Origin of the sequence: Devosia sp. (assembly GCF_028290435.1) — a bacterium.
Classification (GTDB): domain Bacteria; phylum Pseudomonadota; class Alphaproteobacteria; order Rhizobiales; family Devosiaceae; genus Devosia.
This window is the reverse complement of record NZ_JAQGJV010000012.1, coordinates 1-43,347: the sequence shown is the minus strand read 5'-3', so window position 1 is coordinate 43,347 and position 43,347 is coordinate 1. Positions and strand designations below refer to the sequence as shown.

Annotated in this window: 35 protein-coding genes; 13 read left to right on the top strand and 22 right to left on the bottom strand. The window is 61.8% G+C overall.

The window, feature by feature from the left end; genetic code table 11:
* Positions 1-16: 16 nt before the first annotated feature.
* Complete coding sequence (locus tag JWP26_RS03660) at positions 17-811, bottom strand: IclR family transcriptional regulator (RefSeq protein ID WP_299723619.1); 795 nt, start codon at positions 809-811, stop codon at positions 17-19.
* Between the two features lie 292 nt (positions 812-1,103).
* On the opposite strand from JWP26_RS03660, the gene JWP26_RS03655 reads away from it, so the two are divergent.
* Complete coding sequence (locus tag JWP26_RS03655; protein ID WP_299723616.1) at positions 1,104-2,219, top strand: LacI family DNA-binding transcriptional regulator; 1,116 nt, start codon at positions 1,104-1,106, stop codon at positions 2,217-2,219.
* Here JWP26_RS03655 and JWP26_RS03650 read toward each other — a convergent pair.
* The 5 genes from JWP26_RS03650 to JWP26_RS03630 form a co-directional block, all read right to left on the bottom strand.
* Positions 2,216-4,084: an ABC transporter ATP-binding protein gene (locus JWP26_RS03650; protein ID WP_299723613.1), complete on the bottom strand. Its 1,869-nt coding sequence runs from the start codon at positions 4,082-4,084 to the stop codon at positions 2,216-2,218. The two genes, JWP26_RS03655 and JWP26_RS03650, sit on opposite strands and share 4 nt — an antisense overlap.
* Before the next feature lie 15 nt (positions 4,085-4,099).
* Complete coding sequence (locus JWP26_RS03645; protein ID WP_299723611.1) at positions 4,100-4,984, bottom strand: ABC transporter permease; 885 nt, start codon at positions 4,982-4,984, stop codon at positions 4,100-4,102.
* Positions 4,981-5,919, bottom strand: a complete 939-nt coding sequence (locus JWP26_RS03640; protein ID WP_299723608.1) for an ABC transporter permease — start codon at positions 5,917-5,919, stop codon at positions 4,981-4,983. Before JWP26_RS03640 ends, JWP26_RS03645 begins: the two co-directional genes overlap by 4 nt.
* A 48-nt stretch (positions 5,920-5,967) precedes the next feature.
* Positions 5,968-8,550 carry a hypothetical protein gene (locus JWP26_RS03635; protein WP_299723605.1) on the bottom strand — a complete coding sequence of 861 codons (2,583 nt, stop codon included), beginning with the start codon at positions 8,548-8,550 and terminating at the stop codon, positions 5,968-5,970.
* A gap of 74 nt (positions 8,551-8,624) precedes the next feature.
* A complete protein-coding gene (locus JWP26_RS03630) occupies positions 8,625-10,241 on the bottom strand; it encodes an ABC transporter substrate-binding protein (RefSeq protein ID WP_299723602.1) in 1,617 nt (538 codons plus the stop codon).
* 268 nt (positions 10,242-10,509) lie between these two features.
* On the opposite strand from JWP26_RS03630, the gene JWP26_RS03625 reads away from it, so the two are divergent.
* Positions 10,510-12,699: an alpha-amylase family protein gene (locus JWP26_RS03625; RefSeq protein ID WP_299723599.1), complete on the top strand. Its 2,190-nt coding sequence runs from the start codon at positions 10,510-10,512 to the stop codon at positions 12,697-12,699.
* Between the two features lie 159 nt (positions 12,700-12,858).
* On the opposite strand, the gene JWP26_RS03620 is transcribed toward JWP26_RS03625, so the two are convergent.
* The 7 genes from JWP26_RS03620 to JWP26_RS03590 all read right to left on the bottom strand — a co-directional run bounded on the left by JWP26_RS03620 (position 12,859) and on the right by JWP26_RS03590 (position 20,587).
* Positions 12,859-13,926 carry an ABC transporter ATP-binding protein gene (locus JWP26_RS03620; RefSeq protein WP_299723596.1) on the bottom strand — a complete coding sequence of 356 codons (1,068 nt, stop codon included), beginning with the start codon at positions 13,924-13,926 and terminating at the stop codon, positions 12,859-12,861.
* Between the two features lie 9 nt (positions 13,927-13,935).
* A complete protein-coding gene (locus JWP26_RS03615) occupies positions 13,936-14,901 on the bottom strand; it encodes an amidohydrolase family protein (protein ID WP_299723593.1) in 966 nt (321 codons plus the stop codon).
* Positions 14,898-15,773: an aldo/keto reductase gene (locus JWP26_RS03610; protein WP_299723590.1), complete on the bottom strand. Its 876-nt coding sequence runs from the start codon at positions 15,771-15,773 to the stop codon at positions 14,898-14,900. Before JWP26_RS03610 ends, JWP26_RS03615 begins: the two co-directional genes overlap by 4 nt.
* A gap of 39 nt (positions 15,774-15,812) precedes the next feature.
* Positions 15,813-17,279, bottom strand: coding sequence for a hypothetical protein (locus JWP26_RS03605; RefSeq protein WP_299723587.1), 1,467 nt, complete (start codon positions 17,277-17,279; stop codon positions 15,813-15,815).
* 3 nt (positions 17,280-17,282) lie between these two features.
* On the bottom strand, positions 17,283-18,143 hold the full coding sequence (locus tag JWP26_RS03600) for a carbohydrate ABC transporter permease (protein WP_299723584.1): 861 nt from the start codon (positions 18,141-18,143) through the stop codon (positions 17,283-17,285).
* Between the two features lie 4 nt (positions 18,144-18,147).
* Entirely contained in the window at positions 18,148-19,119 is a 972-nt protein-coding gene (locus JWP26_RS03595; protein ID WP_299723581.1) for a carbohydrate ABC transporter permease, read from the bottom strand.
* A gap of 97 nt (positions 19,120-19,216) precedes the next feature.
* Positions 19,217-20,587 carry an ABC transporter substrate-binding protein gene (locus JWP26_RS03590; protein ID WP_299723578.1) on the bottom strand — a complete coding sequence of 457 codons (1,371 nt, stop codon included), beginning with the start codon at positions 20,585-20,587 and terminating at the stop codon, positions 19,217-19,219.
* A 1,305-nt stretch (positions 20,588-21,892) separates the two neighbouring features.
* Here JWP26_RS03590 and JWP26_RS03585 point away from each other — a divergent pair.
* The 3 genes from JWP26_RS03585 to JWP26_RS03575 all read left to right on the top strand — a co-directional run bounded on the left by JWP26_RS03585 (position 21,893) and on the right by JWP26_RS03575 (position 24,142).
* Positions 21,893-22,354: a GNAT family N-acetyltransferase gene (locus JWP26_RS03585; protein WP_299723575.1), complete on the top strand. Its 462-nt coding sequence runs from the start codon at positions 21,893-21,895 to the stop codon at positions 22,352-22,354.
* 646 nt (positions 22,355-23,000) lie between these two features.
* Positions 23,001-23,432: a hypothetical protein gene (locus tag JWP26_RS03580; protein WP_299723572.1), complete on the top strand. Its 432-nt coding sequence runs from the start codon at positions 23,001-23,003 to the stop codon at positions 23,430-23,432.
* A gap of 365 nt (positions 23,433-23,797) precedes the next feature.
* Positions 23,798-24,142 (top strand): hypothetical protein, encoded by a 345-nt coding sequence (locus tag JWP26_RS03575; RefSeq protein WP_299723570.1) that lies wholly within the window; start codon positions 23,798-23,800, stop codon positions 24,140-24,142.
* Positions 24,143-24,309: 167 nt separating this feature from the next.
* On the opposite strand, the gene JWP26_RS03570 is transcribed toward JWP26_RS03575, so the two are convergent.
* From JWP26_RS03570 to JWP26_RS03530, 9 genes are all read right to left on the bottom strand, one after another.
* Complete coding sequence (locus tag JWP26_RS03570; RefSeq protein ID WP_299723567.1) at positions 24,310-25,929, bottom strand: SDR family oxidoreductase; 1,620 nt, start codon at positions 25,927-25,929, stop codon at positions 24,310-24,312.
* Positions 25,929-26,348 (bottom strand): thiol-disulfide oxidoreductase DCC family protein, encoded by a 420-nt coding sequence (locus tag JWP26_RS03565; RefSeq protein WP_299723564.1) that lies wholly within the window; start codon positions 26,346-26,348, stop codon positions 25,929-25,931. The genes JWP26_RS03570 and JWP26_RS03565 overlap by 1 nt, the downstream gene beginning before the upstream one ends.
* A 385-nt stretch (positions 26,349-26,733) precedes the next feature.
* A complete protein-coding gene (locus tag JWP26_RS03560) occupies positions 26,734-26,922 on the bottom strand; it encodes a hypothetical protein (protein ID WP_299723561.1) in 189 nt (62 codons plus the stop codon).
* 617 nt (positions 26,923-27,539) lie between these two features.
* Positions 27,540-28,484 carry an ABC transporter permease gene (locus JWP26_RS03555; protein WP_299723622.1) on the bottom strand — a complete coding sequence of 315 codons (945 nt, stop codon included), beginning with the start codon at positions 28,482-28,484 and terminating at the stop codon, positions 27,540-27,542.
* Positions 28,481-29,530, bottom strand: coding sequence for an ABC transporter permease (locus JWP26_RS03550; protein ID WP_299723559.1), 1,050 nt, complete (start codon positions 29,528-29,530; stop codon positions 28,481-28,483). The genes JWP26_RS03555 and JWP26_RS03550 overlap by 4 nt, the downstream gene beginning before the upstream one ends.
* On the bottom strand, positions 29,520-31,037 hold the full coding sequence (locus tag JWP26_RS03545; protein WP_299723557.1) for an ABC transporter ATP-binding protein: 1,518 nt from the start codon (positions 31,035-31,037) through the stop codon (positions 29,520-29,522). The genes JWP26_RS03550 and JWP26_RS03545 overlap by 11 nt, the downstream gene beginning before the upstream one ends.
* On the bottom strand, positions 31,034-32,404 hold the full coding sequence (locus JWP26_RS03540; RefSeq protein ID WP_299723555.1) for an amidase: 1,371 nt from the start codon (positions 32,402-32,404) through the stop codon (positions 31,034-31,036). Before JWP26_RS03540 ends, JWP26_RS03545 begins: the two co-directional genes overlap by 4 nt.
* 46 nt (positions 32,405-32,450) lie before the next feature.
* Entirely contained in the window at positions 32,451-33,419 is a 969-nt protein-coding gene (locus JWP26_RS03535; protein WP_299723553.1) for a BMP family protein, read from the bottom strand.
* A 106-nt stretch (positions 33,420-33,525) separates the two neighbouring features.
* Entirely contained in the window at positions 33,526-34,815 is a 1,290-nt protein-coding gene (locus JWP26_RS03530) for an amidohydrolase family protein (protein WP_299723551.1), read from the bottom strand.
* Positions 34,816-34,979: 164 nt separating this feature from the next.
* Here JWP26_RS03530 and JWP26_RS03525 point away from each other — a divergent pair, with 164 nt between their 5' ends.
* The 8 genes from JWP26_RS03525 to JWP26_RS03490 form a co-directional block, all read left to right on the top strand.
* Entirely contained in the window at positions 34,980-35,678 is a 699-nt protein-coding gene (locus JWP26_RS03525; RefSeq protein ID WP_299723549.1) for a TetR/AcrR family transcriptional regulator, read from the top strand.
* A 260-nt stretch (positions 35,679-35,938) separates the two neighbouring features.
* The gene (locus JWP26_RS03520; protein WP_299723548.1) at positions 35,939-37,219 is read left to right on the top strand and encodes an aminotransferase class III-fold pyridoxal phosphate-dependent enzyme; all 1,281 of its coding nucleotides are present in this window, start codon (positions 35,939-35,941) and stop codon (positions 37,217-37,219) included.
* Positions 37,220-37,281: 62 nt separating this feature from the next.
* Complete coding sequence (locus JWP26_RS03515) at positions 37,282-38,871, top strand: ABC transporter substrate-binding protein (RefSeq protein ID WP_367184060.1); 1,590 nt, start codon at positions 37,282-37,284, stop codon at positions 38,869-38,871.
* Between the two features lie 9 nt (positions 38,872-38,880).
* Positions 38,881-39,897, top strand: a complete 1,017-nt coding sequence (locus tag JWP26_RS03510) for an ABC transporter permease (RefSeq protein ID WP_299723544.1) — start codon at positions 38,881-38,883, stop codon at positions 39,895-39,897.
* Positions 39,898-39,899: 2 nt separating this feature from the next.
* Positions 39,900-40,814 (top strand): ABC transporter permease, encoded by a 915-nt coding sequence (locus JWP26_RS03505; RefSeq protein WP_299723542.1) that lies wholly within the window; start codon positions 39,900-39,902, stop codon positions 40,812-40,814.
* Positions 40,815-40,816: 2 nt separating this feature from the next.
* Positions 40,817-41,848, top strand: a complete 1,032-nt coding sequence (locus JWP26_RS03500; protein ID WP_299723540.1) for an ABC transporter ATP-binding protein — start codon at positions 40,817-40,819, stop codon at positions 41,846-41,848.
* Positions 41,845-42,858 carry an ABC transporter ATP-binding protein gene (locus JWP26_RS03495; RefSeq protein WP_299723538.1) on the top strand — a complete coding sequence of 338 codons (1,014 nt, stop codon included), beginning with the start codon at positions 41,845-41,847 and terminating at the stop codon, positions 42,856-42,858. The genes JWP26_RS03500 and JWP26_RS03495 overlap by 4 nt, the downstream gene beginning before the upstream one ends.
* 15 nt (positions 42,859-42,873) lie before the next feature.
* Positions 42,874-43,347, top strand: a 474-nt coding sequence (locus tag JWP26_RS03490) for an EamA family transporter (protein WP_299723536.1), incomplete at its 3' end; no start/stop codon positions are given.

Genomic DNA, 43,347 nt, shown 5'->3' with positions numbered 1-43,347 from the left:
GCCGCGGCACAGCCGGTCAATCGGCAGCAAAAGTGGGTTCCACGCCGCCCAGCGCCTGCGTCAATTGCTGCGCTGTCTCGGCCAGCAACCTGCCGAGCACGGGAATGCGATCCCAGGTCATGCGGGCCAGCAATCCCGAAATGGAGATCGCGCACACCACTTCGGACTGGTCGTTATACACTGCCGCGGCAACGCATCTCAGGCCGGATACGAACTCCTCGTCGTCAACGGTGTAGCGATCGCGGCGAGCCGCCTTCAGTTGCGCATCCAGCGCGTCGCGGCTGGTCAGCGTGGTCCGCGTGATCTTGCGCAGGCTACACCGTCTGACCACCGAAGTGACGTCATCGTGGGTATAACTGGCCAGCACCGCCTTACCCATGCCAGAGGCCACCATGGGGGTACGACCGCCAACCCGCGAAATGGCCCGCATGATCTCGCGGCTTTCAATCTGGTTGATGATGACGATCTCGCCGTCCTCGACAATGCCCAGATTGGCCGTCTCGCGCGTCTGATCACGCAGCCGCCGCAGGAAGGGCAGAGCCGGCGCGGCGAAATTGCGGTCCCGCACATAGGCGGAGCCCACGGCAAAAGCCTGTCGACCGATATGCCACAGATTGTCCGACGTGGTGAATTGTACGAACCGGCGCTGCTCCAGGGTGGTGAGCAACCGGTGGACAGTGGTCAGCGACAGACCGGTCTGTCGCGACAGATCCGTCAACCGGTGCCCGTGCTCGTTATTGCTCAGGGCCTCAAGCAAGACCATTGCCCGATCAACGGATTGCACGCGCCCATGGAGCTCATTGGTTTCCATTTTCGTTCCTCCGCATTGACGGGTCGGTTTCCGCATCGCGGAAATTCTCCCCTTGCCGCCAATCCGGGCTCTACGCTGGCCAAGTATTGGCATTATGCTAACACTCCCATAGTTCTATGGTAGCGCTACCAGAGTAAGATGGTAGCGCTACCAAATTTGCTCGTCAATGTTTGAATGTGCGCGGACAGACCTGATGACAAGGCCGGTAAAGCGGACTTGACCGTCCTTGCTCCGGGATATAGCGCTCCATGCCAAGTGGCGACAACGCGCACGAGAAAGACGACAACGCCTGATGCGCAAACGTAAATCCAATGGCCGCCCGACCATAGCCGACGTGGCCTTTCGGGCAGGTGTGGGTGCTATTACCGTCTCGCGCGCACTGCGCCATCCCGACCAGGTCTCGGAGGCGCTGCGCAAAACCATTGGCGATGCGGTACGGGAACTGGACTATGTCCCCAATCTCAATGCGCGGGCCTTGGCGTCGAGCCACAGCAATGTCGTTGCGGTCCTCGTGCCCTCGCTGACTCAGAACATCTTTTCCGACGTGTTGCGCGGCATTTACGACGGCGTCGAAGATAGCGGGCTGCGGATCGAAATCGCCAATACGCGCTACAATGTTGAGGTGGAAGAGCGGCAGATCTTTGAGATCTTGCGCCACGAACCCTCGGCAATCATCGTGTCCGGCACCGAGCAGACCGCTGCCTCGCGCAAGATGCTGGAGAATGCGGGATGCCCGGTGATCCAGATCATGGATATTACCGATGATCCGATCCACAAGGTCATTGGTTTTTCCCATTTTCACGCCGGCAAAGCGATGACCCAGCACCTTCTGGATGTGGGCTATCAGCGCGTTGCCTTTTTCAGCGGCTGGATGAATTCGCGGTCCCAGGGGCGGCTGGCGGGTTTCGTGGAAGCGCTTGAAGAAGCCGGCATCTATGATCCAAAGCTGATCTGCGAGATGGGCAATGAAAAGCCCTCGGCCAGCCAGGGTTCGATCAAGGACTACCATCAGTTCTCCACCGCCCGGATGGGTCGCGAACTCATGTTGCGCGCCTTGGAGAACGGTCCCCGCATCGACGCGGTGTTCTGCAACAATGACGTGCTGGCGCTGGGTGCGCTGTTCGCATGCGCTTCCTGCCAAGTCGAGGTGCCGCGCCAGATGGGCATCGCGGGCTTCAATGACTTCGACTACATGGAGGCTGCGCAGCCGGCGATGTCATCGGTGCGCATCCATCGCTGGCAGTGTGGCTATCAGGCCATGCAGGCGGTGCGCAACGAGCTCAATGGCGAGCCAGTGGGCGAGCGGATCGTCGATCTCGGCTTTGAGGTCGTCAAGCGGGGCAGCACCGACCGGAACGGCACGCTCGGGGTACCCCCGCCCGGCGACATTCCTTTTACGCTAAGCTAGACTGCCCAATCCTCTCCCCATTGCTGCACGATATGTCCGGGCGAGACGTTGCGGTATTGGCGCTGTGGGGAGACGTAATCGGCGGCACGGATCGGGCTCTTGATTTCGTCATTGGGAACTGCGCGAACCTCGTTGCGCCGCGACGGATCGGGGACCGGGACCGCCGCGATCAGGCGCTTGGTATAGGGGTGCTGCGGACTTTTGAACACCGCGGCGGCCGGGCCCATTTCAACGATCTCACCCAGATACATCACTGCCACCTTATGGCTGATGCGCTCGACAACGGCCATGTCATGAGAAATGAACAGGTAGGACAGCGCGAACTTCTGCTGCAGATCGAGCAGCAGATTGACCACCTGCGCCTTGATGGAGACGTCGAGGCCAGAAACGGATTCATCGGCGACGATGACCTTGGGCTCGAGCGACAGTGCGCGGGCGATACAAATGCGCTGACGCTGGCCGCCGGAAAACTGCGCCGGGTAGCGCGATGCCACGGCCGGGTCGAGCCCCACTTGCACCAGCAGTTCCGCCACCTTGGCGCGGGCCTGCTCGCGGGTTCCCAGTTTGTGAGTCAGGTAGGGTTCGGCCACCGCATCGCCGACCCGGATGCGCGGATTGAGGCTGGCAAAAGGGTCCTGGAAGATCATCTGGATATGGCGCCGCATGTCGCGCATGCGGGCCTTGTCGAGCCCCACGATATCGATGCCGTTCAGAGTGACCTGGCCGCTCTGCGGCTCGACCAGGCGCATGATCGCGCGGCCGGTCGTGGACTTGCCGCAGCCGCTCTCGCCGACCAGCGATAGCGTCTCGCCGGGCTGCAGGTCGAACGAGACATTTTCGACGGCATGGACCCGGCCATGGATGCCGCCGAACAGACCGGAGGACAGATCGAAGCGCTTGACTAAGTTCTTGACCGACAGGACCGGCGCAACCTTGCGGTCGACGGTGTCAGGGCGCGGAGGCGGATTGGTCAGCACGCCGCTGGTCTTCTCGATGACCGGGAAATGCTCGGGCTGGCCGTCGCCCTTCATCGATCCAAGGCGCGGCACCGCGGCAATCAGCGCGCGGGTATAGGCGTTCTGGGCGGTAGCGAAGATGTCGGCGGTCTCACCTTGCTCGATGGTCTGGCCAGCCAGCATCACCACGGTGCGGTCGGCAATCTCGGCGACCACGCCCATGTCGTGGGTGATGAACAGCACGCCCATCCCCTCTTCGCGCTGCAATTCCTTGATCAGCTGCAGGATCTGCGCCTGGATGGTCACGTCGAGCGCCGTGGTGGGCTCGTCGGCAATCAGCAATTGCGGCTTGCAGGCCAGCGCCATGGCGATCATGACGCGCTGGCGCATACCGCCGCTCATATTGTGCGGGAACTCGCTGGCCCGTTGGCGCGCGGCCGGAATGCGGACCCGCTCCAAGAGGCGCAGGGCCTCGGCATCGGCGGCGGCGCCAGACAGGCGGCCGTGAACGGTCAGCGCCTCGGCGATCTGGTTGCCGACCGTGGCCAGCGGGTTGAGGCTGGTCATGGCCTCCTGGAACACCATGCCGATCTGCCGCCCGCGCACCTGGCGCATTTCGTCTTCGGGCAGGGTCAGCAGTTCGCGGCCACCCAGCGTGACGGAGCCAGTCATCCGGCTTTGCTCGGGGTCGAGCAGGCGCATAATGGACAGAGCGGTGACGCTCTTGCCGGAACCGGATTCGCCGACAACGGCCACGGTCTCGCGCGGCGCCACGTCGAACGAGATGCCTTTGACGATCTCGATCCAGCCGGTCTTGGTCAGAAACGAGGTGCGCAGGTCCCGCACCGACAAGGCCAGGCCGGTCTTGTCGACGGGAGTGCTGGCAGGGGCGGCAGTGATGTCGCTCATGGGACTTCCCGCTTCTTACTGAACTGTGGACGGATCGAGCGCATCGCGGACCGCGTCGCCAATGAGGTTGAAGGCCAATACGACCAGGGTAATGGCGGCGCCGGCCCCGATGATCGGCCAGGGCGAACCGAAGAGGTTATTCAGCCCGTCGCGGATGATATTGCCCCAGCTCGGATTGGGCGCCTGCGTGCCGATGCCCAGAAAGCTCAACGACGCTTCCAGCCGGATGGCCGAGGCCACCCACAGCATCATCAGCACGATGATCGGGGCCATGATGTTCGGAACGATATGGCGGAAGATGATCACCGGCGTGCGCACGCCGATAGCGATGGCGGCCTCGACATAGGGGTCTTGCTTGACCGACAGGGTCTGCGCCCGGGCGACCCGGGCAAAACCGGGAATGAAGGCCACGGTGATCACGACGATGACGTTCCAGAACCCGCCGCCCAGAACGGCCGCGATCATGATCGCCAGCAGCAGTTCGGGAAAGGCGAGCAGGAGGTCGACAACGCGCGAGATGACGCGATCGATAATACCGCCGAAATAGCCGGCGATGACACCCAAGGTGGTGCCGAAGATCGCGGCCAGGAACGGCGAGATCAGCCCGAACAATAGCGAATTGCGCGAGCCATAGATCATGCGGCTCAGCACATCGCGGCCAAACTGGTCGGTTCCCAGCCAGTTCTGCCAGCTCGGCGGCTTGTTGATGCGCAGCATGGACTGCGTCAGCGGATCGTATGGCGCCAGGATCGGCGCCAGCGCGGCGATGACCACGAAGGCGGCGATGATGCCCACGGCGACAATGGTGGCCGGACGCCCGAACAGCGCGCGACGCAGGAAGTCGAAGCGCCCCGGACCGCGCTCCACCAGCTCCGGAACGGGATCTGCGATAATGCTCATGAGTTCACCCGGATGCGCGGATCGACAACGATGTAGAGCAGGTCCATCAGCAGGTTGATCACCACGACGAACATCGCGAACACCACGACGCCACCCTGGATTACCGCGTAGTCGCGTTCGGCGATGGCCCCGATCAGCAGCTTGCCGATGCCCGGGCGGTTGAACACCATCTCGATAGCCACCGATCCTGAGAGCGTCGCCAAGAGGCTCAGGCCCAGGCCGGTGGTCAGCGGCAGCAGCGCATTGCGCAGGCCGTGGCGGTAGATGACGCGGTTTTCCTTGGCGCCCTTGGCGCGGGCGGTGCGGATATAGTCCTTGCTCAGCACTTCAAGCAGCGAGGTGCGGGTCAGCCGGCCGATGAACGCCGCCTTGACCATGGCCAGCGTCAGCGCCGGCAGGAACACATGGTACATCCGATCGACGAAGCCCTCGCCGCCGCCATTGATGGGGAACCAGTGCAGGTTGAGGGCGAAGACGATCAGCAGCAGCGCGCCGAGATAGAAATCGGGCACAGCGTAGCCGATCAGCGAGAACACCCGCACGCCGCTATCGGGCAATTTGTTCCGGTGGGTCGCCGCGAGCACGCCCAGAGGAACGCCGGCGGTGAGGCCCATGAGCATGGCGACGAGGGTCAACTCGATCGTATAGGGCAGATTGTAGAGCACCAGGCCCACAACGCTCTGGTTGCTCATCATCGAGGTGCCCATGTTGAGGGTCAGCACGCCCCAGACGAAGTTGATGAACTGCATCCAGAGCGGGGCATTGAGGCCCATCTTTTCGCGGAACATCTGCAACTGCTCGGCGGTCGCCATATCGCCAAGCGCGGCAATGGCCGGATCGCCCGGCAGGATGCGCATGGCGATGAACACCAGCAGCAGGACCAGGAAAATGGTCGGTATCGCATCCGCCAGACGAATTAAGAGATAGCGTCCCATTGTCCTTGCCTCCCGCGCCGCTCTGCGGCGGTATTTCCGAACGCGCTGCTAGGTTTGCAGCGCGGTATAATAGGGTTCGTTCGCCAGATTGCGCTCCAGCCCCGGCACCAGCACCGACTGGCCCTTGCGGGTCAGGCTGATGAAGTACTGCATATGGAAATCGCCCTCGGTGTAGGCTGCGGGAATTTCGGCGCCATAGCCGCCTTCGCGAGGCTGCATCGGCACGGACTTCCAGCGCTCCGCCTGATTGATGTGGCGGTAGTGCAGGACCGGCGCCGCATCGGCATCGGTCTGCACCGACACAGCGAACGGTTTTCCGCCGACGAAGCTCTTGTCAGAGCCAACCGTGATCGGATCGGCCAGGGTCTTGCGCCGTCCCTTGAGCGCCGCAATGGCATTCAGGGTTGCGGCGTCCGGCTGCACTGACTCCGTCTTGCCGCCACCGCGCATGGCTTCGATATCGAGCAGTTCGGCCTGCATTTCGGGCAGGCGCGAATGCCACGAGCCCCGCAGCCAGCTCTGCGGACCATAGGTCATGTCGTCGTGATAGAGATCGCGCGACACCGCCGCGATCCCCTCCCAGGCCAGCACGGAGCGCCGGGCGTGATCCAGCACTGGCTCGATCAGCGACGACACTTTGGTGGCAACAAACAGCTCCGCCCAGCAGGCGGCGCGGAATTTCTCGGCGAAGTGCCGGGCGATACCGCCCAGGATTTGCACGTCAGTGAGGATGCGTTGCACCTCGGCCCGGCCGAAATCGGCTGAGCGGCGCGCCTTGGTCAACGCCGTCTCGCAACCCTCGGCCATGTCGTCGAGCCAGTCGGCCACATCGAGCGGCGTATAGCGGTGCGACTTCTCGCCGGCGAGTAGCAGCTCGGCATATTCGCGGGCGCTGGCAAACAGGGCGGAGTCGAAGGTCGGCGCATTGCCGAAGCGGACGGGGCCTTCCATGTCGAAGCCATAGGCACGCTTGCCCGAGCCGTCGATGAAACCAAGGTTGGTATAGACTTCGGGCCAATAGTGATTGTTGGACGCCGATGGCCCATGCGCCAGGGTGATCAGCGGCAGTACGCGGCTGGCCCAGGACAGGCCCTGTTCGCACAACTCGGCGACGTCGCCGCATTCGCGCTCCAGCCAGCGCATCCAGCTTTCGCGCGGCGCGTCCGGGTTGTAGAGCAGCCGGCCCCAGACGCGGTACTGATAGTCGTATTTGCGCCAGTCCTGCTTGGTCGGCATGCCGTGCTTTTGATAGGTGAAGCGCTGGCCCGGAACGCCGGTGCCCATGCGGCCCTTGAAGCTTTGGGGCTCGCACCACTCCACCCCGTCGGAACCGGCGAACATCGAACTGCGGCCATAGCCAGCGGCGAATACCGGATCGCCCCATAGCAGGACGCGCTGCGTGCCGGCCCAGATGCGGTAGATGACCTTGTAGTCCTTGGTCTTGGTCAGCAGATCGCCATAGGAATAGCGCAGGAACTTGCGCGAGCCTTCGCTGAGCTGTTCGCGTTCGCTGCGCGCCACCTCGGGCGGGTATTCCTTATTGCGGATCGCCGACTGGTGGTACGGCGGGCCCATATGCTCGGCCAGGTATTTCGGCGAGGCCGCGATGGGCATGCCCGAGGCACGCGCCACCGCGATCATTTTATGATCGAGCCCCTTGCCATGCATGTCGATCTCGACCGGCCGGCCGGCCGCAGCGACGCCGGCAAACGCCTGTTCCCAAAACGCGTAATCGCCCTCGGCAATGCCGCCCTCGACATGGACGCGGAAGGTCATGCCGGTGATTTCAGGGACTTCGAGCAGCAGTTTGGTGATGGAGTCACGACAATAGGGCGCCAGATTGTCCGCCGTCACCCCGCGCACGGTGTAGTTGGCATTGGGGACGTCGTCGAAATCGTAGCGTTGTGTCCACAGCGCCAGCTGGAACTCCAGCCCGCGTTTCGCCGCTTCGCGCCCAATGAACTTCAGCATGTCGAGATTGGCGTCGCGCTCCTCGGCGGAGAGCTCCTTGACGTCGATGGCATAGCCGGGAAGCTGGAGCAGGAACGGATAGGGGAAGTAGAAGTAGACGTCCGAAATCCAGGGATTGTGGTAGGGATAATTGTAGCCCATGCCCAGGGTCAGGGCGAACCGGTTGAAGCGGTTGGACGCCAGCATGGTCAGGTAATCGCGCCATTGCTGCTTGTCGTAGAACCAGACCTTGTCTTCTTCCTCGGCGCAGAACAGGCGGGCCATCGAGCGGACGCGCGCGGTTGGCTGCTCGATCAGCGGGAACGTGCCGGCGAACAAGTCATCCCCCAGCGCATTTCGGACCCGGTCGGCAAGCTCGGTCAGCGCATAGACGATGCCGCGCGCGTCATGTCCCCAGGCGATGATGTGATCGCCCTGCCGATAGAGCGCCATGCCTTCGGCAACCGCCGGCAGCGCAGCGGGGACCCCAAGAGTGGGCTCAACACCCGCGCCGGCGATCTCGATGACGAGCCCCTGCCCGGCATTTGGCCCGATATCGGCCGCGACGTCGCGCTGCGCCAAAGCGCGCTGCAATTCGCTGGCGGCCCAAGCGACAGAGTCCGTTGAATCGGTAGCGAAAGCTGCTGGCAGCACAATGCTGGCCGAGGCGGCTAAAGTCATGAAATTCGTCCTTATACGGGCCGCAACAGAAGCGGTCCCGGGCAGAACGCCCGGAACCGGATTATGCGTTTGCGTCAGATGAACTTGGCTTGCGACAGCGGCCAGTTGACGTAGCCCGACACGACCTCGAAGCCGAGATCGACCTTGGGCGAGCGCACGATCAGGAAGCCATTATCGGAGACCGGCAGGATCACAGCATCGGTTAAGGCCTTGACCTCGATCTGCTGAACGATGGCGATACGCTTATCCAGGTCCGGCTCGGCCAGCGCCTTGTCCAACAAGTCGTCGATGCCCGGAATGGCCACGCCATAGTGGCTCATATTGGCGCCGCCATTGCCGTCGGCGGTCACTTCGGCGCCCTTGGCCAGATAGGTCAGGATCACTTGGGTGGGAACCGGTGGCATCGCCGAGGACTGCTGGCTCAGCGTGTTGGTGCCGATGTTCTGGTCGGCGTGGAAGGCGGTATGATCCTTGATGTTCAGGTCCATATTGATGCCGACGCGGCGCAACTGGTCCTGGATCATCAGCATGATCGCCGAAAAATCCTCGCGCTGGCTGGTGTCGTTCTTGAAGGTGAAGCCATCTGGCATGCCGGCTTCGGCCAACAGCGCCTTGGCCTTTTCCGGATCGTACTTGTAGGCGATCTCGGGCGGAATGGTCTCGGCAGTGAAGCCTCCGGGAAACGATGGCGGGTTGAGCCCATAGGTGCGCTTGCTGATCGGGGCAATCGCCGTGGTGATTTCATCACGATCGATCGCGTAGAACAGCGCCTGACGGACACGAATATCGTCGAACGGCTTGACGGTCAGGTTAAACTGAACCGTGAAGAAGCTGCCTGGGCTGACCACATCGAAGATAAGGCCCGGATCCCGCTGGGTCATCGAATCCGCCCAGCCGGGGGCGCGCACGCCCTCAATCATGTGCACGTCGCCAGACAGGATCGCCAGGGTGCGCGCAGTGGTATCGGCGATGTAGACGCATTGCAGCTTGGGCGTGGCCGCCGGCGTGTCCCAATATTCGGTATTGGCGGTCAGCATGATGCCCTGCGAGGGGTCCTGCGCCACGCTTTCGAGCTGATACACGCCGGTGCCGATGGGATCGGTGCCGATTGGCTCCTCGCCCTTTTCCTCGATCGCCTTCTTGCACATGATGGCGCCATCATAGTCACTGAGCACACCCAGCATGAACAGCGGGTCGGGCTGCTTCAGGTTAAACACGACGGTGGCTGGATCAGGAGCATCGGTGCTGGCAATATTGGTGAACTTGGCCCGCACGCCGCCGACGCGAACGGCATCAGTCACGCGATCAAAGGTGAACTTGACGTCCTCGGACGTCATCACGCCATATCCCTTGTGCCACTTCACGCCCTCGCGCAATTTGATGGTCCAAGTTTTGGAATCCGGGGAACCCTCCCAGTTCAAGGCCAAGCGTGGGACCAAGTCATCAACGGTCGCCGGGAACTGCCAGCGTGGCAGATCAACCAGTTTGTCGTAGATGGCGATGATCGCCCAGTTGTCGACACCCTGGATCGACTTATGCGGATCGATCGTGCGCAGGCCGCGGGCGCCGAAGGCAATCTTGAGCGTATCGGTGCCCTGTGCAAATGCCCTGCCGGTCATGGCCGAGAGCAGGCTGGCACTTGCCATGGCTGCGGTCGTTCCGGCGATAAACGTGCGTCTATTGACGTTCATTTCTGTCCTCCCGTTACAAGCCGGCGACCGTTTTTCGCGTCATTGGCGCGCGATATAAACAAACGAGATGCGGCATAACGGGTGAGCAGTAGCCGGCAAGACACCTGCGTCAAGGCGAGACGCCCCGGTTTTCCGTATGGTGGAAGGTCAGCCTGAAACCGCGTGCGGCTCTTCCGTATCGTGGAAAGTGCAAGTGAAGAGGCCGCACAGCCGGTTTTGATTCCGCTAAGCGTGACGAATAACGCGCAAGTGCAAGCGGAGGACAACTATGAGCGAGCAACCCTGGTACCGGACCACCCTGCGGTGGGGCCAGACCAATCTGGTCGAGTGCGACCCGGCCCGGTATGATGTGGACTTCTGGCGTGAACATTGGCTCAAGACGCGGGTCCAGGGCATCATCGTCAATGCCGGCGGTATCGTCGCCTACTATCCCTCCAAGTTCCCCCTGCATCACCGTGCCGAAAAGCTCGGCGACCGCGATCTCTATGGCGAGATCGTCAAGGTAGCCCGCGAAGAGGGTATCAAGGTGATTGCGCGAATGGACTCCAACCGGGTCGCCCAGGATTTTTACGAGGCTCATCCAGACTGGATCTGCCTCGACATCGACGGAAAGCCCTATCGTCAGGCGGACAAATACGTCACCTGCATCGGCTCGCCTTATTACACAGAATATCTGCCGGCGGTGATGGAAGAAATCATCGAGCGCAGCCAGCCAGTCGGCTTTGCCGACAACAGCTGGGCCGGCCTGCCACGCGCCAATATCTGCTATTGCGAGCATTGCAAGACCCAGTTCTCCGACTATGCCGGCAAGACCCTGCCCCGCGCCCATGATTGGTCCGACGTTGCTTATCGCGACTGGATCAAATGGAACTTCCAGCGCCGGACTGACATCTGGGAACTCAACAACCGTGTGACCAGCAAGGCTGGTGGAGACGACTGCGCCTGGATGGGCATGATCAGCGGCGAAGTGCTCAATAACTCGAGCCGCTTCATCGATTTGCAAGCCATTCTCAAGCGCGGCGCGATCGTCATGCTGGACCATCAGCGACGCAACGCGGTCGACGGGTTCGAGCAGAACACCGAGGCCGGCAAGCGCCTGCACGAACTGGCAGGCTGGGACACGCTGATCCCTGAATCTATGCCGCAATACCAATTGGGCGCGCCCGCTTTCCGGCTGGCTAGCATGCCAACCTCCGAAGTGCGGCTGTGGTCCACCTCCGGCTTTGCCGGCGGCATCCAGCCGTGGTGGCATCACATCGGCGCCTCGCACGAGGATCGCCGCCAATACAAGACAGCAGAGCCTATCTTTCGCTGGCACGAGGCCAATCAAGACATTCTGGTCAATCGTCGGCCCATTGCCGATGTCGGCGTCGTCTGGTCGCAGCAGAACCACGATTATTTCGGCCGTGACCGAGCCCCCGACAAGACGCTGGCGCCCTATCGCGGCGTGGTCAAAGCACTCGACCGGTTCGGCATCACCTATATGCCGCTCCATGCCGATGACATCGAAACCGCCGGCAAGCGCTTCGGCGTTCTGGTCTTGCCCAATTTCGGCACGCTGTCGGATGCGCAGTTGGGCCATGTTCGCAGCTTCGTTGCCAATGGCGGCTCGGTGATCGCCACCTCGGAATCCACCCTGTTCGACGCCGACGGCGAGGCCCGCGCCGATTTCGCGCTGGCCGACCTGTTCGGCGTGCACCGCCAGGCCGGCAGCCATGGCGCGTTCGATGGCATCAGCGGTAACCTCGAAACGCATGCCCGCCATACCTACCTGAGGCTGGCTCCCGAATTGCGCAGCGGCGTTTACGGTCCCAAGGACGACACGGCTCCCGCTCAATCGGCACAACGGCATCCGATCCTCAAAGGCCTCGAGTCTGCCGATACGATCCCCTTCGGCGGCTATCTACCGGTCGTTTCGATAGATGACGATGTCGAAGTCCTCGCGACTTTCATTCCCGATTTTCCGATCTTTCCTCCGGAAACATCCTGGATGCGTACGCCACGCACAGACCTGCCGGCAATCACCGTCAAGCAAGCGCCGTCCGGTGGCAAACTGGTGTGGTTCGTGGCCGATCTCGACCGCTGCTTTGCTCGGGACGACCAGTTGGAACACGCCATGCTGTTTTCCAACGCCATCCGCTGGGCGTTGGGCAATCGCTCCCAGGTTGCGATCTCAGGTGGGCACGGCGTAATCACTGCCGACCTTTACGAACAGCAAGGCAAGCGCATTCTGCACCTAAACAACCGCCTGTTGCTGTCCCGCGTCCCTGGCCGTCAGTACGATCTCGTGCCGATCGGGCCAGTCGAAGTGCGGCTGCGGGTCGAGGGCACGAAAGCGCCATCGGTCAAGCTCCGCGTCGCCGGCAAATCGATCCCGGCCACGGCGCAAGGCGATGAACTGGTCTTCGTGGTGGATGAAATCCTGGATCATGAGGTCGTCGTGGTCGACGTCGACTAAGCCAGGAGCTTACCGACGACGCGCTCTAGGAACCCGCCCTGGTGGCGGGTTCGCTCGTTTTGGGCTAGGTCGGCCTATACAAGCACATCGACGGCAAAAGATGCAGTCGCCGCTGTTTCCAGCAGACGACGGCTCCGGGTCGGCTCGAGAGTGACGGCCTCAGGCGTGCAGCCGCTGGCCGGTCAGGGTGTCAAAAACATGAGCCCGCTTGTTGTCAGGCAGGAGCGGAACGCTGTCGCCTGGACGAAAGTCGACACGATCGCGGAAGATCGCAGTGATGGGGGTAGTGCCAAACCGGGCATTGACCTGGGTTTCCGATCCGGTTGGCTCGATGACCACCACCGTGGCTTTCATGCCCGAAGGGTCGATGCTCAAATGCTCAGGACGAAATCCGTAGGTTATCTCGCTGCCTGCTTCCAGGCCCGACACGAGCGGGAGCGGCAGGCTGACGCCATCGGTGGTGACGATGGTTGGGCTGTCACCAAGGACGACCTTGCCCTTGATCAGGTTCATGGACGGCGAGCCGATGAAGCCGGCAACGAACAGCGTCTCGGGCGTGTCATAGAGTTCAAGCGGAGAGCCCACCTGCTCGATGCGGCCGGCATTGAGCACCACGATGCGATCGGCCAGCGTCATGGCCTCGATCTGGTCATGGGTAACATAGACGGTTGTGGTCTGCAGCCGCTGGTGCAGCTCCTTGATCTCACTGCGCATCTGTACGCGCAATTTGGCATCGAGGTTGCTGAGCGGTTCGTCGAACAGGAACACTTGCGGCGCCCGCACGATGGCGCGCCCCATGGCAACGCGCTGGCGCTGCCCGCCGGACAGGTGCCTGGGATGACGATCAAGCAATTGCTGCAGGCCCAGGATCTCGGCTGCCCGTTCCACCTTGGCGCGGATTTCGGCCTTTGATATCCCCTGCATGCGCAGGGAAAAGCCCATATTCTGGGCCACTGTCATGTGCGGATAGAGCGCGTAGTTCTGGAACACCATAGCGATGTCGCGGTCCTTGGGCGGCAAATCGTTGACGATCACCTCGCCGATCTCGACATCGCCGCCGCTGATCTCCTCAAGGCCCGCGATCATTCGCAGCAGCGTAGACTTGCCACAGCCGGATGGACCCACCAGCGCCACGAATTGCCCGTCGGCGATGTCGAGGGAAATCCCGTGAATGACTTGCAGCGTGCCGTAGCTCTTGAGCACGTCGCGAATTTGGACGGTGGCCATGTGCGTCTCCTAAAGCTTTTTGGTGGGCAGCGGCGGCAAAGCCCGCGCCAGCACGGTTTGCAGATGATCGCCCAGCCGGCCTCCGCCACCCGCGGCCAGCCAATCGGCCACGAGGCGTCCCGCCAATTCCTGATCGAACGGCAGGCCATTGGCCCACAGCCCCGCTGGAATTGGCCGCGCTCGCTCTGCCGGATCGAACGGCAGGTGCAATGGCGCGACCACGAGCGGCTCGGAAAAAAACAGGCGCTGCGTATTGCTGGAAAAGAACTCGTCTCGCTCTTTGGCGCTCGGCGCGAGCCAATCGATCCAGCCGATGGCCGTGGCCATCGTCTCGTTGCGCCAGAACATCACCGGCGCTTCCGACCCCCACAGCAGCCGCGACCATCCAGTCCTGGCCAGCACCGCTTCGCTCCAGGCCTTGAGCGCGGAGGGTTCAAACCCACCATGGCGGGAAAACACGACATTGAAGCGCGGATGGGCGAACAGCGCCGCCGCCGGTCCGGAGGACAGCAACGCCGGGCTTCCCATGCCGGCAAAATGTCCGCCAATAACAGTCAGCTCCGGATAACGATCGAGGCTATCCACCAGGATACGGGCACAGGTTTCGGACGACACCGCGCCAACGACCACCGCAATGCGCCTATACTGCGCCGGCAGCTCCAGCAGCCAGGGCCGTTCGGTGAGGTCGCTTTCGGTCAGCCGCAAGGCGCTGAACCCGGCCTCCAGTTGCGCCCTTGCCGCCGCTTCCATTTCGGCTCGGTCATTGCCAAGGGGCACGCCGATGCCTCGGAACCGTTGCGGATCCGCGCTGAACGCCTCATGTATCGGCGCAAAATCGGGCGAGCTGTCGAACGAGCACAGCACCGCCTGGCCAATGCCGCTGCGCTGCATCACCCCCTCGTAGTGCCCCACACTCTGGAAGCGCGGCAGGCCGACATGGGCATAGGCATCGATGATGGGCAATGTCCCGCTCACTCGGCATCCTCCGCCTGATAAACATGAGCGGTCATGCGCGGCAGCTCGGCAAAATCGAATTGCGGCTTGAAGTTCTCGACCAGATCGACATTGAGATCGACCTCGGACGGCCAGCGCATCCCCACAATGGCCGAATGCACCCGGCTGTCCGACAAAACGAATTCCAGCGACACCTGGAACAGGTCCCTCGCCGATTGCCACTCCGGCGCCAGATACTTTGCCGCCCGTTGCAGGATGCCCGAGGTCATGGTGCGCATGGTGACGACGCCGACATTGGCGGCATGCGCATCGATCAGCATGTGCTTGGCGGCGTGCTGGTAGATGAAATTATAGGCCAGTTGATAGACGTCGATTTCCGGGTGCGCGAGGAACTGGATCGCGGTCCACGGCTCCTCGGCGGTCAGCCCGATAAAGCCGATCTTGCCTTGCGCCTTGAGGTCCACCAACGCTTCGAGCGGGCCGCCATCCACCACTTGGGCATAATCGGCCGCAGTGAACATGCCGCCGTGGAACTGCACGATATCGAGATGGTCGGTTTGCAGCCGCGACAGGCTTTCATGGACACTGTTGATGACGGCCTGCTTGCTCATCTTCTCCCAGCGCACCTTGGTGGCCAGCACCACCTCGTCACGCCGGGTTTTCATCACCTCGCCGATGATCCGCTCGCTATTGCCCTCGCCATAGCCCGGCGCGGTATCGACATAATTGATGCCGCGATCAATGGCGTGATTGACCGTGCCGATGGCGGTGCGCTTGCCCGCTTCCGACCACGGGTCCCAGTCATTGGCCTTGTTGACGCCACCAAACGGATAGCCACCCAGGGCGATCCTCGACACGTTCAGTCTGGTCCGGCCCAATTTGATTTTTTGCATCTGCGTTTCCAATTCTGGCGGCGGCTAAAGACCCGCCGGTTAGGCCATTTGCGCCAGCGCCGCGCCGACGCCCGAAAGGTTGTCGAGCCGCATCTCCGCATACTTCCGGCTGAGCACGATGCCCTGCGCCCCACCCTCGAACGCCGCCAGCACAGCTGCCGTCACCCGCTCGGGCGTCGTCTTGATCAGATCAGGACCGGTGGTGATGTCGCCGTCGATCATCGACAAATCGCCGGGATTGGGTGGCGGCGATCCCACTTCCGCCGGCTGTCCCACCGGAATATCGACATCGATGCCCGCATAGATCATGCCGCGCCCCTCGCTGCCGATGACTGCACGCTGCACCTCGCGGCGCACGGAGTCGGCGGAAAAACCGGTGGTGGGGAGGTCTGCCAATGGCCCCTCCTCCAATCCCAGCATTTTGAGCAGGAGCGGATAGACAAACGCCGGCTCGGCATCGCCGAATATGGCTTTGCTGATGGCGTTGACGAAGGTGAAAAACCGCGGCCCGGCGCTGGTGTGGTAGGTCGAGACCTTGATGAAATCGGCGATGTGGCTGAGATCGGCGAAGTTCTGCCCCGCGCGGTAGAACGGACTGAATGACAGGTTGTGATAGAGGTCCCAGCCCACCTTCATATCCGGCCTGTAGGCGCGCACCGTGCCGATCATGTCGCGATATAGTTGATGCTGCCCATCAGCCCAAAGCGATTGCCAGGACAGCAGTTCCGGATAGGTCAGCAACAGGCGCCAGAAGGTGACGAAGGCTCCATCGGCCGGCCGCTTGCCCTCCGAAATCGCCGCGTTCCATAGCACCAGCTTGCGATAGCCTTCCTGCGCGCGGCGCCAGTCAACGCCCCGTTCGGCGGCCTTGGCCTTGCAATGCTCGCAGTAACAGACGGCGAGGCCGAGCCCCTGCCGCGTCGGCTCCTGGATCAGCCGGTCGAGCGGCCCGGGCCGAGCCGAGGAGAACATCAGCCCATCGAGCGGATAGCTCTTCACATAGTCCTCGACCACGCCAAGCACCCAATTGCGATAATCGGGATTGTTGAAGCAGGGCCGGCGGCCCGGCTTGTTCCAGATATCGACCTCTAGGCATTTGAGGAAATTGGGATAGCTGCGCAGATGGCGCGCATGGCTGCTTTCGTCGAAATAGGCGAATGCCTTGATGCCCCGCGCCTTAGCCTGGGGGATAACATCGGCCAGCATGTCCCAGCCGGGATATTCCGGCGCGCGGCCTGCGCCGCCCAAAACAGTATTGCCGTAAAATTGGGGATGGACTGTCGCGTAATTGCCGCCCAGCCATTCGGGATCTGGCTGCGTACTGCCATGGTCCGGTGGAACGAAGCCCGGTCTGGCACGACCGCCGGTGGCGCGGTTCCAGGTAGGGGTTGCGAGGAATACGGCGTTGACACCGGCGCGCTGCTGCACCGTGTCGAGCACCGCGCCCACGCCTTCGTCCTGGAAAGAGACGGCGCCGATTTGAATGCCGATGAGCTTGTCAGCCATATCTCAACCTTTGAGGCCAGTGGTGGCTATGCCGTCCACCAGTCGCTTTTGGAAGAACAGGAAGATCACAAAGACCGGCAGCAACGACAGTGTCGTCATGGCGAACATGGCACCCCACGAGGATTGCCCCGACGCATCAAGGAACTGCCGCAGGCCCAGCGCCACCGTGTATTTGCGCTCGTTGTTGAGATACAAAAGCTGGCCGAAAAAGTCGTTATAGGTCCAGATGAAGGTGAAGATCGTGGTGGTCACCAAAGCCGGGGTCAGCAGCGGCAGGATGATCAGCAGGAAGGTCTGCCCCCTGTTGCAGCCATCCACCATGGCGGCCTGCTCCAGCTCCACCGGAATGCCGCGGATAAACTGCACCATCAGGAAAATGAAAAAGGCATCGACGGCGAAGAACTTGGGCACGATCAGCGGCAGGAAGGAATTGGTCCAGCCCAGCGTGTTGAAGATGATATATTGCGGCACCACGATGACGTGGAAGGGCAGCATCAACGTGCCCAGCATCAGTGCAAACAGCACCGGCTTGAACTTGAAGTTGATGCGGGCAAACGCATAGGCGGCCAGCGAGCACGAGAACAGGTTGCCCACGATGGCGCCAGCGCAGATCATGAACGAGTTGAGATAGAAGGTCGTGAACGACACCCCCGTCCCCAGCGTCCAGCCCTTGATATAATTGGAGAAATCCAGGCTCTGCGGGATGGGATTTAGATCGGAGAAGATCTGCCCTTCCGGCTTGAACGAACTGCCGATCATCCACAGCAGCGGATAGAGCATCAGCACCGCCCCTGCGATCAAGCCCGCATGCAGCATCCAGTGGTAGTTCGGCTTTTTGGTGCGCGGGCGGGCGGTAGTGACCATGGGTTTACTTCGCGCTGTCGTCATAATGGACCCAGTATCGGCTGCTGAGGAAGGCCAGGGCCGTGAGCACGCCGATGATCACCAGCAGCACCCATGCCATCGCCGAGGCGTAGCCCATGCGGAAGTTGGCGAAGCCCTGCAGGTAAAGGTAAAGCGTATAGAACAGCGTCGAATCCAGCGGCCCCCCGCTGCCGCCACTGACGATGAAAGCCGGCGTGAAGGCCTGGAACGAGTTGATGATCTGCAGGATCAGGTTGAAGAAGATGACCGGGGTCAGCATCGGCACCGTGATCATCCAGAACTTGCGCCAGGGCCCGGCCCCGTCGACCGATGCCGCCTCATACAGCTCCACCGGAATTTGCTTGAGACCAGCCAGGAAGATGATCATCGGCGAGCCGAACTGCCACACATGCAGGATGATCAAGGTCCACAGCGCCTGCGACGGCGAGGACACCCAGCTCGAACCCTGGATTCCGAACACTGCCAGCGCCTGGCTGACGATGCCGTCAAAGCCGAACACCTGCCGCCACAGGATGGCGATGGCGACGCTGCCGCCCAGCAGGGACGGAATGTAATAGGTGGCCCGGTAAATCCCCAGTCCCTTGATCTTGGCATTGAGGACCATTGCGAGCGCCAGCGCGAATGCCAAATTGAGGGGCACCGCCAGTGCCACATAGGTGAACGTCACCCGCAAGGCACTAAGATAGCGGCCATCCTGGGTGAACAGGCGAACGTAGTTTTTGGCCGCGATCCACTCGGGCGGCTCCAGCAGGTTGAAGCTGGTGAAGGACAGATAGAACGATACCAGCGTCGGCCCCGCCATGAAAAACACCATGCCGATGATCCATGGCGCCAGGAACAGAAAGCCCCAGGCGTTCTCCGACAGGATATTGCGGCCGCGTGGTCGCGCCTTAGCCAAGCTGGTCTTGGGCGGCGGCAGCGCGTCGGTACTTGTGGGCGTGGGTGAAGGCGTCATCGGCCAATCAATTTGTCTGCGGAAACCAACTGCAACCTGACCGCGCCACTCGTGCCGAGAACTGCAAATCGCAGTCCTCGGCACGCGGGCGGCAGCTTTATTCGAGGATGAACTCTGCCTCGTCGAAGAACTTGGAGACTGTGCCCGCGATATCGCTCTGGCCGAAGGCGATCTCCTGGTGCGAACGCTGCATCAGGTCCTGGATCTGCCCACCCTGGACCGGCCAGGACACGACTTCGGGCACGGCATGCTCCTGCACATACTGGATCATGTCGACCATGCTTCGCTCGATTGGCGACACGTCCGGGGAGACCAGCGCGGCGATCTTGCTGGAGAGCGGGACACCGCGCGCCATCAGGTGGATTTTGGCCGCATCGGGACTATTGGTCACAAAGTTCAGGAACTGGATCGCCACATCCTTGTGCTCGGACGCAGCGTTCACATACACCTGCATGCTCGAATTGATGAAGGCGCCGTACTTGTCGCCCGACAGCGCCGTGCTGCCAACGCCGCTGGGGAAGGACAACACTTTGAGCGGATTGGGAGCCAGCGCCTGCAGGGACGAGGCAATGGAGCTGTTGATCGGGTACATGGCCGCCCGCCCGGTAACGATGGGCGAGGTCTCGAAGCCCGTTTCGAGCGCGGTGATCTCGGCGGGGGGCACGACGCCCGCCTTGCGCAGCTCGTCCCAGAAGGTGAACCATTCGGTCAGCTCATCGGCGGTGAAGTTGAGCTTGCCCTCCGGCGTATAGGCCGTCTTGCCGCGACCGCGCAGGAAGAATTCGAAGGGGTAGAAGGAGCGTGTGCCCGCGGGCGCCCAGATGTCGGCGGCGCCATAGACCCCATCTGGCGTGGCGGCGGCGATCGCCTTGGCCTTTTCGGCAAAGCCATCCCAGTTCCAGTCGAGACCAGGCTCCTCCACCCTGCTATCGGCAAACACCTTGGTGTCGATAAAGTAACAGCCCGAGGCCAGCCCCCACGGAATGGAATAGAGCTTGCCATCGACCTTGAGGGTTTCCAGCACCGACGTGTTGGCATCCGACAGGTTGAGTTCGCCTGACTTGATGTAGTCGTCCAGCTCCAGCAGGCGACCCGACTTGATCAACGACTCGCGGCTATCGGACACCTGCATGATGTCCGGCGCATTGCCGCCGGCAAATTCTGTCGAAAGCTTATCCTGATAGCCGATAAGGCCACCATACTGAGATTCCATCGTCAGGCCGGGATGTTCAGCCTCGAACAAATCGATGATCTTAAGCGTCTTCTGATGCCGGTCGTCCGAACCCCACCAGGCGATCCGCATGTCGATCTTGTCCTGCCCGCGGGCCAGGCTGGACAACAGTGGCAGACCGGCCAGCGCAGTAGCGCCCATCAACAGAGTACGACGGCTCAAGGCTCCGGGTGGAATGTGGCTCACGATGATCTCCTCGCTGGCGCTGACGCCGGCACTCATTGCGGTGCCGTTCATCGTCGCTGCCGTTGATGTGATCACAAGTGCCGGGGCCAGGCCACGCGTTTGCCACTGGTTTTCCGCATCGTGGAATTACCTCTTTGCAGCGCGGGTGAAAGGCGATGCGCGCACGCTAGCCCGCCCGGTGTCATCGCAACTTCGAGCAGCGACGATGCCAGCGGCTTCGGGCTACTGCTTGGCACGGACTATCCACGGCTTGAACTTGGTACTGGGAGCGCGTCGAAAACGGAGTTCGGGCCCATACCCAGATGCCCTCGATTGGCTCTGCTGCTGCCATCAGACTTCAGCCGCAGTCCGTCTTTAATCTGTCCGCATCTGGTGTCGCCCCCGTTCATGCGCCGCGAGCTACGTGATTACCACTTAATCTGTGGCATACGATCAGCTTTGCGACTTAGCATCCGCCGAACGTCTGCTTACCGCAACGGCCGCTCCACAAGCTGCAGGTCGCAAGCCACCCCAATATGGCCGTCCGCTGGCGTCGCACAGCAATATCCGCTTTCTGAATTCCGCCGAGGTAATCTAACGGCCGGAATGGGGCGCTCATTTGCCTGGCAGCTAACGACCCCATTTCGGTCGTCCATCATGAGCGTGCGGAAACCCGAAAGCGGTCGGCACCAAGAGCCGAATCTGGCAACGCCTTATGGAATTGGACTTAAGGCCTTGAATTGCTTCGGCGGCATTCGCGCTGCTAGCCACTGGTGAGGTCAGCCAGTCACCAACCAGAACGTCTCGCCCGGACGTGCATTTGGAGACTCCTTACAAAAATCCTGGCTATGCTCGCCGCTTATGGGGGAGGATTGGCCGCACATTAGACACGGTGGCGAGCGTGGAAATTCAGTATTGGTTCAGGCTTGTAGAGTGGCGACCATCCTGGGTCGCCGAGCAGGATTCCCCGAAGCGGCAAACCGTACCGAAGCCGGTGGCATGGCAAGGGTGGGTAACTGTGGTTCTAACTGTGGCTATCTGGGCCGCCGGTTCAGTGGCATTCGCGGTCTATGTTCAATCGTTATCAGAAAGGCCTTGGTCGCTCGGCATCGCGTGGTTTGTATGGGCAGCTGCCTGTTGGGGCGGTTTCTGTCTTGTTGTGGCGACGACACGAGACCCGGAGATACAATTGAACGGTCCTGCACCCTAAGGTGGTAGTTAGTTCCGTGACGGCCGTATCCCTAGCGGATTGCCAAAAGCGGACTGACGCTTTCCATCCCCACCCTGCCACTGATCGCAGGGATGGCATGGGTTGTTTTCTGACGGTACCATCCGGCTCGGAATTTAGAGGAAATGCCAATCGGACCTGATCCTGAAATGCGGATTCGTGCAGGCAGGATTGAAGACCTACCGGTGCTCGTTGATCTCCAGCGCCGCGCTTCACTCGCCGGCTATCCTGAACCAATTCGCGGTCTTTTGGCCTCCCAGCCTGAACTCATTGCCCGGAGCTTCCGGCACGAGTGGTTCACTGCTGATCAGGTAAGGCTGGCGACGAATGGGCAGCACATTGTCGGCTTCGCGGTTCTAGGACGCTCCGGCGCCCATGAGGCAGAAATAACTGCCCTGTTCGTGGATCCAGCTCACTGGCGAACAGGTGTTGGAAGGGCGCTCATTCATGTCCTCGTCACGCTGGCCTCTAAGTGGGGGGCAACAAGAATCTGGGTTCTGGCCAATCCAATGGCCCTCGGCTTCTACGCCGCTACTGGCTTTGTCCATGACCGATACGTAGATATGCCCAATGCACCCGCAGTACCCCGGCTGACCTTGGAAGTTCATTGAGATACTTGATGCACAACCACCAACGTCTGCTCACCAAAGTTTTTAATGAAAAGCGGTCAGGCAGCTAGCCACCCCATTCTGGTCGTGGTTAGCGCTTAGGGCGAACGGCCTTTTTTGGAAATCGTCCCGACGACCCAGACGGCCGAAATTGGGCGCACCGCTACCCTTCAACAGACGACCCCGTTTTGGCCGTTCTAGGGTGAGAGAGGAGCCGACAAAAGCAGCCATAGTCAAAGGATCAATTCGACGCAAATGTGGCAATGAAAGAACGTATTCACCGTCGCTGTGGAATGAGCTGTTGCTTAGCCACCGACCTCTTGAGTAGACGCTGTCAGTGTCATCTTTGAGGTCTCCTGTAGGGTCGGATCAAGCGGAAAATAGAAATTTGCCCGGAACACGGGGGGGTTCTTTCCCAACGGAAAGAAGCGCCATGGCCCACCTTCGTCGGCATGGTAATATCGCTTGGGCAGATTGTTTCGACATTTGAATACAGATGCCCGAAGTGCGACTACCTGACGGAACCATACCTGTATTAAAGCGAGGCGCTTTTTTCCGCCGGGCCAGGAGCACCGGTCTGCTTCCCGATAAGTTGCCCGGAAGCTATTGGCAGTATAACAAGCCCGCATCAATGCGCTGAGGTTTACGTATGTCCTATGCAAAAATCATCGGAGCGCTAACAACCTTTCTCACGCTGACCATACCAACATTGGGCCAGGATTTTCCCCTCACGGCTTGGACGGATCCAAATGTACAAGAGTACATCTGCAAAACGCTAACTGATGATCAAGAGCGCACAAATGCTGCAGGTTCCCTTGGTTTCGGTCGACTAATCCAGTCGATGGAGGTCGAAATTGACTGTAACCTGAAGCGATACTCTATGGCCGTAGTCGTCACACAGTCGATGATGGACCTGCCTCCGGACGCTATTCCACATGCATTGACCTCCATTGCGCGCTTAATTTGCGCAAGGCCTGGTTGGGGGCGGATATTTGAGCTCGGTTGGTCACTTAAAGCTAGTATTTTCTTCAAGGGGAAATTAATTCGTTCCGGTTCAGAATTGAGAAATTGCCCGCCGTAAATATACAGAAGGTGTCGGCCCTTAGGTATTCAAGTGCGGATAGTCTGCAATATCACTTGCATCCATCCTTTCACTGAAGTATGGGCGCTTTCTTTCACGATCCATTTCCACCATTTAGCTCAAATTTTCATCTGCCCGTAAGCGGACGTTGACTTGGATTCTCCCGCAGATGCAGGTCGTCTCCGGTAAGCCTAGGGGAGGCGGTCGCACGGTCGCCATGGCCATCGCGGAGCTGCTGGAAAAGGCGTCGGCGCAGGCCAACGCTTCCTAGTGACTGGCGGCTAGTTCTGAACTAGATTTCATTCCGGCATAAAACCAACAGTGGATCGGAGAAGTCTTTGAGATTTACCTTGTCCGGATTATTGTTGGCGTTGCTGATCGCTGGCTGCGCTAGAATGCCAAGCTCGCTCGTTTCTGGAGACGGTTCGTCCCTGAAGTTTGCAAGCAATACCCGCTTTGTTTATGTCCGACCAGGACACCTGCCCGTCAAGTGTGAGCGGAAACCTGATAAGGACTGGAATTCAATTTACGACACCGGGTTGGCCACGTGTGATGATGGAACCGAGGGGCAGTTTGAACGACAGACTGGAGGCTATTTTTCTTATATTCAAGTTTCGTTCGACGGCCACGGATTTGCCGTACCCGGCGAAGAGTATCGCAAATATGACGTCATATCCCCGGTGGTAAGTTTCCGCAGTATGCGCCAGTAACCTCTCCGGGTTCGCCCAAATCGCATTAGGCTCGCGACCACTTTCGGCTCTATAGGCGCCAATTCGCCTATGTCTGCTTTTCACGCAGAGGTGCCCTTCAGCAGACAGGCGGGAAACCGCCCCATCTAATCGTAGTCTTGCCTATTCTTTACTGACGAGCGATGACGCTAAAGACGGCGCAGACGGCCGTGGTAGTGAACGATCATGCCGACCAAGGGGAGGCGGATTGGCACGTCGAACAGAAAGTCCTCGCCTTCTGCCCATTCCCGCGCCTCGCTGCGCGGGGCCAGCGCCAGAGGCATCGGGACGTGAAAAATCGACCATTGCCGCATGACCATTTGGAGCCCCGCTGGCGTCGACAGCAGATCGAATGAGAAGCGCATCGGACCAAAGCGCTCGATGAGCAGACCCTTGGCCAAGCTCAGCCGGCTCTGAAAATGGTGTCCAGAGAAGCTTCGCGTCCAAGTCTCGATGCCATTGTTTTCGGCAAATGCGACATGGACCGAATGCTCACCCGACGGTGGAAATCCCATAATGATGGCGGTGACATGGGCCATGTGCGAGGTCCCGCGCGTTACGGTGCCAGTACCGGCTGCGCCGCCGTCGCCGATGATCGAATGCATCTGCCGCACTGGCGCGGGCAAGTCGAAAAAACGCTCACCCATCACCCGCTGATAAAGCGGTTGGTATCGCATGCTGACAGCCTGTTCGCGGATCGCCAGCTTGGCAAACTGCTCGCGAAAGGCTGGCAGGGCGATAAGGCGGCCGGCATGGCGCGCACCTGGCAAGAGTCGCCCCTCGCGCAGCTCCCGCGCGAGGATTTGTGCCGGCAGGGTTGGGATTTCGGGACCATCGCCGCCGTTTGCGATCAGCGTCCAACTGCGGGTGTGCAGTGCTTCGCCCACCACCCCCTTGACGACGATCTTCACGGCGGATCGGTCGCTGCCCAGCGCGCTGGTCAGTCCCTGCAGGCCCAGCAACCAGCGATCAAGACCCGATAGCGACGATAACCCGCCCCAGCGGACAAGCCAGCTCAACACCCAGAGCGCAAGAAGCTGAAAGCCAAATTCGGGGCCGGCCCGAAACGTGGTGGAGGGTTTTCCTGGCAAAATTTCAGGCAGGATCGAATGGTCGGGCACATCGGCTAGGGCAACGAGACGCCGGATTTGTGCCTCTCCATCCACGGCATAGGTTTCGCGCCGCACCATCTGCCAGCCGAATGCTTGTACCCAGCGTCGCCCACGCCATAACTCGATCGGGCGCCCCACATAGCTTAGTATTGCGCGGGCGACGGAAGCGCCGGCGGTCGCTCGATTGGAGGCGCTAATCGACATGTCGACGCAATGTACGGCGTCCATGCCGGCTGCAAGCTCTTCCACCACAGCTCCGGACAGCGCTGGCACGCTCGACCCGCCAGAAATCACCACTATTCCGGCCGCGCGGGCTGCAGCGTCGAAAGCGCCAATTGCTCCCACGAAGTCCCGCGCATCGGCCAGATCGATATAATGCACGCGCTCGGCAATGCAGGCGCGAACCACGCGCCCATCATCGCCCTGGAATGGCCCTGCCGCATCGATGAGAAGGAAGGGTCGCTCTTGCCGCAGAATAATCTCTAGATCGCCCATGCGATCGACAACGAGCGCTGACGCTCCGGGCAATTGCGCGGCCAGCGCTGCTGCGGCGGTCTTGCTCCTCCCAGCCACCAGGACCTGCCAGCCATCGGTCGCCAGCCGGCGCGACAGGCGTGCGCCGAACCCCCCATAGCCGCCCAAGACGAGAATGCGCATTAGAGGACGCGCTTTGCAAATTCGGCGCTGGGCAGCCAACATTCTTGGCGTTTGCCAAAGATTCGATAGCGGTTCTTGGCAACAAAACGATAGGCTGGGTCCCGCAGAGCGCGTGGTACAGCCCTTAGGATTTTCACCGCACGCCAAGGCCAGCCGAGGCCGTCATAGATTGCCAGGACCGCGTCGCTGTCGCGCAGGACCGCTTCGCCGTCGACCACCACCAGCGTATCGGGATTGGATGGATCGATGCCAAATTTGCGATAGAGCCCGGCGCCCACTCCGCCTTGCATGGAGGCAAGCAGGAAACGCTGTTGCCGATCGTGCTTTAGAACGAACTGCGCGTTGGCCGAGCACAGTACGCACATGGCATCAAAGACGATGATCGGACCGCGTTGTGCAGTTGATGTCAGGTCTGCCACGCCAATTTCCTATGAAATGCCACGAGACTTATGATCGCACCCTACTGGGTACAACCGGCCATCGCTAGCAATCCCGGAATATTTGTAACTCTCACGAGGCCAATCGTGATTGTATATCGCTGGGGAGCCAAGCTGGATACCTGCGCAATAATCTCAGGATGCCAAAAGCAGGCAGACCGCTTTCCAGCCTGTAGCGGCCGTGAATAACTGACCCCATTTCGGTCGTTAGCTGTCGAGCTCCGAAATCCCGAAAACAGTCACTCGCCTCCGGTCTTCCGACATCCCGCTGTAGCCCAGCGGACCAAGTTGGCTGTGATCGCTCTGCCGGCTAGCCCATACGCTGCTAGGCCGACGGTTATTCAGGCAACGGCCGTCCGTATGCCGCTTAGTAGGCAGCGCCGAGATCACTAAAAGTGACCGCCTCGTGTGTTTCCGGCAAATGGTATGTCACGCGGCCAAGAAATTGCTTTTTCATGATCTTGCGATCGGGCGTTAGGAAAAACTGCGTCAAATCTTGTGAGGACCATCCGGGAAGCCAATTCTCGGTGTCGTCCTCTATGAATTGGATATCCATGGGCTTTTGCCTCCTAGCCATCGACCGGTTGTTCGCCATGGTCCTGATCGGGGCCCGTGACCCAAAGCCGATCGTGCCGATCCCGTCCAATGAGTTTCTGGAAACGCGACGATATCCGTCCACAGACACCCCAGCCGCCCGAGCCAGAGCCCGCGGTCGAGAAGACGTCCGTGGAATTGCTGGCCGAAAGCGTGCGCCTGTTGAAGGCTTCCCTGAAGCTCGAGGCACAAGAGAAGCTGGCACCGGTTCTGAAAGCAGGCCGACGAGGAGCTGCCTGCGCACACATAGTTTCCGCCGACAGACCGACGAAATGTGCGTTCTTGCAGACTATCGCATGCGGCCAGCACAGCTCCGTCTGCCGGCTTAGCCGTCGCGCTGGAGATCCCTCATGTCCGAAATCGTTAGTGTGCCACCAAAGGCCGCCGTCAGCTACCCACCCCCAAAACGGTCATCGCCGCCGGACCGATTGAATGGCAGCTTATAGGAAGTCGTCGACACCCATCGAATGGTCGGAGCGGGGCGAACGAAGGGAACGAGGGGCTGTCGGTGCCGTTTCCTTGGCCACGAACGGGCCTGCGGTATGTGGTCAGTAGATTTTGCTCAACGGTGAGCCGCTGTCAGCGCTCGCCGCGCCGATAGGGTTGCATCAAGGCCTGGGGAACACGGGCACGACGGGCCATGACGATCAGCGCTATGATCGACAGCACATAGGGCACCATGAGGAACAGTTGGTAGGGCACCGCCTTGCCGAGCACGGCCTGCAGGCGCAACTGGTAAGCATCGAACAGGGCGAACAGCAGGGCGCCAAGCAGCGCGCGGCCGGGGCGCCAGGAGGCGAAGACGACCAGCGCAATGCACACCCAGCCGCGCCCCTGCACCATGGTGGGGAAGAAGCTGTTGAAGGCCGAGAGGGTGAGGAATGCGCCGCCGATGGCCATCAGGGCGCTACCGACCATGACGGCGCCGATGCGAATGGCGATCGGATTGACGCCCTGGGCTTCGGCACCGTGGGGGTTCTCGCCGGTCATGCGCACCGCAAGGCCGAGCGGGGTGCGGAACAGCACATAGGCGAGGATGGCGGCCAGGAGGATGGCGAGATAGGTGGGCGCGGTCTGGTTGAACAGTGCATCGCCGAAGAAAGGCAGCGTGCTCAGAACGGGAATGACCAGCGGCTGGAACGGCTCGATCGTGGGGGGCGAGGATGCCAGGGGCACTACGAGCCGGAAGATGAAGTAGCTCAAACTCGAGGCAAAGAGGGTAATGCCCAGGCCCGTCACGTGCTGGGAGAGCCCCAATGTCACGGTCATGCCGGCATGGAGCAGGCCGAACAGGGCGCCGAAGGCGGCGGCGGCAAGGAGACCAACCCAAAGGTCGCCGCCGCTGAACACGGTCAGCCAGCCGATCATGGCGCCAAAGGTCATGATGCCTTCGATGCCCAGGTTGAGGACCCCTGCCCGCTCGCAGACCAGCGCGCCGAGCGTGCCGAAGATCAGGGGCGTGGCGATGCGGAGCACGGCGCCCCAGATGCCGGCGGAAGCAAATATCTCCAGCAATTCCATCAGCGTCGGATCCGGTATTGGGTGAAGAAGATCGAGACCAGCATGGTCAGTAGCGAGAGCGAAACGGTGACGTCGGCAATATAGCTCGGAATGCCGAGCGCGCGGCCCATGCTGTCGGCGCCGACAAACATGGCGGCGGTGAACAGGGCCGCGGCGATGACGCCGATCGGGTGCAGATTGGCCAGCATGGCGACGATGATGCCCGAATAGCCGTAACCCGGCGACAAATCGGTGGTGACGTAGCCCTTGACGCCCGTGACCTCGATAGCCCCTGCCAATCCCGCAAGCCCGCCGGACAGGCACGCGACCTTGATGAGGGTTTTCGCCAGCGGCACGCCGGCGAAGGTCGCGGCCGTGGGACTCAGGCCGGCGGCGCGCGACTGCATGCCGAACACGGTGCGCGATTGCAGGAAATAGACCAGCACCGCAACGACGATGGCGATGAGCAACCCGATATGCAGCCGCGTGCGATCAATCAGCTTGGGCAGCATGGCGTCGGCGCCGACCGGGATCGATTGGGGCCAGCCGAAGGCCAGCGGGTCCTTGAGCGGGCCCTCGATCATCATCGAGACGAACAGGACGACGACAAAATTGATCAACAGGCTGGTGACCACCTCATCGACGCCGAAGCGCAGGCGCAAGCCGAGCGGCACTAGCAGCGTGACCATGCCGGCGATGGCACCGACCATCAGGGATGAGGGGATCAGCAGATAGGGCGGCCAGCCGGAAAACACGGTTGCAGCGACGGCGGCCACCGCGATGGCGCCGAGATAAAACTGCCCTTCCGCGCCGATATTCCAGACACGCGCCCGAAAGGCGACGGCGGCAGCGAGCCCGGTGAGCATCAACGGGGTGGCGCGGGTGAGGGTTTCGGTGAATCCCAGCCTTGTGCCGAAGGCGCCGGTGATGATCAGCCGATAGGCTTCGAGCACCGGGGCGCCCGCGATGGCGATCAGCACGCCGGAAATGGCGAGGGCGGTGACAATGGCGATGACAGGCGCCAGCAGCACGAGCACCAGCGGTCGATGGGCGCGGCGTTCAAGACGCATGGGCTAATGTCCCGTCTTGCGGCCAGTCCCCGGCCATCATCAAGCCGAGCATACGCGCATCGGCCTGTTCGGCCGGCACGGGCGGCGACAGGCGACCCTTGACGATGGCCTGGATGCGATCCGCCAGGCTGACCACCTCGTCGAGGTCTTCGGAAATCAGCAGCACGCCCGTTCCAGCGCGGCGGGCCTCGAGAATACGGGTATGCACGGCAGCGATGGCGCCCTCATCCAGCCCGCGCGTCGGCTGGGCAGCGATCAGAATGCGTGGCCGGCTTTGCAGGTTGCGGCCCAGGATTAGCTTTTGCATGTTGCCGCCCGATAGCAGACGCGTGCGGCTATCGGGCGTGCCGCCACGCACGTCGAACCCCTCGATGATCTGGGCGGCGAACTGGCGGGCGGCGCGCCGATCGACCAAACCATGCCGCGAAAATTCCCAGATGCGTTCGAGGACGGCATTCTCCCAGATCGCCATTTCTCCGATGGCGCCTTCGGCATTGCGGTCTTCGGGTATCCGGCCAATGCCGGCTTCGATCAGGGCGCGCACGCTGGTTTGATTCACCGCGTGATCGAACAGGCGCAATTCGCCGCCACTATGCTGCACGAGCCCCGAGACCAGATGTCCTAGCGCGGTTTGTCCGTTGCCGGAGACGCCGATGATGCCCAGTGTCTCGCCGGCGCGAACGGCAAAATTGATGCCTGAGAGGCGCCGCCCCACATCGAGGTTGATCGCCTCAAGGAGAATGGGGCCGGATGTGGCTGCCTCCCGGACCGGTCGGGCAACCCGGCGTCCGACCATCAGTTCAGCGAGTTCGGCCCTGCTGGTGGCAGCGGCGAGACGCTCAGCCACGACCTTGCCGCCGCGCAGCACCACGACGCGATCGGCAGCGGCCATCACTTCGTTGAGCTTGTGGGAAATGAAAATCAGCGACAGTCCATTTTGTGCCATCACGCGAAGCGTGGCGAACAGTGTCTCGGCCTCGATATTGGTCAAGACGGCGGTTGGCTCGTCGAGGATCAGGATTTTGGCGTCGTTGTAGAGCGCCTTGAGGATTTCGACGCGCTGCTGCTCGCCCACCGATAGATCGCCGACGCGGGTGTCTGGGTTGACCTTGAGCCCAAAGCGCTCGGCAATCGACAGCAGCTCACGACGCGCTTTACTGGTCGAGGATTTGAGCTGCCAGAGACTCTCGGTGCCGGTCATGACATTGTCGAGCACGGTCAGGTTCGCCGCGAGCGAAAAATGCTGGTGCACCATGCCGACGCCGGCCCGGATCGCGGCGCGCGGCTTGCCTGGCGGCAGTTGAGCGCCGGCAACTTCGACAGTACCGGCGTCGGGCGTGTAGTGGCCGAACAGGATGCTCATCAGCGTGGTTTTGCCAGCGCCATTCTCCCCGAGCAGGGCCAGCACTTCGCCGGGCGCCAAGTCGATCGAGATCGCGTCATTGGCCAGCGTGGTGCCGAACCGCTTGGTGATGCCGGAGAGGCGCAACACTGGATGAGCGGTCATGGCAGGCCTGCGACAGGAAAGCGGTGGGTCCAGCGTTGCTCGGATTCCAGGCGAGCAGCAAGCATCAAAAGGCGAAGGTCACCGCCCATTGGTGCAAGCAATTGTACCGGAACCGGCAGACCGGCGGCGTCGCTGCCGAACGGCAGGGTGATCGCCGGACAACCCGCGATGTTGGCAAGCGCCGCCAGGGGCGCCATCGCCGTCATGCGGTCGAAATGGGCAGTGGTGTCGCCGTGGTCATTTGGGAAATGTCCGAGCAGTGGCGGCGGGCCAGCCAGCATTGGCGTCAGGACCACATCGACACGGTCAAACATTTTCCAGAGGGCGTGGCTGACCAGGACGCTTTGGTCTAGTTGTTTCCATACCGCCATGGCGCCCATCGCCCGCCCATTTTCGATGACGGCCTGGGTAAGGGGTTCGGCGGCAGATTTGTCGAGCGAGAACGCTTCAAACAGCGCGGCCAGATTGACCGAAACGATCGTTTCAAAAACCTGGGCCGAGGTTGTGACCATGGCGTCGAACTCGGCCCACGCCAGCGGGATCAGTTGGTGTCCATCGCACTCCAGCGACCGGCCGGCCGCTTCGATGGCCGCCTGCCGGGCGGGGTCGATTGCATAGCGGCCGCCGAAATCGGTGAGCATGCCGATGCGCAAAGAGCTAGTATCGGCGCCGAGCATTTCGGGGTTCGGGAAAGGGCCGCGCGCTGAGCCGGAAAACGCCGCGAACGCCGCCGCGGTGTCGCGGACGGAGCGGCAGACTGCCAGTTCGGTGGCGATGCCGCCCAGGTAATTGCCGAAGCCGGGCCCTGCGGGCATGCCCCCCCGCGATGGCTTGAGCCCGACCAGGCCGCAACAGGCCGCGGGGACGCGGATCGAGCCACCCGCATCGGTGGCATGGGCGATGGCGACGATGCCGGATGCCACAGCCGCAGCGGCGCCGCCTGAGGAGCCGCCCGCCGTGCGGGTCGGATCGAGTGGGTTGCGGCATATCGGGCCCATAGCGGGTTCGCTGCTGAGCGCCAGCCCGAATTCGGGGGCGGTGGTGCTGCCGAAGAGGCAGAGACCGCTGGCGCGGAAGCGCCGGGCGAGGTCGGAGTCGGCGGTGACATCGTCGGCCAGGGTGCGCGACCCCGCCCGCATGGGAATGCCGGCAAACGGGCCGCCCAAATCCTTGGCCAGTGTGGGCACGCCCAGGAATGGCAGGGTCGGATCAGGTGCATGGTCGTAGGCGGCTGCCGACGCCAAACCAAGTTCGGCATCGAGCAGCGCCATGGCGCCGAACGGGTCGACTTTGGCCGCTGCGATTGCAGCTCTCATCGCTTCGGTCGCGCTCGTGCGCCCGGCGGCGACGGCGCTTGCAAGCGCCATCGCGTCATCGGATCGGGTCGGTGTCGTCAGCATCTATGGGAAACGATCAGGCTGGTTCGTCCATATTGATCGGCACTTCGAATTGACCGGCCTTGATGGCGGTGCGCTTGGCCTCCATGGCCGCTACGGCCTCGGCCGGCGCAGCGTCGGGCACATAGACGATGTCGTTGCCGCCGTCCTTCATCAGGCTGGTCGGCGTGTAGTTCTTGCCCACAGGCGTTCCGGCCGCGACATCGGCCAGCGCAGCGTTGAGCAGCGGGCGGAAGTACCACATGGCGTTGGCAAAGACGGTATCAGGGTAGCGTGGGGTGTAGTCGATCAGCGAACCAACGGACTTGATGCCGCGTTCCTTGGCGGCGTCGGCAGTGCCGATGCGTTCGCCAAACAGGATATCGGCGCCAGAGTCGATCTGAGCCAACCCGGCTTCGCGCGCCTTCGGCGGATCGAAGAACGTCCCGATGAACGCAACGAGGGTCTTCACCTCGGGGTTCACTTCCTTGGCGCCCAGGTTGAAGGCGTTTATCAGCATGTTGACTTCGGGGATTGGAATGGCACCGACAGAGCCGACGACGTTGGACTTGGTCATGGCGCCAGCCAGCATGCCGGTGAGATAAGCCGCTTCATGGTTCCAGGTGCCGAAGGTACCGAAATTGTCGCCCGAAGGCCCTCCGCTCGAACCCATGAGGAATGCGGTATCGGGATAATCAGCAGCGACCTGACGGGCTTCCGCTTCCACGGCGTAGGATTCGCCGACGATCAACTGATTGCCCTGCTCGGCATATTCGCGCATGGCGCGCGCATAATCCGTGCCCGAAACGCCTTCAGAGAACACATATTCGATCAGGCCTTCCTTGGCCGCATCGAGCATCGCTTCATGCAGCCGCGAATTCCAGGCGTTTTCGACGGGCGATGCGTGAATGCCAGCAACCTTGATGACTGTCTGCGCACGAACGGCTGGCACGAGTGTCGTTGCGCCCAGCGCGAGGCCGGTGGCGAGGACCGTTCGCCTCGACATATTGAAACTGCTTGCCATTTCCTGTCCCCATTTTTGACCAATTGGTAAGAATACAGTGATCGCCTGCCCAAAATTATGTCAAGCGGGCGTCATGCCCATTTCCGCATCATTTAGTGCTTGGCGCGTAACCGGATGCATCGACTTGGGCCGGACGACCCGCGAGGGTAAGCGCCGTCAGCCGCGCCGGGGTTTCGGCGATCACCTTGCCCCGGCGGATGACGGTGAGCCGGTTGGCCTTGAGCCGCAGAGCTTCGACGGCGTCGCGCGCTTGCAAAATGACGAGGTCGGCGTGGCATCCGGCTTCGATGCCATAGCCTTCCAGCCCCATAACCCGCGCATTGCCGTAAGTCAGGATTTCAAACACCTTCCGCTTGTCGGTAATCGACGCCATCTGCGCGACGTGGATCGCCATATGGCCCACCTCGAGCATGTCCGCCGACCCCATCGAATACCAGGGGTCCATTACACAGTCGTGGCCGAACCCGACATTGATGCCGGCAGCCAGCAGCTCGGGCACCCGCGTCATGCCGCGCCGCTTGGGATAGGTGTCGTGCCGGCCTTGCAGCATGATGTTGATCAGCGGATTGGCCACGGCGTGAAGCCCGGCCTCGACCATCATCGGGATCAGCTTGGACACGTAGTAATTGTCCATGGAGTGCATCGAGGTCAGGTGCGAGCCGACGACCCGTCCGTGCAGGCCGAACCGGACCGTCTGGGCCGCCAGAGTCTCCACATGGCGCGACATCGGATCGTCGGTCTCGTCGCAATGGATATCCACCGGCAGACCGCGATCGGCCGCAATTCGGCACAGCGCTTCAACAGAGGCAGTTCCATCGGCCATGGTGCGCTCGAAATGGGGAATGCCGCCGACGACGTCGAGCCCCATGTCCAGCGCCCGAGACAGTGACGCCACCCCATCCGGTGCGCGATAGTAGCCATCCTGCGGAAACGCCACGAGTTGCAGCGTCAGATAGGGCGCTACCATGTCGCGCACTTCCAGCAGCGCCTCGGCGGTCACCAGACGCGGATCGCTGGTGTCGATATGGCTGCGGACCGCCAGCAGGCCCTGCGAAACGGCGAGATCGCAGTAGCGCAGCGCGCGCTCGATCAACGCGTCCTTGGTCAGCGTTGGCCGCAACTCGCCCCACAAGGCTATGCCCTCGAGCAATGTGCCCGAGGTGTTCATGCGTGGCAGCCCAAGCGACAGCGTTGCATCCATATGAAAATGCGGATCGACGAAGGGCGGCGTCACCAGGCGCCCGGTTGCGTCGATCTCGGTTTGGGCGGCGCCAGCAATCGCGCTTTCGACTGCCACGATGCGTCCACTCTGGACCGCAATATCAACGCCCTCGCGCCCATCTGGCAAATTAGCATTGCGAACGACGAGATCGAACATTAGCGGCACCTTTCAGCAACTCCAATCACTTGTGCCGGATCGTGGTCGCCTCAGCAACCCAACGCGGGGCATGAGCGACGCCCTCAAGCGCGATCGAACGCACTTGATCGACTGGGGTGGATAGCACACAGTCCAACTGGTGAGGCATCCTGTTTGTGGCAACAATGGCGACCATTCCTGGTAGTAAAGCGTCGGTCAGCCCGGAAGAAATCGAGCGCAGGACGGTGCTCCGACGACCGCTCCGAGCGCGGGGCATCAAGCGCGTCGAAGTTCTGCTCGATGCGACCGAGCATTTGCTGGCCTATACGCGCAACGAGGATATCAGCCTAGCCACCATTGCCGAGGAGGCGGGTGTGCCCCTGCCCTCGGTCTATCATTTCTTTCCCAATCGGAACGCCGTGCTGGTGGCATTGGCGGGGCGCTATCATCGCGACCTGGCCAAGCTGTCCAGCCAACCGCTCGATCCTGAACCCGCCGACTGGCAGGAATTGATCCGCATCCGCCAGCGCAATGGCGCCAGGTATCTCAACCGCCACCCGGCGGCACTGCGCCTGTTCATGGGTGCCGGCGTGAGCGTGGAGGTTCGGCACCTGGATTTGCGCGGCAACGCTGCCTTGGCAGAGCGTCGCGCGGAAGATATGCGCCAGCGCTTCGAGTGTGGCAGCCTGCAAAACCTGGAACACTGGCTGGCGATATCCATCGGCATCATGGATGGCATCTGGGCCATCTCCTACGCCGAGCATGGCAGCATTACCGATGCCTATGTGGTGGAAAGCTCACGGGCGGCTATCGCCTATCTGCGCTGTTTTCTTCCCGAGCAGCTCTCGCGGACAAAATTGACGAGCAAAAAGATAATCAAATAATCTATCATTATCTCGATATCCGTTGAGCGGCTCATCGCCGCAAGATGGCTGCAGGCTCAGTTGGCTCTGCCGGCAGGACCGTCGAAATGCCGGATTATCGCACTGCAGCGATGGCCATCCGATCATGTTGCATATCTGCTGTGCATTTTTCGTAGATGACTAGTTTCGCATCAATGCTGGCTTGAAGACCGAATTTTCTCTCCTTAACCTGACCTTAGGGAAAGGCGCATGCGGGCGCCGCCAAAGCGGGGAGAAAATCCATGGTCTGGACCAATACGCGCAACAAGGCACTGCAGGAGCGGGCCTATCAGGTCATCCCCAACGGCATGTATGGCCATGAGTCGGTGGCGATCATGCCCGACGACTTCCCCCAGTTTTTCGCGAAGGCATCAGGCACCCGCCTGTGGGATGTCGATGGCAACGAATATATCGACTACATGTGCGCCTATGGTCCCAACCTGATGGGCTATGCCCGTCCCGAGGTGCAGGCGGCCATCGCCGATCAATTGGCGCTCGGCGATACCATGACCGGCCCCGGTCCGGGCATGGTCGAACTGGCCGAAACCATGGTCTCCATGGTGCGACACGCCGATTGGGCGATGTTCTGCAAGAACGGCAGCGACGCGACTTCGATCGCCATGGTCGCGGCCCGGGCCTATCGCGGCAAGAAAAAGATCCTGGTGGCGCGTGGTTCATATCACGGCTCGGCGCCGTGGAACACGCCGTCCATGTCCGGCATCGTGCCGGAGGATCGCGCCCATATCGTCTATTTCGAATACAACGATCTCGAAAGCCTGACCAAGGCGGCAAAATTCGCAGGTGACGATGTCGCCGGCATTTTCGCCACGCCGTTCAAGCACGAGACCTTCTCGGACCAATCCCAGATCGATCCCGAATATGCGCGCGGCGTGCGCAAGCTGTGCGACGATATCGATGCGCTGCTGATCGTGGATGATGTTCGCGCCGGTTTCCGGCTGACCCGCGGCTGCTCTTGGGAAACCGTCGATGTCGACCCCGATATCGCCTGCTTCGGCAAGGTGATCGGCAATGGCCAGCCCATCTCCGCGGTATTGGGCGCCAACAAGGCGCGCAAGGCTGTCGAGTCGATGTTCGTGACCGGATCGTTCTGGTATTCGGCGGTGCCGATGGCAGCTGCCCTCGCCACGCTCAAGCTGGTGCGCGAGACCGATTATCTCGAAAACCTGGTCAAGATCGGCACCTTGCTGCGCACCTCGCTCGATGCGCAGGCCAAGGACTTCGGCTTTTCGATCCGCCAGACCGGCCCGGTGCAGATGCCGCAGATCCTGTTCGACGAGGATCCCGATTGGCGCTTCGGCTATCGCTGGTGCCAGACCGCGATGAAGCATGGCGCTTATCTCAGCCCCTACCACAACATGTTCATGAACGCGGCGATGACGGAAGCGGATGTCGCGAGGACGCTGGAGGCCACCGGCGCAGCCTTTGAAGACATCAAGGCGAACCGGGCAACGCTCGAACCCCAGGCCAAGCTCGGCGTGCTCAAGCGCCTGCTGGCCAGTTGAAGTTGAACTCTTTCCCGACCCAAGGACCTCCCGCAATGTTCCAGCAGCGTCTCACTGCCCGCATGTCCCGCCGTCACGTCCCTGCCCTCCTCACCGCCAGCGCATTGGCTTTCGCAGCGTTCACGCCGATGGTTTTCGCGCAGGATAGCGACACCCTGGTGATCGCCCGCTCAATGGACGTCAACTCGCTCGATCCGGCGCGCGCGTTCTGCGACACCTGCCAGATTTACCTTAGCTCGACCTATGAAACGCTGGTGACGCTGGCGCCGGACAACCAGTCGCTGGTGCCTAGCCTTGCAGCCAGCTGGGACATCAATCCGGAAACCACCGAATTCACCTTTCACCTCAATCCAAAGGCCGTGTTTGCCGATGGCTCGCCGGTCGAGGCCAAGGACGTCAAGTGGAGCTTCGAGCGCCTGCTCAACCTCAAGGGCTCGCCCTCGTTCCTGCTGGACGGGATGACTTCGGTCGAGGCCGTTGATGCCAAGACCGTCAAGGTGACGGTCACTGGGCCCGACTCCGAATTTGTCAACAAGATCTCGGCGACCTATGCGGCGATCATCAATTCGGACGTGGCCATCGAACACGGCGCCGTGGCCGATGCGAGCGCGGCGACTGCCGATACCTCGGAGAACTGGTTCCTCGAAAACTCGGCCGGCAGCGGCCCGTTTACGCTGGCTGGCTACACGCCCGAGAGCGAATTGCGGTTTGCGCGGAACGAAGCGTATTACGGCACCAAGTCGCCGTTCTCCACGGTGGTCATCACCCAAGTCCAGGATGCGGTGAGCCAGGCGCAGGCGCTTGAATCAGGCGCCGTCGACATCGCCATGCAGATCGATCCGGACACCGCGGCATCCATGTCCACGACGGACGTAACCACCGAAGTCGTGCCCTCGTTCAACTTCGTCTACGTCGCCTTCAGTCCCGGCGCGGCCACGGCCGAGGGCGTCCTCACACCCGAAGTCCGCGAGGCGCTGGCCTTGGCCATCGACTATGACGGCATGCTCGATTTCACGGTCGGCGGCAATGGCGTCAAGCAATCCTCGCCGATCCCCAACGGCTTCCCCGGTACGGCCGGCTTGCCGGAGCCGAAACAGGACATCGCAAAGGCCAAGGAATTGCTCGCTGCCGCCGGCCATCCCGATGGTTTCACGCTCAGCGCCGTCTATCCCAATGACAACGTCTACGGCGTCGATCTCAACCTGATGATGCAGAAGGTGCAGCAGGATTGGGCCGCCATCGGCGTCACCATCGACCTCCAGCCGCAGACCTACCCGGTCTGGCGCGACCAGCTGACCGGTGACGGCATCCCGGTCACCGCCGTCTACTATGCCCCCGACTATTACGGCAGCGGCCAGTATGTCGCCTATTTCGCCATGACCGCGGGCACGCCCTGGGCCGGACGCGCCGGCGGCAAGACGCCAGAAACGGTGGTCAATCCAGCCGAAGCCAATCTCTATGCGAAGGCCCTGGCATCGACCGGCGAGGCCAGCGCGGCGTTCTACAACCAGATCGGGCTAGAGATGATCAAGGACAAGATCATCATCCCGCTGGTCAGCCCCAATCTGGTGCTCGCCTATAAAAGCGATCTTGCCGGTGTCCGATACAGTGCCTGCTGCAACCTGCCGATCAACGAGATCACCCGCAAGTAGGATAGACCCATGCTGCGCTATCTCCTTCGCCGAATGGTGGCCATGCCGCTCCTGCTGTTGGGGATAGCCAGCGTCGTCTTCCTGTTGTCGCAGGTAACCAAGGGCGATCCGCTTTCCGCCCTGATCCCGGAACGCATGATGAGCAACGAGCAGGTGGTTGCCACGGTCAAGGCCCAGTGGGGCCTCGACCGCTCCCTGCCCGAGCGTTACCTGATCTATATGGGCCGGCTGGTGCAGGGGGATCTCGGCACGTCCTTTTCGACGCGCCGTCCTGTCAGCACCGACATCGCCGGCCGTCTCCCGGCGACGCTCGAACTGGTGATCGCCGCAATGATCTTCGGCTGTACTTCGGGTATCGGCCTGGGCATTATCGCAGCGCGATTCAAGAACACTTTCGCCGACAGCGCGGCCCGGATTTTTGCGCTGATCGGCTCCTCGCTGCCGGTGTTCTGGTCGGGGCTGATCCTGCTGTTCATCTTTTCGGTCAAGCTGGGCTGGGTTTCGGGACCAGGACGGCTTGATGCACGCACGGAGCCACCCCCCGGCATTACCGGGCTGTTCACCGTCGACTCACTGCTGGCCGGCAATATGCCATTGTTCCTCGAGGCGCTCGGCCACCTTATCCTGCCCGCCTTCGTGCTCGGCTGGTCGGTGACAGGGATCGTCACGCGGCTGATCCGGTCCAGCCTGCTCGAAGCTCTCAACATGGACTATATCCGCACCGCTCGGGCCAAGGGTGCGCCCGAAAGCGTGGTGATCCTGCACCATGCCTTGCGCAATGCCCTGATCCCGTCGCTGACCATTCTGGGCTTTACCTTTGCCTATCTGATCACCGGGGCCGTGCTGACCGAAACGATCTTCTCCTGGCCCGGCATCGGCTCATATGCCGTCTCGGCGGCGCGCTCGCTCGATTATCCAGCGATCGTCGGGGTCACGCTGGTCGGCGCCATGGCGTTCCTGCTGGCCAATCTGGTGACCGACGTCACCTATGCCTTCGCTAATCCACGCGTAAAGCTGGAGGGATAGCGATGGCTGATTTGATCGACCGGGAGCCTGCCGCCACGATCCTGGTTAGACCGGTTTTCGCCGCGCCGGAACAGCACCGGCGTCCGTCGCGGGGCACTGTCGCGTGGCGTCTACTGCGTAAGTTGCCGCCGACCGCGCTCATCGGCGGTGTGGTGATCCTGTTCTGGATCATCTGCGCCGCCACGGTGCAGTTCTGGGGCCTGCCCGATCCGCTGGCGTTGGCCGGCAAGCGGTTGCAGGAGCCCAGCGCGGCCCATTGGCTGGGCACCGACGCCCTGGCGCGGGACGTGCTGTCGCGCACCCTCTATGGCGCCAGATTTTCGGTGCCGATTGCCATTGCCGTGGTCGCCGCCGCGGTGGCGATCGGCTCGCTGCTGGGCGCCATCGCCGGCTATGTCGGCGGCTGGATCGACGGATTGGTGATGCGGGCTGTCGACGTGACGGTGTCATTCCCGCCGATCCTGCTGGCAATGACGGTTTCGGCGGCGTTGGGACCCGGCTTGGTCAATGCCTCGATCGCCATGGTGATCGTCTGGTGGCCGATCTATGCCCGCCTGATGCGGGCCCAGGTGCTCGAGGTGCGCGAGCGCGAGCATGTCGAGGCTGCCGTCGCGGGCGGCGCGGGATCCTTCCGCGTCCTGACCAAGCACATCATGCCGCTGTGCTGGACCCCGACGCTAGTCAACGCCACTATGGATTTTGGTGCAGTGGTTCTTCTCGCGGCCTCGCTGAGCTTTATCGGCCTGGGCGCAACGCCGCCGAGTCCTGAATGGGGCAGCATGATCTCCGAGGGCGCCAGCAAATTCTACAATTGGTGGATAGCCTTCGGTCCGGGCATGGCCATTCTCAGCGTCGTGCTGGCCTGCAGCTTCCTCGGCGATGGCCTGCGCGACCTGCTTGACACGAAGGAGCGCTGAGCATGCAGCACGATATGCATCTGGCGCCGCCGCCGCTTCTGGAAATCGCCGGCCTGCGGGCCAGCTTTCGCGGACCCAACGGCTATGCCGAAGCCGTCCGCGGCGTCGACCTGACGCTGCAGCCTGGCAAGGTGCTGGGCATTGTCGGCGAGTCAGGCTCCGGCAAGTCGGTGACCATGATGGCTCTACTCCAACTCCTGCCCGGCGGCTCGAAGGTGACTGGCAGCGCCAAATTCCGCGGTCGCGAACTGGTCGGCATGGCAGCCGATGAGATGCGCCACATCCGTGGCAAGCAGATCGGCGTGATCTTCCAGGACCCGCTGAGCGCATTCAACCCGGTGCTCACTATTGGCGACCAGATCGCCGAAGCCATCCGACTGCACGACAGGACGGTCAGCAAGCGCGAGGGGCTGGAGCGGGCGGAGCATCTGCTCGATTCCGTGGCAATTCCGCAGCCCAAGCGCCGGGTCAGCCAGTACCCCTACGAATTTTCCGGCGGCATGCGGCAGCGCGCCATGATCGCCATGGCGATCGCCAACAGTCCGGACCTGCTGATCGCGGACGAGCCGACAACGGCCCTGGATGTGACGGTGCAGGCTCAGATACTCGACCTGTTGCAACGCCTGCGCGAGGAACTAGGCATTGGCCTGGTGCTGATCACCCATGATCTCGGCGTGGTGGCCGGCTCGGCCGACGAGATTGCGGTCATGTATGGCGGCCGCATCGTTGAGCGCGGCGCCGTCGAGGACGTGTTCTATCGCACCCGGCATCCCTATACCCGGGGGCTATTGCGCGCGATGCCGCGCGTCGAGGATGACGGTGAGGATTTGACGCCGATCGAAGGCACGCCGCCATCGATCTGGGCTCGACCAGGCGGCTGCGCCTTTCATCCCCGCTGCGTCAACGCGCAACAGATCTGTGCCGAGGTCGATCCCGAACTCAGGCCCGCCTTGGCCACGGCAAGCGCTTGCCACTTCGCCGCGTCGCTGCCACCACTCGCGGCGCCCAGCGAACTCGTGGGAGCGCCGCTATGAACGCAATCGTCCCCATCGGCGCGCCGATCCTGCAGGTGGATGGCGTGGTCAAGGATTTCCCGATCCGCAACGGCGTGCTGTTTGGCGGTCAGGCGGATATCGTGCGGGCCGTTTCAGGCGTGTCGTTCTCGATCAACCGCGGCGAAACCTTTGGCCTGGTTGGCGAGTCCGGCTGCGGAAAATCGACGCTTGGCCGCTGCATCATGCAATTGATCACGCCGACCGAAGGCCAAGTTAAGCTTGACGGCCGCGATCTGGTCACGGCATCAAAGCCCGAGATGCGGCTCCTGCGCCGCGACATTCAGATGGTGTTCCAGGACCCGCTGGCCTCGCTGCACCCGCGCCTGCGGATTCGCGATATCCTGCTGGAATCGCTGCGCCTCGCCAAGTTGCCCGGCCCGCAGGCCAATGCCCGGGTGCGCGAATTGATCGAGCTGGTACAACTGCCCCAGGACGTGGCCGAACGCTGGCCGCATGAACTGTCCGGCGGGCAGCGCCAGCGCATCGGCATTGCCCGGGCCATCGCGCTCGAGCCCAAGGTGATCGTGCTGGATGAGCCCGTCTCGGCCCTCGACGTGTCGATCCAGGCTGGCGTGCTCAATCTGCTCAAATCATTGCAGCAGCGTCTGGGGATCGCCTACCTGTTCATCGCGCACGATCTCGGCGTGGTGCGCCATATCTCGCATCTGATCGGGGTGATGTATCTGGGCCGGATCGTCGAGATCGCCCCGGCTCGGCAATTGTTCAAGTCACCACAGCACCCCTATACGCTGGCCCTGCTCTCGGCGGTGCCGCTGCCCGATCCGATCGCCGAGCGCAAGCGAACCCGCATCGTGCTGTCGGGCGATCTGCCCAGCCCGCTGAACCCGCCCAGCGGCTGCCACTTCCGTACCCGCTGTGCTAAGGCCCAGGATATCTGCGCCAGCAAAGTTCCCGCGCTGCGCGAGATCGGTCCCGGCCAGCGCGTTGCCTGCCACTTCCCAACCGCCGAGACGGCGGCGGTCAACTAGAACCACCGGTCCCTCATGCGCTTTCGTGATTTTCTGATCTTCGCCGGCGTCTGCCTGATTTGGGCTGCCAACCTGGTGGTGAGCCGGGCTCTGTTCTCGATGTACGCCATCGCCCCGATCTTTTACGCCGCAGCCCGCTTTGCCATGGTGGCCGTGATCCTGTCGCCGCTGCTCCGGCCATTGCCCAAGCCGCTGCTGCCGGTGATCGTCATCGGCGCGCTGATGGGCGCTTTTCACTTCGGGCTGATGTTTCTGGCGCTCAATGCCGCGTCCACCACCAGCGTTTCAATCGTGCTGCAGCTCTCGATCCCGCTGACCGCCATCCTGTCGGTCCTCATACTGGGAGAACAGGTCGGCTGGCGGCGTTCGGCCGGCATAGCGCTCGCGTTCACCGGCGTCATGATCGTGATGTGGGAGCCGTCGGGCCAGTCGATCACGTTCGGGCTTATCTTTGCCTTCGCGTCGGCGGCATCCTTGGCGCTCGGCTCC

What these genes read in the sequence shown, in the direction of transcription:
- JWP26_RS03605 (WP_299723587.1), bottom strand. Translation starts at nt 17,279, where the DNA reads ATGGCTGACAAGCTCATCGGCATTCAAATCGGCGCCGTCTCTTTCCAG.
- JWP26_RS03610 (WP_299723590.1), bottom strand. Translation starts at nt 15,773, where the DNA reads ATGCAAAAAATCAAATTGGGCCGGACCAGACTGAACGTGTCGAGGATC.
- JWP26_RS03580 (WP_299723572.1), top strand. Translation starts at nt 23,001, where the DNA reads ATGTCCTATGCAAAAATCATCGGAGCGCTAACAACCTTTCTCACGCTG.
- JWP26_RS03550 (WP_299723559.1), bottom strand. Translation starts at nt 29,530, where the DNA reads ATGCGTCTTGAACGCCGCGCCCATCGACCGCTGGTGCTCGTGCTGCTG.
- JWP26_RS03545 (WP_299723557.1), bottom strand. Translation starts at nt 31,037, where the DNA reads ATGACCGCTCATCCAGTGTTGCGCCTCTCCGGCATCACCAAGCGGTTC.
- JWP26_RS03620 (WP_299723596.1), bottom strand. Translation starts at nt 13,926, where the DNA reads ATGGCCACCGTCCAAATTCGCGACGTGCTCAAGAGCTACGGCACGCTG.
- JWP26_RS03560 (WP_299723561.1), bottom strand. Translation starts at nt 26,922, where the DNA reads ATGGATATCCAATTCATAGAGGACGACACCGAGAATTGGCTTCCCGGA.
- JWP26_RS03660 (WP_299723619.1), bottom strand. Translation starts at nt 811, where the DNA reads ATGGAAACCAATGAGCTCCATGGGCGCGTGCAATCCGTTGATCGGGCA.
- JWP26_RS03525 (WP_299723549.1), top strand. Translation starts at nt 34,980, where the DNA reads ATGGCGACCATTCCTGGTAGTAAAGCGTCGGTCAGCCCGGAAGAAATC.
- JWP26_RS03585 (WP_299723575.1), top strand. Translation starts at nt 21,893, where the DNA reads ATGCGGATTCGTGCAGGCAGGATTGAAGACCTACCGGTGCTCGTTGAT.
- JWP26_RS03645 (WP_299723611.1), bottom strand. Translation starts at nt 4,984, where the DNA reads ATGAGCATTATCGCAGATCCCGTTCCGGAGCTGGTGGAGCGCGGTCCG.
- JWP26_RS03640 (WP_299723608.1), bottom strand. Translation starts at nt 5,919, where the DNA reads ATGGGACGCTATCTCTTAATTCGTCTGGCGGATGCGATACCGACCATT.
- JWP26_RS03505 (WP_299723542.1), top strand. Translation starts at nt 39,900, where the DNA reads ATGGCTGATTTGATCGACCGGGAGCCTGCCGCCACGATCCTGGTTAGA.
- JWP26_RS03530 (WP_299723551.1), bottom strand. Translation starts at nt 34,815, where the DNA reads ATGTTCGATCTCGTCGTTCGCAATGCTAATTTGCCAGATGGGCGCGAG.
- JWP26_RS03625 (WP_299723599.1), top strand. Translation starts at nt 10,510, where the DNA reads ATGAGCGAGCAACCCTGGTACCGGACCACCCTGCGGTGGGGCCAGACC.
- JWP26_RS03495 (WP_299723538.1), top strand. Translation starts at nt 41,845, where the DNA reads ATGAACGCAATCGTCCCCATCGGCGCGCCGATCCTGCAGGTGGATGGC.
- JWP26_RS03515 (WP_367184060.1), top strand. Translation starts at nt 37,282, where the DNA reads ATGTCCCGCCGTCACGTCCCTGCCCTCCTCACCGCCAGCGCATTGGCT.
- JWP26_RS03535 (WP_299723553.1), bottom strand. Translation starts at nt 33,419, where the DNA reads ATGTCGAGGCGAACGGTCCTCGCCACCGGCCTCGCGCTGGGCGCAACG.
- JWP26_RS03655 (WP_299723616.1), top strand. Translation starts at nt 1,104, where the DNA reads ATGCGCAAACGTAAATCCAATGGCCGCCCGACCATAGCCGACGTGGCC.
- JWP26_RS03595 (WP_299723581.1), bottom strand. Translation starts at nt 19,119, where the DNA reads ATGACGCCTTCACCCACGCCCACAAGTACCGACGCGCTGCCGCCGCCC.
- JWP26_RS03635 (WP_299723605.1), bottom strand. Translation starts at nt 8,550, where the DNA reads ATGACTTTAGCCGCCTCGGCCAGCATTGTGCTGCCAGCAGCTTTCGCT.
- JWP26_RS03600 (WP_299723584.1), bottom strand. Translation starts at nt 18,143, where the DNA reads ATGGTCACTACCGCCCGCCCGCGCACCAAAAAGCCGAACTACCACTGG.
- JWP26_RS03520 (WP_299723548.1), top strand. Translation starts at nt 35,939, where the DNA reads ATGGTCTGGACCAATACGCGCAACAAGGCACTGCAGGAGCGGGCCTAT.
- JWP26_RS03570 (WP_299723567.1), bottom strand. Translation starts at nt 25,929, where the DNA reads ATGCGCATTCTCGTCTTGGGCGGCTATGGGGGGTTCGGCGCACGCCTG.
- JWP26_RS03590 (WP_299723578.1), bottom strand. Translation starts at nt 20,587, where the DNA reads ATGAACGGCACCGCAATGAGTGCCGGCGTCAGCGCCAGCGAGGAGATC.
- JWP26_RS03630 (WP_299723602.1), bottom strand. Translation starts at nt 10,241, where the DNA reads ATGAACGTCAATAGACGCACGTTTATCGCCGGAACGACCGCAGCCATG.
- JWP26_RS03500 (WP_299723540.1), top strand. Translation starts at nt 40,817, where the DNA reads ATGCAGCACGATATGCATCTGGCGCCGCCGCCGCTTCTGGAAATCGCC.
- JWP26_RS03510 (WP_299723544.1), top strand. Translation starts at nt 38,881, where the DNA reads ATGCTGCGCTATCTCCTTCGCCGAATGGTGGCCATGCCGCTCCTGCTG.
- JWP26_RS03650 (WP_299723613.1), bottom strand. Translation starts at nt 4,084, where the DNA reads ATGAGCGACATCACTGCCGCCCCTGCCAGCACTCCCGTCGACAAGACC.
- JWP26_RS03540 (WP_299723555.1), bottom strand. Translation starts at nt 32,404, where the DNA reads ATGGCGCTTGCAAGCGCCGTCGCCGCCGGGCGCACGAGCGCGACCGAA.